The sequence below is a fragment of the Alterotamlana spongicola genome, assembly GCF_035818475.1.
GTDB lineage: Bacteria > Bacteroidota > Bacteroidia > Flavobacteriales > Flavobacteriaceae > Cognatitamlana.
In genome coordinates, this window is sequence record NZ_JAYMGV010000001.1 from 249,168 (window position 1) to 306,838 (window position 57,671).

A 57,671-nucleotide genomic window follows, 5' to 3' on the forward strand; every position below is an offset into this window, starting at 1 on the left:
TTTTGCATTGTAAAACACTAAATAAGCATAGATAACTTAAATTAAGGAATAAGCTATCTTTGCATACAATAAAAATTAAACATGAGTAAAGGAATTTATGTTGCTACAATTGAGCCTAACAGTGGTAAATCTGTTGTTGTTCTTGGCTTAATGCGTATGCTCTTAGGGAAAACAGCCAAAGTAGGCTATTTTAGACCTATTATTGAAGATACTGAAGCTGGTGAGATGGACAATCACATCAATACAGTAATATCACATTTTGAAATTGATATCAATTACAAAAAAACTTTTGCTTATACCCGAAGTGAAGTATTAGACCTATATAATAAAGGAAAGTCCGGTGATGCTATTGATTACATCATCAAAAAATACAAATATTTAGAAGAGCGCTTTGATTTTGTTTTAGTTGAAGGCACTGATTTTTCACACGAAGCTTCCAGTTTAGAGTTGGACATTAACATCTTAATTTCTAAAAATTTAGGCTTACCTGTTATTATTGTTTCTCAAGGTGATGGAAAATCCATATCAGAAATTGTTGAAAATGTTCAACTGGCACATGATACTTTTAAAGAAGAAGTTGATGTACTTTCCATTATGATCAATAAAATTGCATCTGAAGATATCCCCACCCTTAAACCTCTGTTACAATCCCGTATCAATGACGGAACCGATATTTCTGTTATCCCAAAAATTAAAAGTTTAGCTAGCCCAGCGATTAAAGAAATTGTTAAAAAATTAAAAGGGAATGTCCTTTTTGGTGAAGACATGATTAACAATCAATCGGAGAATTTTAGTGTTGGAGCTATGCAATTACGCAATTACCTTAACCATATTAAAGAAAACGCTCTGGTAATAACTCCCGGTGACAGAGCTGATATTATTTTAGGTGCCTTACAGGCAAATGCCTCAAAAAATTACCCAAAGATTTCCGGAATAATATTAACAGGAGGACTCATTCCTGAAGATCCTATTCTAAAATTAATTGAAGGGCTCACAACTGTTGTACCAATTATAAGTGTTAAAGGCGGCACCTTTTCAGTAACCAACAGTATTGGAAAGATAAAATCCAGGATTTATGCTGAAAACACCGAGAAAATTGAAACCTCTATATCTACCTTTGAAAAATATGTAGATACCGATAAACTTTCTAACGATCTAATTACGTTCCAGTCAGGTATTTTTACGCCAAGGATGTTCCAATACAATTTACTCCAACGTGCCTTAAAAGACAAAAAACATATTGTATTACCTGAGGGTTATGACGAACGCGTTTTACGCGCTGCGGCCAGATTGATTGATGCACATGTTGTTGAATTGACTTTAATTGGTGAAAAAGAAAAAGTTCAGGAACGCATTGAACGTTATGATATTTCATTGAATATTGATGATATTAACATTGTATCGCCACATAATTCTCCTCATTTTGAGGATTATGCCAATACCTTTTATGAATTAAGAAAACATAAAGGTGTTAATCTGGCCATGGCAAAAGATGCTATGTCTGATGTCTCCTATTTTGCTACCATGATGATTTATAAAGGACATGCAGATGGTATGGTTTCCGGTGCTGTACATACCACACAACACACACTACGTCCTGCTTTACAATTTATAAAAACCAAACCAGGGGTAAATATTGTTTCATCTGTGTTCTTTATGTGTTTGGAAGACCGTGTTTCCATATTTGGAGATTGTGCTATCAACCCCAATCCTAATGCAGAGCAATTAGCAGAAATAGCTATTTCATCAGCAGAAACGGCTAAAAATTTTGGTGTTACACCTAAAATAGCCATGCTGTCCTATTCGTCAGGTGCATCTGGCAAAGGGGAGGAAGTTGATAAAGTTAGGAAAGCTACCGAAATTGCTAAATCTAACGCTCCTAACCTCAAAATAGAAGGCCCGATTCAATATGATGCTGCGGTAGATATGCGTATTGGTAAAAGTAAATTACCAGACTCTGAGGTTGCCGGTCAGGCAAGTGTTTTGATTTTCCCTGACCTAAATACCGGAAACAATACTTATAAAGCGGTACAAAGGGAGACTGGGGCGTTGGCCATAGGACCAATGTTACAAGGTCTTAATAAACCGGTTAATGATTTAAGTAGGGGCTGTACTGCCGATGATATTTACAGTACAGTAATAATAACCGCTATCCAAGCTCAAGAATTTTAAGCATGCAGGTATTAGTTTTAAATTCAGGAAGTTCTTCATTAAAGTTTCAATTATTTTCAATGCCGGAAGAAAACATTCTTTGTTCCGGATTAATTGAACGCATTGGCCTGGAAGATGGAAAGTTCAAATTTAACACCGCTCAGGATTCTATTGAAGTAATTACTTCAATACCAAATCATAAAGTTGGGCTAGAATTATTAGCAGAACAGTTATTAAATTCAAAAACCGGTATAATTAAATCTGCCGATGATATTGATATTGTAGGGCACCGGGTAGTTCATGGTGGTAAACATTTTAGCGACACTACTGAAATTACTAACGAAGTTAAAACAAAAATTAAAGCCCTTTCATCTTTGGCTCCCTTACACAATCCGCCAAACCTGGAAGGTATTGAAGTTGCTGAAACCATATTCCCAAACGCCAAACAGGTAGCTGTTTTTGATACGGCCTTTCATCAATCTATTCCTGAAAAGGCGTATAGATATGCTATTCCTCAAGAATTTTCAGAAAAACACAATATACGTTTGTATGGATTTCATGGCACCAGTCATAAGTACGTTTCAGAAAAAGCGATTGAGTTTTTAGGAAAAGAACAGTCTAAAATTGTAACGATTCATTTAGGTAATGGTTGTAGTATGACTGCGGTTAAGGATGGAAAAAGTATTGATCATTCTCTGGGATTTTCTCCGGTTAGCGGTTTAATTATGGGAACACGCTCTGGAGATATTGACCCAGCCATTATATTTTATCTGGCTGACAAATTCAACTATAGCTTATCTGAAATAAACACACTTTTACAAAAGAAAAGTGGCATGCTGGGACTTACTGGGCATAGTGACTTAAGAGACATTCAGGATGAAGCAGAAAAAGGCAACAAAGCTTGTCAATTGGCATTACAAATGAACACCTACCGTATTAAAAAATATCTTGGAAGTTATGCAGCTGTCTTAAATGGATTAGATGCTATAGTTTTTACAGCTGGTATTGGAGAAAACTCTGATTTAATACGTAAAATGGTTTGCGAAGATTTAGATTTTTTAGGCATTCAATTAGACTTGGAGAAAAACAAAAAACGTTCAAAGGAGATAAGAACCATAAGTTCTAAGACATCAAAAGTTAAGGTTTTGGTGGTTCCTACTAATGAAGAATTGGAAATAGCAAAGCAATCAGTACATTTATTCAAAAAATAACTGTCCTTTATACTGCTCCTCCACTTCAACAATTGGTGGCTTATTAACAGCAATAACATCTCCTGTTCCTGATATCCTACCGCTCAATTTCTGTTGAGGGTTTACTATCATATCATTGGAGCTTCTGTTCCAAAAGTTAACGGTTTCTGCCTCAAGATTTCTACCTTCAAAACGCGAGGTTCCCGCTGCAAAAGTAAGGTTTAAATTGGTGGTTCTTCCGGAAATAAAGGCATTAGATAGGTTGTTAAAAACCACTCTTAAATTATCATTATCTATGTCTAAATAAAAATTCGCACTTGTAAATGTATTTGGCACTCCATAGTCTTCTGATAGAATTGTTAAATTCGGATAAGTTAATACACCTTCTGATTTTATATCCTGCTGTGTAGAGCTTCGTATCTCTACAATATTGGGAGACGTTACAAATACCCTTGTAATGCCATAATCACGCACATAATTACATATGTTATTATCCGTTAAAATAAGTTTTCCTTCTAAAACTTTAGCCTCTACATCTGGCATCAAATTTTTTCCCGTTTCAATAATAACTTGCTGTTCAGCTCCTTCTTTTAAAATCAATTCAACATTTCTGTTTACCAAAATCTTATCAAAATTTGCTACAACGGCTTCTTGCTGAATAATACCCCCCGCTGTTTTAAAACAGCTATTTGCTTGTTCACTATCACAAGCAAAAGCTATTATTAGAATAATAATATAGAATAGTCTTTTCATAATCGTAAACCAACTCCAAATTCAACAGCTTCCGCTTTAAAACCGTGTGATTTTAATGTTAATGCTCCAAACCATTTTTTTCCAAAATAGCGTTTCAAACCTACTCTGATGTATGAACGTCCTTCAAAATCAAAAGGATAATATATATAATATCCTAACTGTGTAATTAAAGACATCCTGTTAACAAATAGTTCATGTCCAACAAACACACCAACACGTTTATAATCTTCATTGCCGGACACATTTTCTCCAAGCCCAGCCACACTTTGATAGTAAATTAACTCCTTTAAAAATCTGGAAAAGAACACATCAGTACCAAATTGCAATGCACTTTTTATATTGATTCGTTTATCAGCATAGGCAGATACAATATAAAAAGGAAACTGACCACTTCCAACAACGTCACTTTCGTTAATACCAGTTCTAAAGACAAGGTTATATTTAATAGGTTCGGTAAATTTTTCTTTTTCACCATCAATTATAGTTGTAATAAATTCCGGTTCAGTCTCATCCAAGCTATAAGTAACTCCTAAATTAAGAGTAATGGAATTAACACTGGTATTGGGTGCTTTTACATTGGCATTTGAATAATGGATCAATGAAAGTCCTCCCTGTAGACCAAACCGATCAAGAACACGCTCCTTTTTATAATTCAACATGAAGTAGGTACTACTTAAAAACCTCGATCCAAAAGCATTATTCCTATAGTTTTTAAGTTTATCATAAGGGTTTGTTGTCAAAGCAACCCCCTGTCCCACACGAAACATTAAATGCCGTTTTAAAAAATAAAAATTATAGTGTGCATAAAGTGAGTAATTATTTCCTAAAACATCATTTTTTAAATTCTGATAGGCAAAAGACACACCGTAATCCGGATAATTATAACGCTGTTCCCAATCCTTAAACCCATACGTCTTTTTATTCCAGCTTAAAATCACTCCTTCCGGGTGCCCCTTTATTAAGTGCAATATATCACTATTATGTTCAGCTATATTTCCTCTAAAATAATTAACATCAACAAAAGAGGTATACTGCTTTTCCTGCGAAAACCCAATAGCAAAAATTAAACAGAAAAAACAGGTATATAAAGACTTCATTAATTAGGTTTCTAAACCAACAAATTAAAATAATGCTGAGGCTATAGCATGTATATTATCGCTTTTCCCCATAGAATAATAATGTAGTACAGGAACACCAGCTGCTCTTAATTCTTTTGATTGTTGAATTGCAAATTCTATTCCTACCTGTCTTACTGCTTTATTATCTTTACAATTCTCAACAGCCTCAATAAGATCCTGAGGCAAATCAATTTTAAACACCTGCGGCAATAATTGCAAATGACGTTTTACGGCAATAGGTTTAATCCCCGGAATAATAGGAACAGTAATCCCCATTTCTCTGGCTTTATCAACAAATTCAAAATATTTACTGTTTTCAAAAAACATTTGGGTCACCACATAATCCGCACCCGCATCCACTTTTTCTTTTAAACGCTTCAGGTCCGTCATCAATGATGGCGCTTCCATATGTTTTTCAGGATAACCGGCAACACCTATACAAAAATCAGAATTATGCTCAACTTCTACGTCGTCATGCAAATATTTACCTTTATTTAAGTTTGCAATTTGCGCAACTAAATCACTGGCAAAAGCATTACCTCCTTTTATCGGTTTAAAATAAGGCTCATCCTTCATAGAATCTCCACGTAAAGCCATCACATTATCAAGCCCCAAATAATGACAGTCAACCAAAACATATTCAGTCTCCTCTTTGGTAAACCCACCGCACAATAAATGTGGGATAGCATCCACTTTATACTTATGCATAATAGAAGCGCAAATACCAACAGTACCAGGTCTCATACGGGTAATTCGTTTATCTAAAAGCCCATTACCTTTATCAATATACACATACTCTTCACGTGATGTGGTCACATCAATAAACGGTGGTTTAAACTCCATTAACGGATCTATATTATTGTATAAGTCCTGTATTTTCTTTCCTTTCTTCGGTGGAATGACCTCAAATGAAAATAATGTTTTGCCGTTGGCCTTTTTAATGTGATCTGTTACTTTCATATTCATGTTCTGCAAAAGCAGATTTTTTAGTATTAATCTTTATTTTTTGGGCGTTTCCCCTTCGCCTATACTATCAATATCCATAAAAACCTTTTCAGGAAAGCTCGTGGTCGGGCTATTCGTTACAAGTCCTCGCCATCGCTGTGGGCTTTTCACTACTATCCCTAACGCATTCTCCTCTAAATCCAGACCTGTCAGGTTTTAAAAACCTGACAGGTCTAACTACTTAGCCTGCTAAATTAGCATGCAACCACTTTCTGGCTTTATCTTTTGTTATGTCTTTTCTTTCAGCGTAATCCATGACTTGATCATCCGTTATTTTCCCTAAACCAAAGTACTTAGCTTCCGGATTTGCAAAATAATATCCTGAAACTGCGGCGGCCGGCCACATGGCTAAACTTTCTGTAAGTTTAACCCCAATTATTTTTTCAACCTCCAACAATTCCCAAATGGTTTCCTTTTCTAAATGATCAGGGCAAGCCGGATATCCCGGTGCCGGACGAATACCTTTATAACTCTCTTTAATTAAATCGTTATTACTTAAATCTTCATCTGCTGCATAGCCCCAATGTTTGGTTCTTATTTGTTTATGCAAATATTCAGCAAAAGCTTCAGCAAACCTATCGGCAATAGCTTGTGCCATAATAGCATTATAGTCATCGTGTTTTTCTTTATAACTATCAGCTAATTCTTGAGTCCCAAAAATCCCTACACAAAACGCGCCTATATAATCTGTTTTACCGGAATCTTTTGGAGCAATAAAATCTGCCAAAGCATGGTTAGGAATACCTTCGCGCTTTTTTAATTGCTGACGCAATGTTCTGAAAACAGCTATTTGTTCTCCCTTTTTCTGAACAGAAATATCATCATCGCCTATTGAATTTGCTTCAAATAACCCAAAAACGGCTTTAGGCCTTAACTGCTGTTTAGCCACAATTTGCTTGATCATATCCTGAGCATCTTCGTATAACTGGGTGGCCTGTTCTCCTACGACCTCATCTTTTAAAATATCCGGGTATTTACCGTGTAAATCCCAGCTTCTAAAAAACGGGCTCCAGTCAATAAAGGGCAATAATTCTTTTAAGCTCAGTTGCTTCAACATCTGAACTCCCATCTCTTTAGGTTTTACAATATTAGTAGCCTCCCAATCAATTTTAAACTTTCTCTTACGTGCCTCTTCTATTGATATATAAGATTTCTCCTTACCTCGTTTTAAAAACTTGGTACGGAACTCATCATAATCCTGCTTTAATTTAGCAACATATTCATTTGATGTTTTCTTATTTAATAAGTCTCCAACAACAGTTACAGCTCTGGATGCATCATTCACATGAACCACCGCTTTTTCATACTGCGTATCAATCTTAACTGCCGTATGTGCTTTTGAGGTAGTTGCACCTCCAATCAACAATGGCAATTCAAAATTTTGACGCTGCATTTCCTTAGCCAAATACACCATTTCATCCAATGAAGGCGTTATTAAACCGGATAGCCCAATAGCATCTACACGTTCACTAATAGCGGTTTCTATGATTTTTTCGGGTGGTACCATAACCCCTAAATCAACTATTTCATAGTTATTACAGGCCAATACCACGCTTACTATATTTTTTCCAATATCATGTACATCTCCTTTTACAGTAGCCATTAGAATTTTACCAACAGGCTCTGAAGCGTCTGCCTTATCAGCTTCAATAAACGGATTCAAATAAGCCACAGCTTTTTTCATCACACGTGCTGATTTTACCACTTGGGGCAAGAACATTTTACCCGCTCCAAACAAGTCACCAACTACGTTCATACCTATCATCAAATGCCCTTCAATAACCTCAATAGGCTTTTCTGCTTCTTGCCTGGCTTGTTCAATATCTTCAACTATAAAAGCATCAATTCCTTTTACTAAAGCATGTGTAATTCTATCTTGTAATGGGTTTTCTCGCCAGGATAGATCAACGGTTTTTGCAACCTTTGTTCCCTTTACGGTTTCTGCAAATTCCAATAAACGTTCTGTGGCATCATCACGCCTATCAAGAATAACATCCTCAATATGCTTTAATAAGTCTTTTGGAATATCATCATAAACCTCCAACATGGCTGGGTTTACTATCCCCATATTCATTCCTGCCTGAATAGCATAGTATAAAAACACAGAGTGCATAGCTTCTCTAACTGTGTTATTTCCTCTGAATGAAAAGGACACATTACTCACTCCTCCACTAACACTCACATTCTCTAAATTTTCTCTCACCCAACGTGTGGCTTCTATAAAGTCTATGGCATTTCTGCGGTGTTCTTCCATTCCTGTAGCAACAGGAAATACATTTAAATCAAAAATGATATCTTCAGACGGGAAACCAACCTTATTCACTAAAACATCATAAGAGCGCTTAGCAATTTCTATTCGCCTTTCATAATTATCGGCTTGCCCTACCTCATCAAATGCCATAACAATAACAGCGGCTCCATAACGCTTTATTTGTTTGGCTTCCCAAATAAACTTGTCTTCACCTTCCTTAAGTGAAATAGAATTCACTACACATTTACCCTGTACTACCTGAAGTCCGGCTTCTATAATATCCCACTTAGAGCTATCAATCATAATAGGTACACGACAAATATCTGGCTCAGCTGCAATCAGATTCAGAAAACGTACCATGGCTTCTTTTCCGTCAATAAGCCCGTCGTCCATATTGATGTCAATAATCTGAGCACCACCATCTACTTGATGTCGTGCTATATCTAAAGCTTCATCAAATTGCTCTTCCTTTATTAAACGTAAAAACTTTCTGGACCCTGCAACATTAGTCCGTTCACCAATATTAATAAAGTTGCTGTTTTCATTCAGGATTAGAGGTTCTAATCCTGATAAACGCATATATTTTGTTTGTTTTATCTTCATCTTTGATCGTCCTATTAAGACCTATCAGGTTTTAAAAACCTAACAAGACTTATAATGTTCTACTGTTGGAAACGGTTCATAAAAATGGTGTAATAATGCTTTCCATTCTTGATATTTTTCTGATTTCCTGAAGCCAACTTCATGGGCTTCAATAGTTTCCCAGTTTGCCAATAATATATATTTATCTTCCTCTTCTATACACTTCTTTAACTCGTGTGATACATAACCTTCTATGGATTTAATAATCTTTTCTGCTTTTTTGAAATTGATTTCAAACTCAGCTGACAATCCTTGTTTTATATTTAATATGGCTACTTCTAAAATCATAACTAATAACTAAAGCGTCCCTTCAACTGTACTTGGGGTAACAGTTTGCCTGGGTTTATACTTAGCTGCAATAGTTGCAATTACTCTAATGTGATCTGGTGATGTTCCGCAGCAACCGCCTATAATATTAATCAGGTTCTTTTTCAAATATTCTTCAATTTGAGCACCCATCTCTTCCGGAGTTTCATCATACTCTCCAAAAGCATTTGGCAAACCTGCATTGGGATGTGCCGAAACCGCAAAATCTGTTTTATGGGCTATAGCCTCCAAATGTGGTTGTAGTAAATTAGCTCCTAATGCACAATTAAAACCAATAGATAATAACGGAATATGTGATACTGAAATTAAAAATGCTTCTGCTGTTTGCCCTGACAATGTTCTACCTGAAGCATCGGTAATTGTTCCACTTAGCATAACTGGCATATCTATATTACGTTCTTCTTTAACTTGCTCTATGGCAAACAACGCTGCTTTGGCATTCAAGGTATCAAATACAGTTTCAACCAATAGCAAATCTACACCACCATCAACCAAAGCCTCGGCTTGTTCTTTATAAGCTACTCGTAATTCATCAAAAGTGACAGCTCTATATCCCGGATCGTTTACATCTGGCGACATACTTGCCGTACGGTTTGTAGGCCCCATTGACCCAGCCACAAAACGTGGTTTATGTGGTTCTTTTGCTGTAAATTCATCTGCAGCTTCTTTTGCTATTTTAGCCGATTCATAATTAAGCTCATATACCAAATCTTCCATTTGGTAATCTGCCATAGCAATTGTAGTTCCGGAAAATGTATTGGTCTCAACAATATCTGCACCGGCTTCAAAATATTTTCCATGAATAGTCTTGATAGCTTCCGGTTGTGTTATAGACAACAAATCATTATTGCCCTGTAATGGTGTTGGGTAATCCTTAAAACGCTCGCCTCTAAAATCTTCTTCTGTGAATTTATAGGCTTGTAACATGGTACCCATAGCACCATCTAAAACCAAAATCCGCTCCTTTAAAGCTTCATGTATGTTTGACATTTTGATATTATTTTAAGTATAATATCATCAAGAAAAGTAAAAATACTATTCGTTATCTGTCTGACGAGTTCCTAAAATAAATTCAGAACAAGCAGTAGAACGTAGCACCTTCTTTACAAGTTAAAGGGTTGCCAAGGTTTCATTGGGTCTAATCCCTCTACCTTTCTTGATAACACTAACACATTAATGAACTGGTTGACAAAAATAACAACTATATTTTTGTTATCCTATTTAATTTATACTTTGACAGATCTTCTAAGTTAAGGGAACCTTACAGTCCTTAGGTCATTTACTCAAATAAAACAGATGACAAATACCTATCGCCTCTATCACAAATAACAGCAACTACAACGCCTTTTTCTAATGATTCGGCTATTTGTAATGCACAAAATACAGCACCACCACTACTCATGCCTGCAAAAACACCTTCTTCTTTTGCTAAACGTTGTGTTGTAGCTTTAGCGTTTTCTTCGCTTACATCTACCACAACATCTACTTTAGAACGGTCAAAAAACTTGGGCACATAATCTGGTGACCATTTTCTAATTCCTGGGATTCTGGCTCCATCTGCCGGTTGTGCACCTACTATGACTATTTCTTTATTTTTTTCTTTCAGGAATGTTGAAGTACCCATAATAGTTCCCGTAGTGCCCATGGCAGATACAAAATGCGTCACCTCGCCTTCTGTATCTCTCCAAATTTCCGGCCCCGTAGTTTTATAATGAGCTTTCCAGTTATCATCATTTTCAAACTGATTTAAAAGTATATACCCTTTTTCATCTCTTAGCTTAAAGGCTAAATCGCGGGAGCCTTCAATACCAATATCAGCAGGTGTTAAAATGACTTCTGCCCCATAAGCACGCATGGTTTTCACTCGTTCTACAGTTGAATTCTCGGGCATTATCAGTATCATATTCAATCCTAATAATTGTGCTATAAAAGCTAATGCGATACCTGTATTCCCACTGGTAGCCTCCACCAAAGTACCTCCCTTTTGAATATCACCCCGTTTTAAAGCTTCATTAATCATATTAAATGCCGCACGGTCTTTTACACTTCCTCCGGGGTTATTGCCTTCAAGCTTCAAGAATAATCTAACGTTATCCTTTTTAAGAATATGGGTTGCCTCAACCATTGGCGTATTTCCAATTTCTTCTAATATAGTTTTACCGTATGCCATTTTTCTTTGGTCTGATCTTTATTTCAGTTTGATAAGTAACTAATGAATTTTCCGGAACAGATTGCGTAATCCAAACATTAGCTCCAATAATACTGTTTGCTCCAATTACAATATCGCCTCCTAAAATTGTGGCATTAGCATATATACAAACATTATCTTCAATAGTAGGGTGGCGCTTTGTAGATGCTAAACTTTTAGCTATCGAAATACCTCCTAATGTAACGCCTTGGTATATTTTGACATGTTCTCCGATAATTGATGTTTCTCCAATGACAATACCCGTTCCATGGTCAATATAAAATGATTTACCTATAGTTGCCCCAGGATGGATATCTATACCGGTAATACCATGAATATATTCACTCATCATTCTTGGTAAAATATAAACACCTAGCTTATAAAGTGCATGACTTAACCTATAAATAGAGATAGCATGAAATCCCGGATAAGCCATATAAATTTCTTCTAAACTATGGGATGCCGGATCGTTATTTTCAAATGCAATGGCATCTAAATCTAAAGCTTGTCTTATTTCAGGAAGTTTCTGTTTAAATTCTGTCCATATAGTTTCACCATTTCCTATCTCTAATTTAGATAAAATTCTAAGAAATGTTTTCTCTAAATAGTCACTATGAACTTCTTCCTGTTCACAATCAAATAATGAATAAAATAATCGTTTTGTAAACGTTTTAACGGTATCTTTTAAGCAAACATTATAACTTTTCATTTGTAATTTAGCTTTTTATGTACTTAACCTTTAGAGTTTATAAATGTATAATCTTATTCTGTAATTCTTTCTTAATTAAATTATTAAATCCTACAAAGCTTCATGCGCTGAACTTATTTCAGTATAAAGCCTTGCAGGATTAAAAAAGACCTGTCAGGTATTAAAACCCTATCTGGTCTGACACATCATCTTCTTAAATCAATTAATTAATAGCCTGTACTACAGCTTTAGGAGCTTCTTTACGGCTTCCGTCAAAACCATCAATACCACTTACTGTTGTATATTTCAACACATATCTTTTACCTGGGTTGATAATCCTATAAGCGGCCTGACACATTAAAGTAGCTTCATGGAACCCACAAAGTATCAACTTCAATTTCTCAGGGTATGTATTTACATCACCAATGGCAAAAATCCCTGGAATATTTGTCTGATAGTTCAATGAATTATCAACTTTAATAGCATTCTTTTCTATCTCTAATCCCCAATTTCCTATAGGTCCTAATTTAGGTGATAATCCAAATAAAGGAATAAAATGATCTGTTTCAACTGTAGTTGACTCACCATCTCTTACATAAGTAACAGCTTCAATTTTATCATCTCCATGCAATTCTTTGACTTCTGCTGGGGTTACTAAATTAATCTTCCCTTCTTGAGTTAACTCTCTTACTTTTTCAACAGAATCTAAAGCGCCTCTAAATTCATTTCTTCTATGAATTAAAGTCACTTCTGAAGCTACATCAGTTAAGAAGATACTCCAGTCTAATGCCGAGTCCCCTCCACCGGAAATCACCACCTTTTTATTTCTATAAAATTCAGGGTCTTTAATAATATACTCTACACCTTTATCCTCATAATCCGCTATGCCCTCAATAGCTGGTTTTCTAGGCTCAAAAGACCCCAAACCACCTGCAATTGCAATCACTGGCGCATGATGTTGCGTCCCTTTATTTGTTGTTACAATAAACGAACCATCTTCCTGTTTTTCAATAGTTTCTGCGCGTTCACCTAAAGTAAACCCTGGTTCAAACTGCTTACCTTGTTCCAGCAGGTTTTTTGTTAGGTCTCCTGCTAAAATTTCTGGAAAACCCGGAATATCATAAATTGGTTTCTTTGGATAAATCTCAGAGCATTGCCCCCCCGGTTGTGGTAATGCGTCAATTAAATGGCATTTTAGCTTTAATAATCCTGCTTCAAATACAGTAAATAATCCTGTTGGTCCTGCTCCGATAATAAGTATATCAGTCTTAATCATTTTTATGATTTTTTTTCAATTAATCCTTTTGTGAATTCGTTTAATGTTTCCACTTTTTGTTCGAAATCACCTTTTATTGTTTTTCTATATTCGTTTAAATTCTTTACTAAGTCGTCTATGTTCTCGGGGATTACTTCCTCAAAAAACTGTCGTAAACGCTTAGCTGTTGTTGGCGATTTTCCATTTGTTGAAATCGCTACCTTTACATTGCCTTTTGTTACAATACCACCCATGTAAAAATCACAAAAAGGCGGATTATCTGCAACATTAACCAAAATACTTTTCTTTCTACAGTGCTTATGAACCTTTATATTTACTTTAGGAATATCTGTCGTTGCTACAACAATATGCTTTCCCTTTAAGTGTTCTTTTTTATACTTTTCTTTAATTAAAGTAACCTCCGCTTTTTTAGCTAATTCCAGAGTACCTTTTCTAAACATAGGTGACACCATGGTTACATGGGCATCAGGACTTGATTTTAAAAGAAAGCTTAATTTTTCTTCTGCCACAAAGCCGCCACCAATAATAAGCACATTTAAACTTTTTGCTTTTAAAAAAATAGGATATAAATTATTTCTTTCCTTTTCTTTCTTTTCCAAATCGTTTATATCCCCTTGTTCCTTCATAAGTTCGCTTTTACTTCTTCATAAATAGAACCTAAAACCGCCCTTTCTTTTACAACATCACCTATAACTATAATAGCCGGGTTAGCTAATTGCTTGTTTTCAACTATTGATTCAATCGTCTCAATAGTTCCTATACCTACATTTTCATTAGCTCTGGTTCCATTTTGAATAACAGCTACCGCTACATCTTGTTTATTTTCATTTGAAAAAATCTTAACGATTTCTCCCAGTTTACTCATACCCATTAAAATAACTACTGTCGCTGATGATTTGGCTGCCAAAGCTACATCACCAGATAACTGATGCTTTTTAGTAGTTCCGGTTATTACCCAAAAACTTTCTGAAGCCCCTCGTTTTGTAAGTGGAATTCCCTGATATGCCGGTACTGCTATTGATGATGAAATACCAGGCACCACATAAGTTTCTATTCCATGCAACCTAACATAGTCAATCTCTTCTGCTCCTCTTCCAAAAATAAACGGATCACCACCTTTTAAGCGAACAACATGGCCTTTCGTTTTGGCTTTGGCAACAATAAGCTCATTAATCTGTTCTTGTTGAAACGCATAACATCCCTTACGTTTGCCTACAAAAATAAGCTCCGCTTCCTCTGAAGCATATTTAAGTAAAGCCTCGTTAATAAGCGCATCATAAAGAATGACATTTGCAGATTCAATAGCCTTAATAGCTTTAAGAGTTATTAAATCTTCATCACCTGGACCTGCACCAACTACCGTTAATTTTGGGGTTTTAACATTCATATTCTTTATTAAACTGCCTTCTTTTCTAGTTCAGTTTGCGTTTCTCTGTAAGCTCTAACTTTTTGTAAAAACGCATTGGCATTTTCAATATACTTAGACGCAAAATCAGCAGTAGGTGCAAATTTATTGATTTGATATATTAATTCAGAAAAAGAAACACCTAAATCTATTTGTTTACTCGCAATAAATAATTCATCAAACTGACTGATAATGCCAGCATGTGTATTTGTTTTTTTGTTTTCAGCCAGTAATAACGCTTTAGCGGAATTTACCAAAGAACTATATGCATGGTAAATAGCACTTGAATATACCTTATTATTAAGGGCTTCTTTAGCATTTTCAATTTTCTCTTCACTTTCCAAGAATAAGGTCGCAATTAAATCTATAACTACACCTGCACATTCTCCAATACCAATTTCTTTGACATACTTCTCTTCTTCTCCCCAATCAATAAAATCAGATTGTGTTAAGTTAGTAACATCTTGTAGGTCATTTAAGAAATCATAAAAATACTTTTCTCCTTTTTCTTTATAATAATCTACAAACAGCTTTCCGTTTGCATTGGCTTCAAAATCGTCTAAAATACGTCTTAAGGCTTCAGGGCCTCTTTTACTTGGTACTTTAACCACTTTATCTGCAAACACACCGTTTCCATCTCCTAAATTCCCTCCTCCTAATAACACTTGTAATGCCGGAGCAACTAATTTATCCGGTGTACGAACCGACATCCCCTGGAAACCAATATTTGCCATATTATGTTGTCCACAGGCATTCATACATCCGCTAATCTTAATCACCAAGTCTTTGTTCTTTAGATATTGCGGATATTCTGCCTTAATTACACGTTCTAATTCATCTGCAATTCCCGTGCTACTTGCAATACCTAAATTACAGGTATCTGTTCCTGGGCAAGCCGTAATATCAACCGCCTTATTATAACCCGCTTCAACAAACCCTAGTTTTTCTAGTTCTGTATAAAAGAACGGCACCAGTTCTTTTTTCACAAACGGAATAACAATATTTTGGCGTAGTGATAAACGGATCTCTCCTGCTGCATAGTTATCTACTAAATCGGCCAATAATCTTGCTTTATCTGTATAAAAATCTCCTAACAACACCTTAATTCCTATGGCCACATACCCCTCCTGCTTTTGGGCAATTAAATTTGTAGATTTCCAGGTTTCAAATGCTTGTTGGTCTTTAATATCAACACTTGGTACTTCAGTAAGTTCAACCGGTACAGAAGCTTCATATGCATTAGCATCAATGGCAACCGATTTAAACTCAATAGCATTTTGTTCTGCTTCAACCAAAGTTTTAAAGGCATCAAGACCAATATCCTTGATTAAAAATTTCATACGTGCTTTGGCTCTACTTTTACGCTCACCATGACGATCAAAAATTCTTAAAACACCTTCCATTACTGGAATTATTTTATCTGTTGGTAAGAAATCATACAACACATCGGCATGACGTGGTTGTGATCCTAAACCACCACCAAGCATCACTTTAAATCCGCGTTCTCCATTTTCAACCTTCGCTATAAAACCTAAATCGTGTAAGTATGACAGCCCGGTATCTTCATCTGATGATGAAAAAGATACTTTAAACTTACGTCCCATTTCCTGACAAATTGGGTTTCTTAAGAAAAACTTGTACAACGCATCTGCATATGGTGACACATCAAATGGTTCGTTTACGTCAATTCCTGCTGTTTCGCTGGCTGTAACGTTTCTTACCGTATTACCACAAGCTTCACGTAACGTAACATCATCACGCTCCAATTCAGCCCAAAGTTCCGGAGTTCTGTTCAAATCTACATAGTGAATTTGAATATCCTGACGTGTTGTTATGTGTAAACGTCCACGAGAATATTCATCTGAAACATCAGAAATTCTATGTAATTGATTACTCTTTACTTTTCCGTAAGGTAATTTAATACGAATCATTTGTACACCTTCTTGACGTTGGCCATAAACACCTCTTGCCAAACGTAGGCTTCTAAATTTTTCTTCGTCTATTTTTCCGTTGTTGAAAAGCTCAATTTTATTAGCTAATTCAATAATATCTTTTTCTACAACTGGGTTTTCTATTTCTGTTCTAAAACTTTGCATGATATACCTGACCTACCTTCTTTTATTTGAAAGTGTTTTTAATTGTTTTTATTGAATAAAGCCTGCTCCGACTGTATTATTTGATTGTGGATCAATTAAAATAAAAGATCCGTTAGTTCTGTGGTTTTTAAATTGATCATAGAAAATTGGTCTGTTTAACTTGAACGATACCGAAGCGATATCATTAACTTCTAAACCTTTAACATCTTTTTCTATTCCGGAATAGTCCGGATTGATCTTATGATTAATTCTATCAACTTTTGCTAACACCTTATTTATACCGTGCTGCACAATATATTTCCCTCCTGGGGTTAACTGATCTGAATCCATCCAACATACATTAGCAGTAAATTGTTTCTCTATAGTTGGAATATCACCTTCTTTAACAATCATATCACCGCGACTTACATTGATATCATTTTCTAACGTAATAGTCACAGATGAACGCCTTGAAGCTGTTTCGTATTTCTCATCATAGAAATAGATATCTTTAATTTTAGAACGGGTTTTAGATGGCAACACAATAATATCATCACCAACACTTAAATTACCACCGTATACTTTACCTGCATATCCTCTAAAATCATGAAACTCTTCTGTTTTTGGACGAATCACATATTGTACAGGGAAACGTGGTGTACCAACATTAAAAATATCTGCCTTATCTAATTGCTCTAAATGCTCTAACAATGCTTCACCCTCATACCAAGGCATCTTGTCTGTTTTATTCACAACATTATCACCTTTTAAAGCACTAACTGGAATAAATGTGATTTTTTGATCCTGGTAATCTCTTTTACTCATCAATTCTTCAAAATCAGTTTTAATTTTATTATAAACTTCTTCTGAATAATCAACCAAATCCATTTTATTAATCGCAACAACAACATCTTTAATTCTCAATAAATTATTAATGAAGAAATGACGATTTGTTTGCTCAATAACGCCCTTTCTAGCATCAATCAAAATAATAGATGCCTGAGAAGTGGAAGCTCCTGTTACCATGTTACGCGTATATTCTACGTGACCTGGAGTATCTGCAATAATGTAACTCTTCTTTGCTGTAGAAAAATAAATATGTGCTACGTCAATTGTGATACCTTGTTCTCTTTCAGCAACCAAACCATCTGTGGCTAACGAAAAATCTAAATAATCATAACCACGTTGTTTACTTGTTTTTTCAATAGCTTCTAACTTATCTGTAGTTAATGATTTTGTATCGTAAAGTATACGTCCTATTAACGTACTTTTTCCATCATCTACACTTCCTGCTGTTGCAATTTTTAATACTTCCATCTGTATTGTTATTTATTGTTGATTAATGATTATTTGTTTTCTTAATACACATTAAAATTCAACAACTTATATTTTATTATTATTTTAAAAATCTTATTTACTGCCAGTAGCCAATAACTAACACTTATTAACTAGGTATTAGAAATATCCTTGTTGTTTACGTTTTTCCATGGCGGCTTCTGAACGTTTATCATCTATACGTGCCCCACGTTCTGAAATAGTAGATTCTCTAATTTCTTCTACCACTTTAGAAATAGATACAGCATCTGATAATACTGCTGCTGTACAACTCATATCTCCTACGGTTCTAAAACGCACCATTTCCTCAATAACCTCCTCATTATCATCTCTATATACTACTCCATCTTCAGCAGACCAAATCATACCATCTCTTAAAAAGACTTTACGTTTATGTGCAAAATAAATAGATGGAATCTCAATGTTTTCTTTTTCTATATAAGACCAAACATCTAATTCTGTCCAATTTGAGATAGGGAATACTCTCACATTTTGACCATGATCAATATCACCATTCAACATATCAAATAATTCCGGACGTTGGTTTTTTTCATCCCACTGTCCAAAATCATCACGTACCGAAAATATACGCTCTTTAGCTCTGGCCTTTTCTTCATCACGTCTTGCTCCACCAATAGCTGCATCAAACTTAAACTCTTCCAATGCATCTAAAAGCGTTGTGGTTTGCAACATATTTCTACTTGCATAACGCCCAGACTCTTCTTTAACTTTCCCCTGGTCAATAGAATCCTGCACGTTTCTAACAATCAATTCCAAGCCTAACTCTTCAACCAGTCGATCTCTAAACTCAATGGTTTCAGGAAAATTATGCCCTGTATCAATGTGCATTAATGGAAACGGAATTTTTGCCGGATAAAAAGCTTTAACAGCTAACCTTACCAAAGTAATAGAATCTTTCCCTCCTGAAAATAACAACACCGGTTTTTCAAATTGTGCTGCTACTTCTCTCATGATGTATATCGCTTCGTTTTCCAGCGAGTTGATATGTGATGTGTCTTTATTCATTTTTATAATTTTTCCATTTGTTATCAATTCACAAATGTTTTTCTTAATCTTTTTAACTATTTACTATGATTACCTGCTGCAAACTTTTACGCGTGTAAGCCACACTCTCTATTTGCTAATGCTTTTGTTGGATCAAAATATTTAAACTCATTTGGTAAATTATACTCTTCTAAATAGGCGTCTAACTTTTCGTCAGTCCAATAATAAAAAGGACTTACTTTTAAAACCCCATCTTTACTTAAGCTAAAAATCCCGATACTATTTCTAAACGCCGTTTGCCCTTGGCGTAAATTGGTAAACCAAACTTTTGGCTTGTGTTCGTCCATGGCTCTTCTGAACGGTTCTAATTTTACCTGTTCAGTAAAAAGTGCATGCTCAGGAGCATCAACACCCGGAATTCCCATAACTACATCTCTATGCGCCGATGTTTGTTTAGGCACATATAAAAACACATTCAGGTCTAAATCCTTAATAACCTGCTCGGCGTGTTTATAGGTTTGTGGTGTATTATAACCCGTATCACACCAAACAACAGGTATTTTTGTTTTTACCAAGTTAACAGCATTTAAAATTGCTGCTTCATAAGGCCTGAAATTTGTTGTCACCACAACTTTATTACTAAGCTCTAAAGCTTTCTTAATAATTTCAGCAGGCGTTGCCTTTTCTAAACTTTTATTTAATTCTTCTATTTGAGTTTCTGTAAACATCATTCTATCGATTTATTTTCCCCACTTAATTGAATTCCAGATACGTTCGTGAAAAAAGTATAATATCATTTTTGTTAAAAAATCTACAGACGCTATTGAAGCTGCTACTGATATTCTTCCTGTTAGAATATAAGAAACAACTAAAGTATCTAAAGTTCCAATTACTCTCCAGCTTAATGCTTTAGCAACACTACGTATTGGTTTTTCTCCAACACTATCTTCTTTATAAGTGGACTTTTCTTTACTCTTTAATAACATTTGCGCAATCATTTGTCGTTATTTTATATTAATCCTATCAATTTAGTAGGGTTTACAAAAGTAATACTTTTTTTTACACTACAAACTTCTATTGCAATTTTTTAGAATAATGGATTATTTTGACGATAAAATGAAGAAACCTAACAGAAAAAGACAAAAAATATGCGTTTTTTTTAATTGATTAGGTACCAGACAAATCTTGTAAAGTTGTATTTCTGAACACTTTAAGCGTGCTATCCCTAACCTCGATCATAAGCTTATGCACACTACACTTAAGCTCATCTGGACAATCGTCACACTTTTCATAATAATTTAAACTTACACAGGGCACCATAGCTATAGGCCCTTCAAGAACACGCATAACATCTGTCATTTTTATTTCAGAAGGGGCGTTTCTAAGATAATACCCCCCGTGTTTTCCTTTTTTTGAGCCTAAAACCCCAGCTTTTCTAAGAGTAAGTAAGATACTTTCTAAAAATTTCTGAGGAATGCTTTCATTTTTAGCAATTTCACTAACCTGAATAGGTGAATCACCTTCGCTCCTGGCAATATAAGTCAGTGCTTTTAGTCCGTATTTTGTTTTTTTGGATAGCATGATGCTAATATAAATAAATTAAGCAAGATTCATAAGAGTGTAAATTGGTCGAAAACACAATTGTTTATAAAACTTCATTGTGAATTAATATTTCCATTACCACTCAAGAAGCAGTTCGCTCATTATAACACAATCACCACGTAGCAAAACTCGATTGTTTTCAACCACCTCACATTCAACTAATCCACCGCGTTTAGACGCCTGATAACCAATTACTATTTTTTTTGAAAACTTTGTACTCCAATAATTTGCCAAATAACAGTGCGCAGAACCAGTTACCGGGTCTTCATTGATTCCTGCTGCAGGTGCAAAAAACCTAGAAATAAAATCGTAGGATTCATTTTGGGATTTAGCCGTAACTATAAACTTTGTTTTATGGTGCTGACTCAAACTATTAAAATTAGGAGTCAGTTTTTTTATCTGTTCTACATTGTCAAATTCAATCAAATACCAATTATTACTCTCTAAAATTGACATAGGAGTAGCTCCTAACACCTTCTCTAACAATGTGTCTTTTTCCTTAACTTCCGATAATCTTCCAATAGGAAAGTTCATTTCCAAAAGCTCTCCAACTTGTCTTACAGTTAGAATACCGCTTTTGGTATTGAACTCTAAAACCTCTTTCTCAACCTTATATTTATCAAACAAGATTTTAGCGGTTGCCAAAGTAGCATGTCCGCAAAGGTCAATTTCTACCTCAGGAGTAAACCAACGTAATTGATATACTTCGTTCTCTAAATACACAAACGCGGTTTCAGATAGATTCATCTCTTGGGCAATATCAACGTATTGCGCTTCTGTAAGTGGCTTTTCCAGCACACAAACTGCTGCCGGATTACCCTTAAAAGGTTTGCTTGTAAACGAATCTACTGTAAATAACCTCATACTAAACTAGCTTAAAGCTTGCTCCAAATCAGCTATTATATCATCTATATGTTCTAATCCTAAAGAGCAACGTACCATACCATCCGTAATGCCTACTGCGGCTTTGACTTCGGGCTCAACCTTGGCGTGTGTAGTACTAGCAGGATGTGTTACAATAGTTCTTGTATCTCCTAAATTAGCCGATAGTGAACACATTTTAATAGCATCAAAAAAAGCCCGGCCGCCTTCTAGGCCACCTTCTACTTCAAAAGCTACAATGTTTCCTCCCAATTTCATTTGCTTCTTTGCAACATCATATTTAGGATGTGATTTTAAAAATGGATATTTCACCCACTTTACTTTGGGGTGTGCTTCCAAATATGTGGCCAATTTTAAAGCATTTTCGCAATGCTTTTCAACTCGGACAGCTAATGTCTCCAAAGATTTGGATAATACCCAGGCATTAAATGAACTCATTGCCGGTCCGGTAAGCCTTGAAAACAAATAAATTTCACGAATGAGTTCCTTTTTCCCAACCGTAATCCCCCCAAGTACTCGCCCTTGTCCATCCATTAATTTTGTAGCAGAATGAATCACTAAATCTGCACCATGCTTTATAGGGTTTTGCAAATATGGCGTGGCAAAGCAATTATCAATCACCAGTAATAAATTGTGCTTTTTACAGATGGCACTCAGGTAATCTAAATCTAACACATCAACACCCGGGTTTGTAGGTGTTTCTGCATAAATAAACTTAGTATTTGGTTGTATTAAATCTTCTATTACCTCAACTTCATTTATATTAAAATAAGAACACTCAATATTCCATTTTGGAAAATACTTGGTAAATAAACCATGAGTAGCTCCAAAAACCGAACTGCATGATACTACATGGTCTCCCGCATCCAATAATGTTGCAAAAGTTGAAAACACTGCTGCCATTCCGCTTGCAAATGCAAAACCGGATTCTGCCCCCTCCATTAAACACACTTTATCTACAAATTCGTTTACATTGGGGTTACTATATCTGCTATATAAATCACGTTGCTTCTCTTCAGCAAAGGAAGCTCGCATTTCTTCTGCATCTTCAAACACAAATCCAGATGTTAAATACAAGGGCACTGAATGTTCTGAAAACTGTGTGGTTTCAGATTGCGTGCGTATAGCTTCTGTTTCAAATTGTTTTTTACTCACTTTATCTCTCTTTTTTTTAACCTGTCAGGTTTTAAAAACCTGACAGGTCTAAGTCTGACTTAATTAATATGCTTGGATAACCTTAATATGTCTCCAAATACACCTCTTGCGGTTACCTCTGCTCCCGCTCCTGCTCCTTGAATAACAATAGGCTGTTCTCCATATGATTCTGTAAATATTTCAAAAATAGCATCAGATCCTTTTACATGCCCTAAAGTACTGTCTTCTGGAACTGATACTAATTTCACTTCTAAGTTTCCTTTATCCTGCGATAAATCACCTGATAAATCACCTACGTATCTTAAAACGTGACCTTCTTTCTGATTCTCTTTTATTTTTTGATATTGTTCATCTAAGACCTCTAATTGCGATAAAAATTCTTCAACCGAAATATCTCTATAGGCTTCTGGTATTAAATTTAATACCGAAACATCTTCAAATTCATTTTGCAAATCTAACTCTCTAGCTAAGATCAACAATTTTCTGGCCACATCGTTTCCGGAAAAATCTTCACGAGGATCAGGTTCTGTAAAGCCTTTATCAATAGTTTCCTGAATTATAGCACTGAATGGTTTATCCTGAACTGAAAAATTATTGAATAAATAACTTAAGGTTCCTGAAAAGACACCTCTGATACGTGTGATATTTTCACCAGATTCATGCAATAACTTAATAGTATCTATTAATGGTAATCCTGCTCCAACAGTAGTTTCGTATAAATATTGCTTATTATTTTCTTTTAATTGAATACGTAAATCTTTATAAAAACTATGAGAAATAGTATTGGCTATTTTGTTTGACGACACTAAATCAAAACCAGCTTCAACCAAAGGAATGTAATTTTTGTAAAAAACTGAACTAGCTGTGTTATCTACAGCAATTAAATTCTCTAAATGATTTGTTTCTGCAAAATCTATAATATCCTGAATAGCACTTTCTTTTGAAGACTCAACAATATTCTGCTCCCAATTTACATCTACTCCATTTTTATTGAGAAGTAATTTTTTACTATTAGCAATTGCAAAAACATTCAGGTTAATACCTTTTCGCTTTTCAATATCATCTTTAGATTTCAAGATTTGATTTATTAAAGCGCCTCCTACGCCACCATGACCAAAAATAGCTATATTTATCTTTTTTGAAATCCCAAAAACTTCACCATGAATCACATTAACAGCTTTGTGCAATTGGTTCTTTTTAACCACTAAACTCACATTTTTACCAGTTACCGTATTATTAAAAAGTAACGGTGTGATCTGGTTTTTTATTAAAGCATTAAAAGGCTTATGGAATGAACTCAATTCAATACCTACAATAGAAATCACAGCAACATCATCTACCACATCAATTTTATTCACATCCTGCGAATAAAAATCACTTTCAAACTCACGCTCCAAAGCTATAACGGCTTGTGTTGCTTGATCTGCATCAATAATAAGACCTATACCTCGTTCAGAAGAACCTTGAGATACAATACTTACGCTAATCCCATAATTACTTAATGCTTTAAAAATTCTGGCATCTACACCAATCTTGCCTAATAATCCACGGCCTTCTAAATTTAAAAGCGCCACATTGTCTAGAATTGATAAAGAGGTAACCTCTTTGGTGCTTGGTCTTGCTGTTATTAAAGTCCCCTCATCATCAGGGTTAAAGGTATTTAAAATGCGAAGGCTTATATTTTTTTCAACTAACGGTATAATAGTTTTAGCGTGTAAAACAGAAGTCCCAAAATTTGCCAGCTCATTAGCTTCACTAAACGATAATTCTCTAATCTGTTTTGCATCAGAAACTAAGTTTGGGTCTGCTGTATAAATACCATTAACATGGGTGTAATTTTGCAGCTCTTCTGCATCTAAAAAATTAGCTATCAATGCCGCTGTGTAATTGCTTCCGTTCCTACCTAAAGTAGTGGTTTCATTTTTTAGGTTAGAAGCAATGAAACCTGTAATAATGCTTACCGAGTCCTTATGCCTTTTAAAATAAGCTTGCGTGTTTTCTTTAGATAGTTTTGATAAGGGCTGTGCATTACCAAACGCTTCATCGGTTTTTATTAAATCACGAGTATCAGTGGCATTAGCTTTTATCCCTCGTTTATTTAATATACTGGTTATAAGTTTAACAGATAATAATTCACCTTGTGCTAAAATATTATCTTTTGTCTTTTTACTATAATCTCCTAATAAACTTACACCTTCAAAAAGCTTATCTAGCACAGAAAACTCTTCTGAAAAATCTACTGAGTTTAGAGGTTCTACTTGGTATGCTTTAAATGCTTCTAAATCTTCTTGATAAGATTCTCCTTTAAGCGCTTTATTTAAAATAAGCTCCAAATCATCAGTAGCAGTCCCTCTTGCAGATACTACTACACTAATGCGCTCGCCTAAATTAACTTTATTCTCTATGATTGAAAGTACTGTTTCCAAACCTTTTCCATTGGCTAAAGATTTACCTCCAAATTTTAAAATTTTCATTCTTTTTCTTTTAGAATCTGGCACAAAAATGCCCTCTATTATGTTTTCAAGTTGTTCGTATTCCATTAAAAACGCATCATGTCCGTGAACTGAATTGATTTCATTATAAGTTACATTAGGATGCGTTAATGCTAATTGTTTATGGGTTTCTCTATTTTCCTCGGCTGTGAAGAACAAATCTGAGTCTACACCAATAATATGAATGTTAGCTTTTATATTATCTAAAACATTAAAATCATCTTTTCTACCCTTAGTAACGTCAATGGTTTTTAATAACTGGTTCATTAATTTATAAGCCGATAATTGAAACCGTTCCTGTAATTTTTTACCATGATGCAGTAGCCAACTTTCAACATTAAAAATCTCTAAATCGTCATTTTTAGAGCGATGGAATCGTTCCTTGAATGACTCCGGCGTTCTATAGCACAACATAGCGTGCATTCTGGCATCATGTACAGGGTTCTTTGAATTTAACAAAAATTGCTCCTGAATCTGGCAATTAGCAATCAACCAATCTGTAGATTTCCAGTCTGTAGCCACTGTAACTAAATGTTCTGTGAAATTCGGTTTGTTAACAGCCATTTCCCAGGCAATACCTCCACCTAAAGAGCCTCCAATAGTAGCAAATACCTTGTTGACCTTCAACTGCTCTAAACCTATTAAAAAAATATTAGCGACATCTCTGGCAACAAAATCCTTATAATTATCTATAACAAATCCATCAAACCCATTTCCCGGAATATTGAACGCTAAAACCGTATACAGCTTAGTATCAATAACCTTATCATCACCAATCAAATCCTTCCACCATCCTTCTTTCCCAGCAACTTCACTATTGCCTGTAAGCGCATGATTAACTAAAACTATAGGAGATGTTCCCAAATCTTTTCCAAAAACCTGATAACTTAGCTTTATTTCAGCATTAAGTATACCGTTTTCAGTAGTGTATTCATGAATGGTAATATACTGTAATGAATGTTTCAATATGATTCTCTTTTTTGTTTTTGATTAGAAATCCTGAAGTTAAACACTTTAGAATTCTTTTCCAATTAATTCAAAAAGTCAAAATGCACTATAAAAAGTGTACTTATTTAGAAACATGTTATGAAGAAAAATTAAAATTACAGGCAGTAATTTTATTAGGTTATCTATCCAAATACCGATAAATGAATCAGTAATTTAAGTAGAATTTAGCACCTTCTTTAATAAATTTAAAGGGTTGCTAAGGTTTCACAGGGTCTAATCCCTCCACCTTTCTTGATAACATTTTCAGTAAGTCTTTGAACTTTGTGAATGCAAATATTCGTTCAGAAAAAGTTAATATCCAAATTTTTTTATAGAAATTTTATTTTTGTCAACTTATTTAAGAGCTCTGCTTCATGTCATTGAACTTATTTTTTATCACTAACCCAATAGGTTTGTTTTGAATTTTGGATTCTAACCACGAAATAATATCCAAATATAAAAAGGCTCTACTTTGATAAGGATCGTTTTCAAACTCTTTTAGTTTTTTATGTAGTTTCTTAAATTCATTCTTTACCTCATGTGGATAAATATCACCTAGGCCTCTTAAAAATTTAATGAACTCTTTTTGTACTTCATACAAGTCTTCCATTTTTATTAAAAACTTATACGTACTTCTTATTAAAACGTCAAGATTATAATCTAATCCGGCTTCATAATGAGCTACAAGATTTAAAATTCTTGAAAAACACAATAAGTCTTCTCGCATTTGAAGCGATTTATTACTTATTATTTTATCCAGGTAATAAATACATTTTTTATTTTCTCCTGCACCAAAATACATACTGGCTATCTTGTAATAAAACACCATGATATGATGCTCATCTATACGATTATTATAATTCTTTAATCGCTCTAAAACCTCATCAACTAGAGGAAGCCCCTCTTCAAAACGCCCTTCAATAAAATGTAAATTGAATTTATTATTATAAATATATAAAAAGGCCAAACCATCTATGTTATCATCAACCGGGAACCATTTTTCTTTAGTTATTGCCTCAAGTCTATACAGTGATTCCTTAAACTTTTCGTGCTGCCTTAAATAAAACAAAGCTTCCAATAGATAATGATTTCCTCTTAAAAAAAAGACAGGATTTAAAACAATCATATCCTTATTTCCATAAAACAAATCCACCCATTTTGTGGCATACTTATAACACGCTAAAAAATCTACAGTTAAAAAGCTATACCATAATCTGGCTTTGTAAAGCCATAACCTCTCCCTAAAACTGAGTTTATTAATATCATATTTAGGAAGTCTGTCATTAAAGTATTTGGTTATAATCTGGTGTTCTTCATCATTTTTAACATAGCCCGTCTTTAAAAACAAGCCGTATAACTGTAAGGACAAATTAGACAACTTACTTGCCAGTACATTTTGTAAGCTCAGGTCTTTAGCCTGAACAGTTAATTCATCAGCTCTGTTATTTAAACTCCTGGTTATATACTGAGATTCAATGACTTTCTCAAGCTCAACAATTTCATAAGCCACATTTTTTTCCTCATTAGAAATTGCCAAGTTTTTTGCCTTGTCCAGAATTTTTAAACTTTGTTTATATAGGCCTTTGTGATATAAAATAGTAGCAAAATCTAATTGTTCACGTATTTGAATCCTAATATCCTGATGTGACGGGTTTAAACGTAAACTAATTAATATCTGCTTATACAAATGTGCTTTTAAATTGGACAACTGCTGCTTTTTAACAATGCCTTTTTTAAGAATTGCAGCCTCATCATAAACTGATAGTTTATCTAAAATATTGAAAAGCATCAAGAATTTTGAATCCTCATTCACACCTAATCGTCCAACATAAAGCTTAAACTGTCTTTTCTCAGATTTTGAAAGTGATTTTATTAAAACAAATAAATTATCTTTTTGCTCTCTTGTCATAGTTTTAAAAACAAACACAAACGCCTGTTTTTCAGTTTTTTAACTAGATTACTAATGTGTTTAACATCGTAAAAAACAAATGTAGAATTCAATTTTTACAAAACCAAAATATACATTCGTAAAACAATACGAAAATATATTTTAATAAATGTCTGATAATAGAGTCCAAATATTTGATACAACCTTGAGAGATGGTGAGCAAGTCCCCGGTTGTAAATTGAACACTGAGCAGAAACTAATTATTGCTAAACAGCTTGATGACTTAGGTGTTGACATTATTGAAGCCGGTTTTCCTGTGTCAAGCCCTGGGGATTTCAAATCAGTTGAAGAAATTTCTAAAATAGTAAAGAATGCAACAGTTTGTGGCTTAACACGTTCTGTTGAAAATGATATAAAAGTTGCTGCTGAAGCATTAAAATATGCTAAAACAGCCAGAATCCATACCGGAATTGGAACGTCTGAATCTCATATTAAATTTAAATTCAAATCTACCCAAGAAGATATCATAGAACGTGCAGTCAAAGCCGTTAGTTATGCTAAATCTTTTGTAGAAGATGTTGAATTTTATGCTGAAGATGCGGGTAGAACTGATAATGAATATTTAGCCAGAGTTTGTGAAGCTGTAATTAAAGCAGGGGCTACAGTTTTAAATATTCCAGATACTACAGGATATTGTTTACCTAGTGAATATGGCGCGAAGATTAAATATCTTAAGGAAAATGTAACAGGTATAGACAAGGCCATTTTATCATGTCACTGTCATAATGATTTAGGTTTAGCTACTGCAAATTCTATTGAAGGTGTAATTAATGGAGCTAGACAAATTGAATGTACTATTAATGGTATTGGTGAGCGCGCAGGTAACACAGCATTAGAAGAAGTGGTTATGATTCTTAAACAGCACCCTTATTTGAATCTGGACACGCGAATTCAAACAGAGATGCTTTACGGTATCAGTCAATTGGTTTCTGACAGTATGGGTATTTACACCCAACCTAATAAGGCTATTGTTGGAGCAAATGCATTTGCTCATAGCTCAGGAATTCACCAGGATGGTGTAATTAAAAACCGTGAAACTTATGAAATTATAGACCCTAAAGATGTTGGTGTTACTGAATCTGCCATTGTGCTAACAGCAAGAAGTGGTAGAGCCGCATTAGCCTATAGAGCAAAAAATATTGGATATGAATTAACAAAACTTCAATTGGATGAAATCTATACAAATTTCTTAGATTTTGCTGATAAGAAAAAAGAAGTTGACGATAATGATATCCATCAAATTATAGAAGGCAGCAAGGTTTATAAAGAAATTGTTTCCTCTTAATCGAATAAATTTTATTACAGAAACCAAAATCGTTTATTTTATAGTAGCCTTCTTTTTTGAAGATATTTAAATTAGTATAAATGAAATTAAATATAGCCGTTTTACCTGGTGATGGTATAGGACCGGAAGTTACAGCTCAAGCCGTTAAGGTTTTGAAGGCTATAGCTATGGAATTTAACCATGTATTTACTTTCAAAAAAGCCTTAGTTGGCTCAGCTGCTATTGATAAAACAGGAAATCCGCTGCCAGAAGAAACCATTGACATCTGCAAAGAAGCTGACGCTGTTTTATTTGGAGCCATTGGCAATCCTAAATATGATAATGACCCAGATGCAAAAATTCGTCCGGAACAAGGTCTTTTGGGGATTCGCAAGGCATTAGGATTGTACACTAACATAAGACCTATAATTGCTTACGAAGACTTACTTAATAAATCGTCATTAAAAGTAAAACAGATAAAAGATACTAACATCCTCATTTACAGAGAGCTTACGGGTGGTATTTATTTTGGAAAAAGGTATTTAAGTGATGATGGTAATACTGCTTCAGATATTTGTGAATATAGCCGTTTTGAAATAGAACGCATAACTCATTTAGCTTTTAAAGCTGCCCAATCAAGAAAGCGAAATTTAACTTTGGTTGATAAGGCAAATGTTTTGGAAAGCTCAAGATTATGGAGACGCATAGTTCAGGAAATAGCGCCCCAATATTCAAACGTAAGTGTAGATTACATGTATATAGATAACGCAGCGATGGAGCTTATTATTAACCCCAGGCAGTTTGACGTTATATTAACTGAAAACATGTTTGGAGATATTCTTTCAGAAGAGGCCAGCGTTATTGTAGGTTCAATTGGTTTGTTAGCTTCTGCTTCAACTGGTGATAAGCACGCTATGTTTGAACCTATTCATGGCGCGTACACTAAAGCCGCAAATAAAGGAATAGCAAACCCTATAGCTTCCATTTTATCGGCTGCCATGTTATTAGACCATTTTGGTTTGGATGAAGAAGCAGCATTAGTAAGAGAAGGGGTAGACAAATCATTAAAACTTCATATTACCACACCAGATTTAAATACTAAATATGATAATATTAGCACTACTAAAGTAGGTGATTTTATTGAAGATTTTATAAATAATCCAGATGAAACAAATTTAAACTTTACCAATATACATTTAGGGCAATCCACTATTATTTAATTATTTGAGTTAGTCAACAAACTATTAAACTAAACTTTTGGACGTCCATAAAAAAAAGCGCATTTAAATGCGCTTTTTTATTTCAAATTTAAATACAAATTAATCTTCACCAGACCGGTATTCATACATTTTATAAGTAGTTTCTCTTATTTTATCAACCAATTCTTAGGGGTTATCACAAACATCAATTACCCCTACATTATAGTTCTCTCCATCAAAACGCCCTGCAAAAGGTTCATCTAAATATTGAAACCAATGTGCTCCAACAATCAACGGGTTTCTTAAAGCCCCTTGAATATACTCCTTATAAAATGCTCCGCGACGCGTCTGACTTTCTGCCTTTTTCACACCTACATGACTGCTCCCTCTATCTAAAGAGCCAAAATGAAATTCACCTATCATAATGGGCTTATCAAAGTTTGGATACTCACTAAAAGGTCAGTTGCCTTTACAATCTTTTATACTCTAATTTTCACAGTAAGAAAGGGTACTAAAATTGAGTATCGTGTTTTACAGCAAATTGTTTAGGTATTTCATCTTGGGACTCTCCTAAATTTTGTCTTAAATCAATTTCAATACCTCTGGAAATTGTGGAAATAGGCACATCATTTGCTGTTCCTTCAAAAGGATTCTCTCCTGTTCTGCCTATACGTTCCATGGTATGAAAAACCCATGCAACAATAACATAGAACGGAATAGAAAGCCATATAAATAATTCTCCTACAATTGGGTTTATGTTAGCAACCTCATTTCCAATAGATGCAAATTGTGGAACCAACGCCATTGGAAGCAAAAGCACAAAAATCCACATGAAAAAATGGTTTAAGGTTGCAAAATGCCTGGGATATGGAAAATTCTTTATCCGTTCACTTTTACCTTGCAATGTAAATAGCTCTTGTATTACTCCTTCTAATTCTAAAAATGAAAACTCCCAAATAAGCCCCTTTTCTTTAAGCTCTTGAAGGTGATGGGATTGCAGGTACAACATAGCGGTTTGCTTATTATTCTTGCTCATAACATAATTATAATCACTTTCAGATATATAGGGTTTTAAATCATTTTCTAAACTGGAGTCCTGCTCCGGGGGTCTCATATCCCACTCTTGATTTGTCTTGTGATTTACTGTGGTTTCCCAGGGTTTAGGCATACGCATAGCATGGCGCAACGCATTCATCCACGCAATATGCCTATAGGTTAACACTTTTATTTCTTGTTGTAACTCAGCATCACCAACAGTATCTTTAGCATAGTTATTATTAACCATATCCTGGACAAAAGCCCCAAAAGTTCTTGATGTGTTTACAATGCCTCCCCAAATTTTTCGGGCTTCCCAAATTCTTCCATAAGCGGCGTTATTTTGAAACCCAATTACAAAAGCAACAGCGGTACCTATTAAAGCTAAAGGTGTCCATGGGATTTTCAGCCAGCTAAGCTCAAAAAAATAATACACAGCAACCCAAACTGCGATAATCAAAAAGAAAAGCATAGTTTCAAATCTTGTCCACCAAGCCATTTCTTTTGTTGTATATGTTTTCTTTATATGCATAATCCAAATATTAAATTAAGCGTTCTAACTCAGAGTTAACTCTTACAAGGCCTTTAACCAATCATATAATCTATCTGTCCAGGTTTGTAGATATCCTTTACCAATGGCTAATCCATAACCATGTCCTCCATAAGGATAAATATGTATTTCAGATTTCACTCCTTTATCTTTAAGTGCTTTATACAACTGCAAACTATTTTCAACGGGAACTGCTTTATCATCACCGGAATGCACCATAAAAGTTGGTGGTGTATTGGCTGTGACATGCAACTCATTAGAATATTTGATTTTTAATGAGTCGCTGGCTTCTTTTCCCAACAAATTATTTTGAGATCCCTTATGAGTAAAGTCATCTTTCATAGTGACTACCGGGTATACCAAAACTGTAAAATCCGGGCGAGCAGAAATAGTATCTAAAGGATGTTCTTTAAAATTATTGGGGGTATCAAACTGAACACCTAAAGTGGACGCTAAATGCCCTCCGGCCGAAAAGCCCATAACCCCAACTTGATTTGGATCTATATTATACTTTTGCGCATGATGCCTTACCCATCTTATGGCACGTTGAGCATCCTGCAACGGAGCTTCATTTGACACAATAACCGACTTAGAAAGTGGTAACCTGCTTTTTAGAACAAAAGCTGCAATACCTTTACTGTTAAACCATTTAGCAACATCTGTCCCTTCCCAATCATAAGACAAAATACGATAACCACCCCCAGGGCAAATAATTACAGCCTTACCTGTAGCACTTTGCTTAGCCGGAATAAATATTTCTAACGTTGGGGTTTTAACCAAAGATATTCTGGTAATATTGGTTTTTTCTACAACTTCATTCTCTGTTGTTTCCTGACTATTAGGCACATTGCCACCCCATAATTCTATAATCTTATTTTGTGCTGAACCACTGGATACAACTATAAATAAGCAAAAAAGGAATGCATAGTTTTTCATGCGTTTAATAATTTAAATGCTAATCTTACCTATAAGATTATGATCAATATTGATGAAATCCGTCAGACACAAATTTTAAAACGTCTGGCAAAGCTTCCCTCCAATAGGTCCAGGTATGCCCACCATCTCTAATTCTAAATTCATGTTTTACTTCTTTTTTCCGTAAAGCTATATGTATTAAACTATTACCCTCATAAAGAAAATCATCATCACCACAATCAATATACCATCGTACAGATTGAATATCTTTTTTAGTCATACTATTAATAAGAAACAAGGCATTGTGATTTTGAATATACTTTTCGGCATCAGCATCAGATAATTCTATACTACTATTATTTCTTGTTTCAAACCTTTTTATGCCCTGAACTGTTTTAGGCCCAATGTATGCACTTAAAGGGCAGGCCGCTGAAAACAATTCGGGGTGATGCAACGCATACATAAATGAGCCCCCTCCACCCATAGACAATCCTGCTATTGCCCGATACCTTTTTTGTTTTTTTACACGGTAAGTACGCTCCACATAAGGCATTAATTCTTCAAAAAAATAATCTTCATAATTCCATGCCCCATCAGGGTGATTAAAATAACCTAACCTATTAGTATAGGCATCAGGCATTACAATAATCATGGGGGTGGCCTTGCCTTCCTTTATCGCCTTATCTGTAATCTGCAGTACCTCTCCAAACTGAACCCAACCCGTCTGATCATCTCCTGCACCATGAAGCAAATACAAAATGGGGTAACTACGCTGTGAAGTTTCATAATCCGGAGGTAAATAAACAGCAAAATGGCGTTCGGTTTTCAGGATTTTACTCGTATGCGATAATTGGTCAAATACCTTTCCTGCCTGGGAAAAACCAAAATTTGAGATTAAAACACATAAAATTAATAGTTGGGTAACTTTCAGCATAATGGTTGTATAATTTTAATTAATGCATCAAGTTAAATCTTATAATATTTAAAATCAATTATTCGGGAAACTTTTCTCGAATCTTATCTAAACATAAGTTGTGGATACTCCCAACGTGTGTGTGTTTTTTTGAAGTATCAGGTGTATAGGTCCCATCCTGCACTTGACCTCCAATCTTTTGATAAGCCTCTCTAAAACTCTGCCCCTCTACTACCAGTGTATTAATATTATCTACTGTAAACAGGTATTTATACAGGTTACTATTTACATCAACATCTTTAACTATGATTTGCTGAATAGAATAATTAAAGATGTCCAAAATATCTTTAAGTTCTTCAAAAGCTGCAATCATATTTTCCTTTAGCAATTGAAAATCTCTATGGTAACCACTTGGTAAATTATTAGTAATTAAAATCATTTCTCCCTGTAAGGCTTGTATTTTATTGCATTTACCACGTATGAGTTCAAAGACGTCCGGGTTCTTTTTATGAGGCATGATACTACTACCTGTGGTTAACTCATCCGGGAAAGAAATAAAACCAAAATTCTGACTCATGTACAAACACACATCCATAGCAAAACGTGCTAGCGTATTGCTTAAACTTCCTAATGCAGCTGCAATAGTACGCTCATTTTTACCGCGCCCCATTTGGGCAGCAACTACGTTATATTTTAAGGTAGCAAAGCCCATCTCTTGGGTAGTCAATTCTCTATCAATAGGAAATGAACTTCCATAACCGGCAGCAGAGCCCAAAGGGTTTTGATCAACAGTTTTTATAGCTGCGTTTAACAAATAAACATCATCAATCATCAATTCGGCATAAGCTGAAAACCATAAACCAAATGATGATGGCATGGCTACCTGTAAATGTGTGTAACCGGGTAAAACGTTATCTTTATATTTATCGGAAAGCTCTAGCAAAGTATTAAAAAGCACTCTAGTTTTGTCTTTTACCAGCTTCAGGTTTTCTTTATAATATAGATGACAAGCCACCAAAACCTGGTCGTTTCTTGAACGTGCGGTATGGATTTTCTTTCCAACCTCTCCTAAGCTTTTAGTCAGTTCAAATTCAATTTTGGAATGTACATCTTCAAATTGTTGGTCGATAACAAAAGTACCTTCGTCTATCTGAGATTCTAAAACCTTTAATCCGCTTAAAAGTTCAACCAGTTCTTCAACAGAAATAATTCCAATTTTCTGTAGCATTTTAGCATGTGCCTTGGACGCTATAACATCATATTTAGCTATATGAATATCTATTTCCCTATCGTTTCCAACAGTAAACTGTTCTATCTTTTTATCTATTGATATGCCTTTATCCCAGAGTTTCATATTCTGATTGTTTATTTGTTTATAGAGACCTATCCAGGTTTAATAAACCTGACCGGTCTAGTTAATTCATCGATTTGTTAAACGATCACACGATTTAACAATTCAACATATATTTTAATACCCTCTTCAATTTCTTTAACAAAGATAAACTCATCTGCCGAATGAGAACGGGTACTATCTCCTGGTCCTAATTTTAAACTGGGACACGATAACACCGCTTGATCTGATAATGTTGGTGAACCATAGGTTGTTCTTCCCATAGCAATACCTGCTTTTACTAGATCATGTTCCATTGGAATTGATGACGAATTTAACCTTAAACTACGTGGTGTAATACTTGTTACTGGTGCTTTTTCTTTCAAAATTTCAGCAATTTCAGCATTACTGTAAGCATCATTTACACGAACATCAATCACCATATCCACATGCCCCGGAACCACATTATGCTGTGATCCTGCATTGATTTGTGTTACCGTTAATTTAACATCGCCTAACGCTTCCGACCCTTTTTCAAATCTTAAATCCTTAAACCATTGTAATGCTTCAATACTGTTATAAATAGCATTATTATCATTGGGATGTGCTGCATGACTGGGTGTGCCTTCAATGATCGCATCAAAAACTACTAAACCTTTTTCTGCAACGGCCAGATTCATTAAAGTAGGCTCTCCAACTATAGCAACATCAACTTTCGGAATTATTGAAAGCATACTATTTAATCCATCAGGCCCACTACTTTCTTCTTCTGCAGAAGCGACAATAACTAAATTATATTTTAAATTGTCATGATTATAGTAATACGTGAACGTAGCTATTAAAGCCACCAAACACCCTCCGGCATCATTACTACCTAAGCCGTATAATTTCCCATCTTCTACTAGAGCCTTAAAAGGATCTTTAGTATAAGCCGAATTTGGTTTTACCGTATCATGATGTGAATTTAGTAACAGTGTTGGCTTAGCTTCGTCAAAATGTTTACTGACCGCCCATACATTATTTTTTGTACGCTTATAATCTATATCATAACGCCTAAACCAATCTTCTATATGTAATGCCGTATTAGTTTCTTCAGAAGAAAAAGACTGTGTTTCTATCATCTTTTTTAAAAGCGATATGGCATCATTTGTTAAATCTTGTATAGCCATGTTATAGGGTTATAGTTGTATAATTATCATTCTCCTGGGTCAACATAGAGGTATTACCCATATTAATGGTATGTACACCATTACGCAACGCATCAAAACAATTTTCTAATTTAGGAAGCATCCCATCTGCAATAATGCCCTGCTCTAATAATTCCTGATACTGTTTAGAATCTATGTGTTTAATCACTGAATTTTTATCGTTAATATCACGTAAAACTCCATTCAGCTCAAAACAATAATAAATGGATGTATCATACAAACGGCTCATTCCCACAGCTACCTGAGAGGTAATGGTATCTGCATTGGTATTTAACAATTGCCCATTACCATCATGGGTTATTGCACAAAAAACAGGTGTGAAATTAGCCTGAATTAGTTTATCAATTGCATTATGAGCTACTTGTTTAACATCTCCAACAAACCCAAAATCAATATCTTTCACCGGTCTCTTATCAGAAGTTATACTATTTATATCTGCACCCGTTAGTCCAATGGCATTGGTATTTAAAGCCTGTAATTTTGCCACTACATTTTTATTTACCAACCCTCCATAAACCATAGTAATAACTTCCAGAGTATCGGCATCAGTAATACGACGGCCATTTATCATTTTAGACTCAACCCCCAATTTGGATGCCATAAGAGTAGCTCGTTTACCGCCTCCATGTACTAAGATCTTCTTTCCTTTTAAATTGGAAAACAACTTCAAAAACGCACGTAATGACGCTTCATCTTCAATAATATTACCTCCTATCTTTACTATGGATAGTTTTTCCATTTTTTAGCTTTTGTATCTTCTCTAGCACGGTCGAGAAGTTTTAAAATCAGGTCTTGACTGTACTCAACCTGACAAAAAATTATAAATCCTTTAAAATCTTTTTAAGCACCAGCTGTGCTGCGTATGTTCTGTTATTTGCCTGTTCGATAACTAATGAGCTCTTACTATCTAAAACCGCATCTTCAACAACTACATTTCTTCTAACCGGTAAGCAATGCATAAATTTTGCATGACCCAATTTTTCTTTTGTGATCATCCAATCAGAGTCAGTACTTAATATTTTCCCATAATCATCGTAAGAACTCCAATTTTTAGTGTAAACAAAATCGGCATCTTTAAATGCATCTTCTTGGTTATGATATACCGGCGTATCTTTTGTTATTTCAGGATTAAGGTCATAACCTTCCGGATTTGCAATTACAAGCTCCACATCCATTTTCTGCATAGCCTGAACAAAACTGTTTCCTACAGCATGAGGAAGCGCTTTAGTATGTGGTGCCCAGCTTAAAACCACTTTGGGTTTTGCTTTATCAGCATGCTCTGAAATGGTAAGTGCATCTGTAAAACCTTGCAAAGGATGGCCCGTAGCGCTTTCCATATTTACAATAGGTACGGATGCAAACTTTACAAAGGATTTTAAGACCTGCTCACTTTCATCCTTTTCCTTATCATTTAACGTAGGAAACGCTCTTACTGCAATAATATCACAATATTGTGAAACCACTGCTGCTGCCTCTTTAATATGCTCTGCAGTATTTCCATCCATTCTGGTTCCGTCACCAAACTCAATACCCCAGGCATCACCAGACACATTCATAACTATAGGGTTCATTCCCAAATTTAGGGCCGCCTTTTGTGTACTTAAGCGGGTACGTAAACTGGAATTAAAAAACAACAACCCAAGGGTCTTATTCTTACCTAGTTCAATATCTTTTAACGGATTTGCTTTTAGTGCTTTGGCTTCAGTAATCCATGAATCCATATTGTCTATATCGTGTATGGATGTGTAATGTTTCATACGCTTTCTTTTTTTATACATAAACCTGAGGTTTTAAAATATGACAGGCTTGATCCTCTTATTTTATTTTGGTAAACGGCACTTTATTTTCCATAGCATTGACTATAAAGTTATCCTCTAGCCCGTTTACAATCCATGTTTCTATATTTGCATTTTTAGTTACCGATATGGCCTCAATTTTTGATGCCATACCTCCACTACCGTGTGAAGACTTAGAATTCACAACCTGAGTTTTTAATTCATCAAAGTTTAATACCTTCTTTATAGTTTCAGGCTTATTGTCTTCAATTGATGCTTTGGTATAAATACCGTTGGTATTAGTCGCTATAATAAACAAATCGGCTCCCAAAAGAGATGCTGTCAAAGCACCTAATTTATCATTATCTCCAAACTTAATTTCATCTGTGGCTACAGTATCATTTTCGTTAATTATTGGAATATAGCTATTATTTACCAAAACATTAATGGTGTTTGTGATATTAGTCTTGCTTTCCTCTTTCTCAAAATCAGAATACGACAAGAGGCATTGCGAACTCAATAAACCATACTCCCTGAATATCTCCTGGTAAATACGAATAAGATGGGGTTGCCCAATAGATGCCAATGCTTGTTTTACAAATAGCTCTTTCCGCTTACTTTCTAATTTCACAAATTGTTTTGCTACTGCAATAGCTCCGGAACTTACAATAATAAACTCACAGGTCTCTTTTAATTGTGCTATCTGATTGGCAATATCCTCTATCTTACCTCTTGAAATATTATTGGTTTCTTTGGTAAGCGTATTAGAACCTACTTTTAATAATATGCGTTTCTTTTTTTGCATGCTTATCTTATTTGTCCATTCCCATGAACATACCATTTATTGGTTACCAAATGCTGCAAACCAATCGGTCCGCGCTGATGTAATTTATCTGTGCTAATAGCCAATTCTCCTCCCAGCCCTAATTGACCACCGTCTGTAAAACGTGTTGAGGCATTATGATAAACTGCTGCGGTATCAACATTTTCCATAAATAGTTTAGCTTCATTACTATTAACCGTAATAATAGAAGAAGAATGCCCCCCGGAATACATATTGATTTTGGCAATAGCTTCTTTATTTGATTCCACCTCGCCAATAACAATTTTATAATCTAAAAATTCCTCATACCAAACATCATCAGATTCATAAGCACTAATATTTTCAAACCTTGAAGTTACTTCATCTCCCAAAATCTCAACATTAAACGCTTTCAGCTTTGTTATCAGATTTATAAGAAAGGCCTCTTTATCAGGATGGCTTTCATCAATTAAAACTTTATCAACAGCATTACAAGCCGATATTTTTGCTGTTTTACCATTAATAATTACATCCATGGCAATATCTAAATCTGCCTCTTCATGGACATAAACAAAGTTGTTTCCTCTACCACTTATTATAACCGGGCATGTAGCATGTTCTTTCACAAAAGCAATTAAACGTTCTCCTCCCCTTGGTACTATTAAGTCCACTTTTTGGGTTGGTTTTTCCAGAAAAGCTTGTGTTTCAACCCTGTTAAATTGTAAATATTCAACCCAATCAGTTGATGCTCCATAAGCTTCTAAGGCTTCATGCCATAGCGTTACAATCTTCAAATTAGATTTTAAAGATTCTTTTCCGCCTTTTAGTAAAATTTTATTCCCTGACTTAAACGCTATTCCAGTAGCTTCAACAGTGACATCAGGTCTGGATTCATAAATAATAAGAACGGTTCCAAAAGAAGCCGTTTTATTATAAACCTGCATACCATTGTCATGCTTAAAACTAAAACGTTCAACCCCCACAGGGTCTTCCTGAGACGCTAGATGTGTCACAGAAGCAATCATTTCATCCACTTTTGAATGGTCAACTTTTAAACGGTCATACATGGATATATCATCACCATTATAGGCTTCTAGATCCGTTTTATTAATGCTTATTATAGCTTCTCTTTCGCGCTCTAAAAGCTCTGCCATTTTCAACAGTACAGCATTTCTTGTTTCAATAGATAATAAGGTATTCATCTTGTAATTCACTTTATATTTTAGCTGCCGTATTTTCCACTTCACCCAATACACTAATTAACCCTTCAAAAAACACATTAATATGCTCTTTCTTAACGGTTAATGGTGGTAAAATTCTCAGCAGTTTTTTATTTGATGCCCCTCCAGTAAAAATATGATAATCATAAATCAATTTCTTTCTTAAATCGCCTACTTCAAAATCAAATTCTAAACCAAGCATTAAACCTTTTCCTTTAATATGTTTAATCTGTGGAATAGTTTTAGCTAACTTGATAAAATATGCAGACATGGTGTTTGCATTCTCAATCAAATGTTCTTCTTCAATTACATTTAAAACGGATAAACCTGCTGCACAGGCTAAATGGTTTCCTCCAAATGTAGTGCCTAACATACCAAATTTAGCCTCTATACCTGGATGAATTAAAATACCTCCTATCGGGAATCCATTACCCATACCTTTAGCCAGGGAAATAATATCCGGTGTAACATTATAATGTTGAAAAGCAAAGAATTTACCTGAACGCCCATAACCGCATTGTATTTCATCAGCAATAAACATGGTATTATTAGCTTTACAAAGCTTGTCAACTTCTTCAAAAAACGCTGCAGTTCCCTGATCTAAACCTCCAATACCTTGAATAAATTCAACAATAACAGCACAGACATCCCCTTTTTCCAATTCTGCCTTAACCCCTGAAACATCATTTAAATCAAGAATAGTCACTTTTTGCTGAGCGTTTATGGGTGCAATAATGTTTGGATTATCGGTAGCTGCCACTGCTGCCGATGTACGTCCGTGAAATCCATTTTTAAATGCTACAACTCTTGATTTTCCTGTTTTGAACGATGCCAACTTTAAAGCATTTTCATTGGCCTCAGCTCCAGAATTACATAAAAACAACTCATAATCTTTACAATCTGACACCTCTTCAATTTTGCTGGCCAATTCTTTTTGTAGAGGATTCTGAATAGCATTAGAATAAAATCCAAGCTTAGAAACCTGATTGGAAACAGCTTCAACGTACTTAGGATGGGCGTGACCAATTGAAATTACGGCATGACCACCATACAGGTCTAAATATTCTGTTCCGGCGTCATCATAAACATAAACACCTTTTCCTGAAACCGGTGTGACATTATAAAGCGGATATACATTAAATAGTGGCATTTTAATTCTTTTTTAAATGATTAATTTTTTCAAAAGAGGCGTTAATCCCCTTAATCAGAGATGAACTTAATCCCTGGTGTTCCATTTCGTTAAGCCCTTCTATAGTGCATCCACTTGGTGTGGTAACACGATCTATTTCTTCTTCCGGGTGTCTACCGGATTCTATAAGTAAACTTGCTGCTCCAAAACAGGTTTGTAATGCTAACTGATGAGCCTCATGCGCTTCAAAACCTAATTGAATAGCGCCTTGAGTAGTTGCTCTTACCAAACGCATCCAAAACGCTATACCACTTGCACAAATCACTGTAGCTGCCTGTACTTGCTCTTCAGGAATAACCAAAGTAGTTCCCAGTTGATTAAATATTTCCTGAGCCAAAGCTACGCGTTCTTGTGCTTTTTCATTAGCCGCAATACAGGTCATAGATTTACCAATAGAAATAGCTGTATTGGGCATCACCCGAATAATATTCTTATCAGCACCAATAATACCTTCTATTCTTGAAATTGCAACACCAGCTGCAACCGAAATAATCGTATGCTTTTCGGTTATTAACGATTTTACACTTTCTAATACCTTATTTATGTGTTTAGGCTGAAGTGCAAAAATAACCATCTCAGACTGTGCTACTGCCAAAAGATTATCGTTAGTTACTACTACATTTTCAACAGTACTAAAGGCATTAACATTTGAAGTATTCTTATCACTTAAATACAATGATGTAAACGACTGATTCCCTATAAGCCCTTTTGCTATAGAGCTTCCTAAATTTCCTGTTCCAATAATGGCTATTTTCATATTTTTTATTTTTTTGCGCCTGATTGTCGGCAGGCAGATTACCTCAAGGGTTGCGCTTTTCTCTATATCTTTTACGTCATTCCATGGACAATCTTAAATTATTCAGAGCCTCTTTATTTATGATAAAAAGGATGCTGCTACAATCGCTAACGCAAACAGTTACATCTTATTCAACTTCATTAATTTTTATTTAAAAGTACGTTGCCTTTAACTGCAATCCTGTTGTTTCTTCTAAACCAAACATCAAATTCATATTTTGAATGGCTTGTCCGGAAGCGCCTTTTAAAAGATTATCTATAATACTAGTGATCAACAATTTACCATTATACTTATGCAAATGAATTAAACACTTGCTAGTATTCACCACTTGTTTTAAATGCAAGGCGTCATCAGAAACAAACGTAAATTTTGCATCCTTGTAATAATTCTTGTATATATCTTTTGCCTCCTCAACCGTTCCTTCAAAATCTGTATAGGCCGTTGCAAAAATACCTCTTGAAAAGTTTCCTCTATTAGGCATGAACAGGATATCTGAAGAAAAATCATGTTGTAACTGCTTTACTGATTGATTAATCTCTCCTAGATGTTGATGTGTAAAAGGTTTATAGTATGAAAAATTATTGTCTCTCCATGTATAATGCGTAGTGGCGGACAATGATGTTCCTGCTCCCGTGGCTCCGGTTACTGCATTAATATGAATATCATCACCAAGTAAATTTTTATTTGCCAACGGTAAAAGTGCTAGCTGAATAGCTGTTGCAAAACATCCCGGATTTGCCAAATAATTTGCTTGTTTAACCGCTTCTTTTTGTAATTCAGGCAAACCATACACAAAGGTTTTTCCGTTAAAAACCTTATCTTTCTCTAATCTAAAATCATTTCCCAAATCAATAATCTTAGTCTTATCAGAAAACGTGTTAGCTTCTAAAAATTTCACTGAATTCCCATGACCTAAACATAAAAACAAGACATCTATATTAGGATTTACCTTATCTGTAAATTTCAAATTTAAAGATCCCGTCAAATCCTGATGTACCTTGCTAATTTGATTTCCTGCATTACTTGTACTATACACAAAATTAATTTCGGCTTTGGGGTGGTTAATCAATAACCTGATTAATTCTCCTGCAGTATAACCTGCCCCTCCTATTATTCCAACTTGTATCATTACTTTGAGTTTACTTGTTGATATATTTTATTTTGATTCCCCAGAATTTTAATAAACCCCTTGGCGTCATCAGAGGTCCATGCTTTATTTTCTTCTCCATAACTTCCAAACTTAGCACTCATTAAATCATGCTTAGAGCTTATGCCATCTAATGAAAAATGATATGGTCTTAGGGTAACAAACACATCTCCGGTTACCTTATTCTGGCTATTCTGTAAAAAGGCTTCAATATCTCGCATTACAGGATCTAAGTACTGTCCTTCATGTAAGTGCATCCCATAAAAACTTGATAAATATTCCTTATGTTGCAATTGCCATTTGGTCAGTGTATGCTTCTCTAATAAATGATGAGCCTTAATTGTTATTAATGCCGCTGAGGCTTCAAAGCCTACACGCCCCTTTATACCTACTATAGTATCACCAACATGAATATCTCTTCCTATGGCATAAACAGATGCTAAATTATTTAATACTTCAATATTTATTTCCGGATCATTTTCTATACCATTAACAGCAACTAACTCACCCTTATTGAAAGTTAATTTCACTTTTTCATCTTCGGCGTGTTTTAACTGAGAAGGGTAGGCTTCATCCGGCAATGGTTTTTCAGAAGTTAAGGTTTCTGCACCTCCAACACTTGTTCCCCAAAGCCCTTTATTGATAGAGTACTTAGCTTTTTCCCAAGACATATCAATACCATTTGCCTTCAAATAATCTATTTCTTCCTGTCTTGTTAATTTTTCATCTCTAATTGGTGTGATGATTTTAATCTCCGGAGCCAATGTTTGAAAAATCATATCGAAACGCACCTGATCGTTTCCTGCTCCTGTGCTTCCGTGAGCAATATATTCTGCTCCTATGCTTTTAGCATATTCCACAATTTCAATAGCTTGAATAATTCGTTCGGCACTAACAGATAGCGGGTAACTATTATTTTTCAATACGTTCCCAAAGATTAAATATTTAACCACTTTTTGATAAAACGTGGCTACGGCATCAATATTTTTGTACGTTGTAACGCCCATTTTATAGGCATTGTTTTCTATATGTCCTATTTCATCTTTGGTAAATCCTCCAGTATTTACACTTACTGCATGAACTTCATATGTTTTCGATAAACTTACAGCGCAATAAGATGTATCCAATCCGCCGCTATATGCTATTACTAATTTTTTCATTGTAATTTTATTTATGGGTTTCGACCATGCGAAATTTTTGTTATTCTTTTTTTTCTTTTTTCAAATACAAGGCTTGCTTGATTCGTTTTAATCTCATAAACACCTTTTCCTTTATTGGCTTTACCTCTTCACTTTTGGCCTTAGGATCAAACAACATACCTGTACAAAGGCACATTTTTCTATTTGTACGTGTTAAGACATCATAGTTTTTACAGGTTTGACAACCATCCCAAAACGTTTGATCATCAGTAAGCTCTGAAAACGGCACCGGTTTATAACCTAAATCACTATTCATTTTCATAACAGCAGGCCCTGTAGTTATACTAAAAACCTTAGCATCCGGAAATTTACTTCTGGAATGTGCAAAAACTTTATGCTTAATTTTCTTAGCAAGGCCTCTGCCTCTAAAATCAGGATGAACTATTAAACCGGAGTTAGCAACAAACTTACCATGTCCCCATCTTTCAATATAGCAAAAACCGGCAAACTTTCCCTCTTCAATAGCAATAACAGCATTGCCATTTTCCATTTTTGATGCAATATATTCCGGGGTACGTTTAGCAATACCTGTCCCTCTAACCTGTGCAGATTCTGCAATGGTTTCGCAAATGGCTTCAGCGTACTTTATATGTGATTTATCGGCTATTACAACCTTCATTTCCTTGTTTGTATTGAATGTCAATTATTTTATTTTCTTAAAAGCTGAACTGGACTCACCTAGCTCAAAAAAACTAAACATACCCTTACGGGCGACGAGGAAAATTACGGCGCATATAATAATTGTTAATTATTGAATTAACTTGATTTTGAAATGCTATGGAAAAAAATTTGGACAACTTGAAAAAATTAAAATTACGTTAAGGTTATTCTACTAATATTTAGAGCATTAGAAGCGGCGGCGACAGCGCACGGGTAAACCGGGTGTAGTACAACGTATTTTATTTTTTAGATTTTTCATGATGTAAAACTATAATTTTATTTCATAAACGCCTAATAATGATTTAGTTTTTAACAAAAATTACAGATATCTCTCTTTTTCTAGCTTTTTATTTCAAAAAAATCAGTTTTACTTATATTTTATTGAAAGTTAAAAATCGGAGCCATTAAGCATTATACCCTACCGGCTTCTAATGACTATTCATTAGATTTAATAAAAATAAGATTGTCTCTTAAATTCTCAACCAAACTCAGTCTGGTTGTTATACAGAAAGTTTCTTGCAGATACTTTTAACAGGCGAAGGAAAGCTATTAGGAATACGGCGACCTATTCTACACCTCGCCTCAATAATGTTATAATGCCAACACATTCAAATGACTTTATATCACAACCCAGCCTATCAATCCAATTCTCTAACCCAAATATTCCTGTAACTTACAGCATCACCGTGATCTTGTAGTTTTATTGGGGCTTTTCCATGGGGTGGGTTTTTGGGCCAACCAATATACGCTGTGGTTCCCTTTATCTCATAATGATCCTGAACCAACACACCATTATGAAGTACTGTAATTGTGGCCGACTTTGTTTTTTCTCCTTTATCATTAAACTGGGGTGCATGATAAATAATATCATACGTATTCCATTCTCCGGTTGGAACCGATGCCATTGCCAATGGAATAGATTGCTTATAAATAGAAGCCACTTGCCCATTTACATAAGTTTCATTGTTATTGTTATCTAATACCTGAACCTCGTACCGTCCTTGAAGAAAAACACCACTATTACCTCTTTGCTGTCCCTTACCTTTTATTTTTTCAGGAGACTTCCATTCAATATGCAATTGTACACTACCAAACACCCTTTTGGTTTGAATAGTAGCATTTATTTTACTTCCTCCTTTACTAACAGTCATACTTTCATCCTTAGCATTTAGACCCCATAGAACATCTCCAGAATCTTCAGCTCTTTCCCACTCCTTAAAACCTGTCCCATCAAATAAAATTACAGCGTCACTAGGAACTCCTTTTTGCCCGGTTGGATTTACAATGGGAGGTACCGGTCCATAAAATTCTGTTTCCTCCGGTTTTACAGGTTCTTCCAAACCTTCAAAAATATTATTTTCAATTGCTTTTTGAACACTACTTTCTTGTGCTTTACACATAAAAGATAACAATCCAAACCAAACAATTCCAACAACTCTAATAGTCTTCAAATTCTATAACTTTTTAATTTTAATATTTCTATACCACACTTTGTCACTATGATCCTGAAGACCAATATGCCCGGTCTTATATTTTCCAAACCCTTTCCAGTTTTTAAATTTAGACTGAGCTACCAAAGCGTCCCATTCTTCTCCATGAACCGGAAACTCTGTTATTAAAACTCCGTTTAATGTAACACTACCGGAATTTGATTTATGATCCACCTTAATTATATATTCGTTCCATTCTCCTGCCGGTTTACAGGCATCTTGTGTAGGCTGCACCAAATCATATAATGCTCCTGCCTGATGGTATCTAGGATTTACTTTTGCATCTGGATGCCTCTCATTGTCCAGAACTTGAATTTCAGGGCCTGTCTCATATGGTTTCGGAAAGGCTTCATCTTCAAAAATTCCCCAAAAAACACCGCTATTACCTCCTTCAGAAATCTTCCATTCCAACGATAAAATAAAACTGCTGAATTTTTCTTTTGTTATAATATTCTTTTCCCCTTCTTTTCCTGGCGTGAAAGCCATAGCCCCTTCTTCAATTGTCCATTCAGGATACACTCTATCTGACAAATATCCACGCCAGTTATTAAAAGATGATCCATCAAAAAGAGTAATCCATTCTTCTTCTGAGTGTTTTGTATGAGTTTCAACTTCTCCTTTTTCAATGAGTGTGTTTTTATTTTTATGTGCTTTACAAGAAACTACTATAAGCAATGCCAGCAATACATAAACTAATGATCTTGTATATGGTATTTTTAAATCTTTCATAAACCTTATTATTAATATCTTATATTAACTAATTAAATTTCCTTTATCATCCCATTTAGCTACATCTCCTCTATTAGAATTATTAATACACTTAGCTAACCATTCTTCTTCGTATTTAAACCCATGTTTACTAAGAATATGCTCGGGCACACCGTCCCATACATTTGGCGTATTACCTTTATACCCCAATTCTTCAATGCCTTTTTTTGATGTATAATACCCTGTAAGTGTTAAATTACGCATTCTGGTAAAAAATGCTTCTCCCTGGATCAATTCCGGTTTAGTTTCCTCCGGATATGCTATTTGATCACAGATATGAAGCTGTTCCTCTTCGGTACAGACAACAAATTCTTTATTATATATTTTATTGCTAAAACCATCTAACCACATAATACCACCTCTAAGTGGTATTTGGTGCGCTTCCATATCTCTAACTATAAAATCTATAAACTCTTTTACATCAGTATCAGAAGCTGAATTGTACTGGTTACTTTTTGGAAGTATAATATCACATAGAACAGCTATAGTTAAGAGTTCATGTTCATTAAAAAAACTTGTCTCAAATAATTTCTGATCTCTTAACTTCTCCTTGTCAGTTCGTCCATATTGAGGTAAATCCGGAGTTTGAGGCAAGCTAGCTGTTGGTTCTGAAGGGTTACAGCCATGAAAAGTAATGCCTGTAGCTACAGAGCCTAACAATATCGATTTAATACTATCACGCCTATTCATCTCTTTAATTACTAAATATTTTGTTTCTTTAATTCACTTACAATATAATCGCATGTACGCCATGACAGCGCTAATATAGTCCATGTTGGATTTTTATCTGCTTGCGACACAAAAGGACCTGCATCTACAATAAACACATTTTCAACATCATGTAATTGTTGATACTTATTTGTGACCGATTTTTTAGGATCATCCCCCATTCGGGTTGTCCCTACTTCATGTATAATCCTACCCGGAGTTAACAATCCATAGTCTTCATCTTCAGTAGGTTTATTTCCTATAGCATGACCACCCATGCCATCAATAATATCTTCAAATGTATCGTGCATATGTTTAGCTTGCAGCTTTTCATACTTACTCCATTTATATTGAAATCTCAAAACAGGAATACCCCATTCATCTACAGCATCCGGATCAATCTCACAATAATTACTTTCTGAAGCAATACTTTCTCCTCTTCCGCTAAAACCTAGAATTGAACCATAAAACTTCTTAACATCATTCCTTAATGCATCTCCATAACCCCCTACTTTTTCTCCTATGAATTTATTTAATTTATCAATTCCAAATCCAAACCCATATGAAGGCATACTTAAACCTCCCCATACTTCAATATGGTACCCCCTGGGGAAATCCAATTTCTTATTATTACCCCACCAGGGCGAATAGACATGCATGCCTCCCACACCATCTTCGTTATATAGTTCCCTATCCATTAAAGCCGGAACAAATGCTGCGCGGTCTGAACCTGTAGAATCATGAAGATACCTACCAACCAGTCCACTACTATTTCCTAAGCCATCCTTGTGTACTTTACTTTTAGAATTTAATAATATTCGTGCTGTACTACATGCCGAAGCAGCCAAAACAATAACTTTAGCATTTAGTTTATATTCTTTTCTATCTTTCTTATTAATAAAAATAACCCCTGTTGCCTTTCCGGATTCATCTGTAACAACTTCTCTAACCATAGAATCTGTATACAACTTAATCTGACCACCAGATTTTTGAGCTGGAAAAATTAAACATGACCCCGAAGAAAAGTCAGCATAAGCACTACATGACCTGCTACACTGTCCACAATAAAAACATACCCCTCTATTCTCATTAATAGGTTTTGTTAGTATTGATAGTCGTGAAGGGTATACCGGAACATTTGCTTTTCGGGCTCCTTTTATATAATACATCTCATGCAACCTTGGTTTTGGTGCCGGCAAAAAGAAACCATCAGGATCATTAGGGAGGTTTTCATTACTTCCAAAAACTCCAATAAGTTTATCTACCTTATCATAATAAGGTTTAACATCTTCATATGTTATAGGCCAATCATCACCTAAGCCATCAATGCTTTTTCTTTTAAAATCCAGTGGACCAAACCTAAGCGATATACGCCCCCAATGATTTGTTCTTCCCCCTAACATTCTGGAGCGAAACCAATCAAATTTAGTTCCGTTCTTTTTTGTATAGGGTTCCCCTTCAATTTCCCAACCGCCATAAGCAGCATCAAAATCTCCAAAGGGCCTGGTAGAACTAGCTCCTCTTCTTGGGGACTCATAAGGCCAACGCAACTGTGTTCTGGTTTCCGGATCTGCCGGATCAAAAAAAGGACCCGCCTCAATAACTGCAATATTTAAGCCTGCTTCAGAAAGGATTTTAGTGGCCATACCTCCACCTGCACCAGAGCCAACAATAATGGCATCAAAAGTTTCGGGAGATTCTTTGATTTGCATGATTAATATTATTTATGTTAATCCTAATATAGCATTTAATTGAGCTTTATCTGTTTCCCCTCCTGCAAAATCATCAAAACTTCGTTCAGCAGCTTCAATAATATGTTTTTGAATAAATGGAGCTCCTTCTCTAGCCCCTTGTTCTGAAGATTTTATACAACACTCCCATTCCATAACAGCCCAAACATCAAGTCCATACTTGGTCAGTTTTGAAAATATTCCATTAAAATCCACCTGCCCATCTCCCAACGACCTGAATCTACCGGCTCGATCTGCCCAATTTGAATACCCTCCGTAAACGCCTTGCTTACCTGTTGCATTAAACTCTGCATCTTTGACATGAAACGACTTAATACGTTCATGGTAATAATCAATAAAGGTTAAATAGTCCAATTGTTGTAGAACAAAATGACTAGGATCATATAGTATATTAGCACGTTTATGATTACCTGTAGCTTCTAAAAATCGTTCAAAGGAAACACCATCATGCAAATCTTCTCCCGGGTGAAGCTCATAACACACATCAACACCATGTTCATCAAAATGGTTCAAAATTGGCATCCATCTTTTTGCTAATTCTTCAAAACCCAATTCCACAAGTCCGTTTGGGCGTTGAGGCCATGGGTAGATTGTATGCCACAGTAATGCTCCTGAAAAAGAGGCATGTGATTTTAGCCCTAATTTCCCACTGGCCGTTCCTGACTTTTTAACAAAATCTACAGCCCATTCTGTTCTTGCCTTTGGATTATTTCTAACATGTTCCGGAGCAAAACTATCAAACATAGCATCATATGCCGGGTGCACAGCTACAAGCTGCCCCTGTAAATGTGTAGATAGTTCTGTAATTTCCAAACCATACGAATTAACTTTACCTTTTAACTCATCACAATAGGTTTGGCTTTCGGCTGCTTTTTCCACATCTATTAAGCGCGGCTCCCAGGTGGGAATCTGAATACCTTTATACCCTAAGTCCGATGCCCATTTACACATTCCATCTAAACTATTGAACGGTGCTTCATTACCTACAAATTGTGCTAAAAAAACGGCAGGGCCTTTTATTGTTTTCATCTGTTGATCTTGATATTTATTTTATTATTTTGTTAATGGCTATACTATTGTCCAGGCAGAATTGTTTTTATCACTTTCTACAGCTGCATAAATAAACTGCATTCCTCTCAAGCCATCTTCTATAGTTGGATAATCTGGCTCTTCTAAAGTTTTCCCATTATTTACAGCAGTAACATGCGTTGCAAAATTTTTGTAAATTGTAGCAAACGCTTCTAGGTATCCCTCCGGATGTCCTGCCGGAATCCTTGAAACTTTAAGCGCCTCTTCATGCAATCCAATACCATTTGGAGTATATATTTTTTTTGGCTCATCTAACCAGCGTGTTATTAATTCATTGGGGTTTTCCTGATACCACTCCAAACTACCTTTTTCTCCATAGACTTTAATACCTAAATTATTTTCTTCTCCTAAAGCAATTTGTGAAATTGAAATACTTCCTTTAGCACCATTTTCCATTCTAATTAACATATTTCCATCATCATCTAAAATGCGCCCTTCTCCAAAAACACCCAAGTCTGCAGCAATTTCACTGATCTTTAAGCCTGTGATATATTCAATTAAGTTCTCAGCATGAGTACCAATATCCCCCAAGGCTCCTCCGATCCCTGAACGTTTTGGATCTATTCTCCAGGCCGCTTGTTTTTGTCCCGTTTTTTCTAACGATGTAGACAACCAACCTTGAAGATATTGTGCCTGAATTTTTCTGATTTCCCCAAGTTGTCCTTTAGCAATCATAGCCTTAGCCTGTTTTACCATGGAGTTACCCGTGTAATTATGAGTAAGCGCAAATAGCTTCCCACTTTGCTTTATAATAGACTGAAGGGATTCCGCCTCCTCTAATGTTAGGGTTACCGGCTTATCACAAACCACATGAAACCCATGCTCCAAGGCCATTTTTGCCGGCGGAAAGTGCATATGATTTGGTGTTACTATAGCTACAAAATCCATTCTTACATCTTCTGGTAATTCTTTTTCTCTAAGAATCATTTCTTCATACGTACCGTAGCATCTGCTTTCATCTAAATTTAAATCTTTACCTGAGGCTATTGACTTTTCGGCACTACTACTAAATGCACCACAAACCAAATCTATCATCCCATCAATTGATGCTGCCCTTCTATGTACATCTCCAATGAATGACCCGACGCCTCCGCCTACCATTCCCATTCTTAATTTTCTTGACATAGTCTATTTTATATGTTTTGCTTTTAAAAAATATTTAAACTCTTTTAGCCTCTAATTTTTTACGTTGTGTAAACAGAATACCAAACAGCACAATTAAAACAATTGGAAAAATGGCAATGTTACTCAAAGCTTCTTGTCCTGCCATTAATTCCGCCTGTTCAACAGATGCTCCTGCTTCCAGAGCTGTAGCTTTAGCTTTATCTAACCAAGAGCCTATAACCGGTTGCCAAATACTGGTTGCAAACATTCCCGCCCCTCCTATCAAAGACATCCCTAATGCACCCGTTTTTGGGGTGTATTCACTAACAAATCCAATCATAGTAGGCCAGAAATAACAAACACCGATGGCAAATAAAATAGCTGCAACATATACCATTCCACCAGTAGCAGTACTCATTAAATAAATAGCTATAGCAGAAATTATAGCCGATGCAAATAATACTCCCGGAGGATTCAACTTGTGTATAACTGGTCCCGCAAAATAGCGCCCCACAGCCATTAGACCGGTTACCATAGCCAGTATTAACATTGGACTAGCTCCGGAATTTCCAAGAATTTTCTCAACCCATTGCTGAGTACCTAACTCTGTTGTAGCAGTAAGTGTCATACAAACTACCATGAAAATGAATAATGGCGACAATAAACTCTTTAAATTCACTTTAGTATCGGATACAATATTTTCGCTTTTTGGAAATTTCTGACCAAAAAACAAGAACCCATAAATTAAGGTTGGTATTAACATGCTTGCAATTTGTAATTGCCATCCCATTTCCAGATCGGTCATAAATTTAGACACTAAAGCCCCAATCACAATACCTCCGGGAAACCATACATGAAATTTATTCAACATGGTTGTACGGTTATCAGTATACATATCTGCTATCAACGGATTACAAGCTGCTTCAACAGATCCGTTTGCAAAACCAATAAAGAATGTTGAGATTAATAATGTCCAGAAGCCTCCGGCAAAAACAGTTAATAAAATCCCCAATAAATGAGATACAAATGCAATGATCATAAGTTTTCGGGCTCCAAGAGAATTATACAAAAGCCCTCCAAAAATAGTAGCCATTGGAAAACCTAGAAAGGCCATACTGTTTACCCATCCCAACTCCGTATCTGACAATGCAAAATCCGCACCTAATTGCCCCAAAATACCTGCTCTAATAGCAAAGGTCATTGCTGTTACAATCAAAGAGACACACGAAGCCAAAAACAATCTGTTCTTATTAATCTGTTCCATACTATATATTTTAGTTAATTCTTTTATGAAAGTTGCTTACCAACTTTAATTAATAAATCTCTTGTAAGCTCAATACCTTTATCTTCGGAGACTTTACTTCCCTCAAACTCAATACCAACAAAGCCTTTATACCCTACATTCTTTACCATTTTCATAACACGATGATAATCTATCGTTGTCTCATCTCCATTAGTATCAAAATCATATGATTTTGCACTTACAGCTTTAGCAAAAGGCAATAGCTCTTGCATCCCTTTATATTTATCATAAGACTCCAAACATTCTCCTTTACCGCGTTTTATACAAAAATTCCCAAAATCTGGCAATGTACCACAGTTCTCATTTTTAATTTGAGAAAACACCTGAGTCATCCACTCTCCATCAGAAGAAAAACCACCATGGTTTTCAACCAGAACATTAATATTTGAGCCTTTTGCAAAATCTGATAATTTGGTTAATGATTCTACACCAGCTTTAACAGCATCATCTTTATCCACGCCTCCTGCCAAATTAACCCTAATAGCATGACACCCTAAAAAGTGGGCTGCTTCAACCCATTTATAATGATTTTCTACTGCCTTTATTCTTTTACTGTTATCTGCATTTGCCAATCCGCCTTCGCCATCAATCATAATAAGTACATTTTGCTGCCCTTCAGCGTTTGCTCTGGATTTCATTTCTTTTAAATAAGCCATATCCTTTGCCTTATCTTTAAAGAAGCCACTCACATATTCCACCCCTTCACAACCAAAGCCTCTTGATTTTGCTGCAAAATCAAGGTTATCCATTTCCCCGGAACGCAGCGCCCTGTGTAAAGACCATTGCGCTAATGATATTTTAAAAAATAAGGAGTTCAAATCGTCTCCTTTTACATCTTGCATCATTTGATCTGTCTTTTTTGAATTTTTACAAGCATAAACACCTAAAGCTGAAAGCGCTAAACTTGTCTGGGAAGTTTTAATAATAAAATCTCTACGTTTCATCTGTTCAAATTTTTATTGTCTTTATTAGGCCAAACCTGTCTGTTGGCATGTGCAATTCACCAATAATTATTTTGACTGTATCAGCTCAATTATTACGGCTCATTTCACACCAATAAATCATTAGTTAATAATGGCAAACACGTGAAATTATAGAAAAAAAGCTGACTAAATGTTTATTTTTATTCAGTGAAAGAATTTAAACACTTAAAATCACACTTCAGAATACGCACTAATATTTTCTTTTACACAAAAACGCATCCTGTATTCATTAGGCGAACATTTTTCATGCTTCTTAAAAACGGTAGAAAAATATTGACTTGTAGTAAACCCGCACATATACGCTACTTCACTAACCGTAAGATCATGATTATTTTGAAGAATCCTCTTTGACATTTCTAAACGACGCATGGTCAAATAACGCATTGGTGTTAAATTTGTTAACCGTTTACAATGGTGCGTAAAACGTGTCAATCCAACCCCGGCGGATTGCGCCATTAACTCAATAGTCCAGCTCTCAGATAATTTTTTTTCCAGCTCCTTTAAAAAATACTTCACACTTCTTGAGCTATCCGTTAAAGATTCATTCAACACAATATTTTCGGTATTCAACAAATCCAAAATAAGGATCAACAAATAATTAACAAGCAGTCTTATCCTGGAAGCATTACTTCCATTTTCATCAGTATTAACAGCTACATTAATACGCTTAAAACAGTCCCTGACACGTTGATCCGTTTTTAAAATAGATTTTTTATTTTGCCTTAAGATTGTGGTCAATCTCGATAAGTCCTTTTTAGTCAGGGTTATCCAATCTGGCCACACCCATTCCTGATGAGGCCTTCTTACTCCCAAGTCTATGATAACCCAATAAAATTTTCCCATCCCAATATAAGGATTACCAACTTTGTGCGCCTCCCATGGCCTGGTTATAGTTAGATGGTTTGGTGTAAGCAAAACCTCCTTATCTTCTTGAGAATACGGCATAGTACCTGACTCTAAAAAATGAAACTCAATACCTTCATTCCTATGCCAATCCAAACCCCAATCCTGAGGTTCATTAGCATCCCAATATCCAATACTATTCAACCCAAGCGTATCCTCATCCAATCGATCACCCGGATATGTATGACGCGCTAAAGCCTTAAACTTTAATTTTTTCCGCTCTAGAGCATCAATTAAAGGCAGACAGGTGTCTGCATGATAAACCACTCCTTCAGCCTCATAAGGCTCTATTTCCTGTATGTTTATTTTCACTGAAATAATTTAAACACTTATAAGCCGCAAAATAGCTATTTTTCCGATTAATTTAAAAATATTTAGAATTTTATATGTTTTTAACAAATTTAAACCCTAAGTATTATTAAATCCTTGTTTAACTTTTTTATTTATTAAATGAATAACTCTCCTGCAACAGAACACCCCGTTAAATATGATGCTATTGTAATTGGAACAGGCATTAGTGGCGGATGGGCAGCAAAAGAACTATGTGAAAATGGCCTCAAAACCCTGGTCCTTGAACGCGGTAGAATGGTAAAGCATATTGAGGACTACCCAACCATGCATATGGACCCATGGGATTTTGAACATCGTGAGAGACAACATCCTGATCAAGTAAAGAATCAACAAACACAAAGCCGATTATGGGGCGGCGCCTTAACCGGACCGGCTACAAAACACTGGTTTGTAGATGACCTGAAACACCCTTATAATGAAGACAAAGAATATCTTTGGTTACGGGGTTATCATGTTGGAGGAAGGTCTATTATGTGGGGCAAACAGACCTACAGGTTAAGCGACTTGGACTTTGAAGCCAACAAAAAAGATGGTCATGGCGTGGATTGGCCCATTCGTTATAAAGATATTGCTCCATGGTATGATAAGGTTGAAGAATTTATTGGAGTTTCTGGTGAAAACTTAGGACTTCCCCAATTACCTGACGGTAAACTTGAACCACCTATGGAACTTAATTGTGTGGAAGAAGACTTAAAGGGAAGCATACATAACAATTTTGAAGATAGAGTATTAACCATTGGAAGAGTAGCGCATATTACCGGAGACAATCCCCATGAAGGACGAAGTAAATGCCAATATAGAAACCGTTGTATCAGAGGTTGTCCTTTTGGAGGCTATTTTAGCAGTAATTCTTCCACTTTACCGGCAGCTGAAAGAACCGGAAACATGCATTTAAGGCCTAACTCCATTGCTTATGAAATTGTTTATGATGAAAAGACCGGGCTAGCTTCAGGAGTAAAAGTTATAGATTCTGAAACCAAAGAAAAACTCTTCTTTAAAGCTTCTATTATATTTTGTTGTGCTTCAACCATAGGCTCTACATCTATACTAATGCAATCTAAATCCAAGCGCTTCCCAAATGGCTTAGGCAACGACTCGGGAGAATTGGGACATAATTTAATGGACCACCATTACGCTGTGGGAGCTTCGGCGGAAGTCGATGGTTATGAAGAAAAATATTATAAAGGAAGACGTCCAAACGGATTCTATATTCCACGATTTAGAAATCTTGGCGATAAAAAAACCAAACAAAAAGACTTTGTTCGTGGTTACGGATATCAAGGAGGTGCAAGCAGAAAAAACTGGCAACATGCTGTTTCAGAACTAAGCTATGGTAAAGATTTAAAAGAAGATATTTTAAAGCCCGGATCCTGGACTATAGGCATGAGTGGTTTTGGTGAATGTTTACCATATCATGAAAACAAAATGACCTTAAATTATAATAAACTGGACCAATGGGGATTACCCACCATTAATTTTGATGCAGAAATTAAAGAAAATGAACTAAAAATGCGTGAAGACATGAGAGATCAAGCTATTGCCAT

General features: G+C 35.3%; 50 protein-coding genes and 2 riboswitches (1 of these 52 only partly in view). Of the genes, 5 read left to right on the plus strand and 45 right to left on the minus strand.

All coding sequences use genetic code 11. From position 1 onward, the window contains the following. Positions 1 to 81 precede the first annotated feature (81 nt). Positions 82 to 2,172 (plus strand): phosphate acetyltransferase, encoded by a 2,091-nt coding sequence (gene pta, locus VOI54_RS01135; protein ID WP_326280875.1) that lies wholly within the window; start codon positions 82 to 84, stop codon positions 2,170 to 2,172. Between the two features lie 2 nt (positions 2,173 to 2,174). Beyond that, on the plus strand, positions 2,175 to 3,362 hold the full coding sequence (locus tag VOI54_RS01140) for an acetate/propionate family kinase (protein WP_326280876.1): 1,188 nt from the start codon (positions 2,175 to 2,177) through the stop codon (positions 3,360 to 3,362). Here VOI54_RS01140 and VOI54_RS01145 read toward each other — a convergent pair. From VOI54_RS01145 to VOI54_RS01245, 21 genes are all read right to left on the minus strand, one after another. Next, positions 3,348 to 4,094: a head GIN domain-containing protein gene (locus tag VOI54_RS01145; protein WP_326280877.1), complete on the minus strand. Its 747-nt coding sequence runs from the start codon at positions 4,092 to 4,094 to the stop codon at positions 3,348 to 3,350. The genes VOI54_RS01140 and VOI54_RS01145 overlap by 15 nt on opposite strands. Continuing rightward, entirely contained in the window at positions 4,091 to 5,191 is a 1,101-nt protein-coding gene (locus VOI54_RS01150; protein WP_326280878.1) for an acyloxyacyl hydrolase, read from the minus strand. Before VOI54_RS01150 ends, VOI54_RS01145 begins: the two co-directional genes overlap by 4 nt. 24 nt (positions 5,192 to 5,215) lie before the next feature. Beyond that, positions 5,216 to 6,172 carry a methylenetetrahydrofolate reductase [NAD(P)H] gene (gene metF / locus VOI54_RS01155; RefSeq protein WP_326280879.1) on the minus strand — a complete coding sequence of 319 codons (957 nt, stop codon included), beginning with the start codon at positions 6,170 to 6,172 and terminating at the stop codon, positions 5,216 to 5,218. A gap of 226 nt (positions 6,173 to 6,398) precedes the next feature. Beyond that, positions 6,399 to 9,071 (minus strand): methionine synthase, encoded by a 2,673-nt coding sequence (gene metH, locus VOI54_RS01160; protein ID WP_326280880.1) that lies wholly within the window; start codon positions 9,069 to 9,071, stop codon positions 6,399 to 6,401. 39 nt (positions 9,072 to 9,110) lie between these two features. Next, positions 9,111 to 9,398: an antibiotic biosynthesis monooxygenase family protein gene (locus tag VOI54_RS01165; RefSeq protein WP_326280881.1), complete on the minus strand. Its 288-nt coding sequence runs from the start codon at positions 9,396 to 9,398 to the stop codon at positions 9,111 to 9,113. Positions 9,399 to 9,407: 9 nt separating this feature from the next. Further along, entirely contained in the window at positions 9,408 to 10,427 is a 1,020-nt protein-coding gene (locus tag VOI54_RS01170) for a homocysteine S-methyltransferase family protein (protein ID WP_326280883.1), read from the minus strand. Between the two features lie 49 nt (positions 10,428 to 10,476). Then, positions 10,477 to 10,603, minus strand: a riboswitch (SAM riboswitch). Between the two features lie 113 nt (positions 10,604 to 10,716). Then, a complete protein-coding gene (gene cysM / locus VOI54_RS01175; protein WP_326280885.1) occupies positions 10,717 to 11,607 on the minus strand; it encodes a cysteine synthase CysM in 891 nt (296 codons plus the stop codon). Continuing rightward, a complete protein-coding gene (epsC, locus tag VOI54_RS01180; protein WP_326280886.1) occupies positions 11,594 to 12,334 on the minus strand; it encodes a serine O-acetyltransferase EpsC in 741 nt (246 codons plus the stop codon). The genes cysM and epsC overlap by 14 nt, the downstream gene beginning before the upstream one ends. 202 nt (positions 12,335 to 12,536) lie before the next feature. Then, positions 12,537 to 13,589 carry an NAD(P)/FAD-dependent oxidoreductase gene (locus VOI54_RS01185; RefSeq protein WP_326280887.1) on the minus strand — a complete coding sequence of 351 codons (1,053 nt, stop codon included), beginning with the start codon at positions 13,587 to 13,589 and terminating at the stop codon, positions 12,537 to 12,539. 2 nt (positions 13,590 to 13,591) lie between these two features. Further along, on the minus strand, positions 13,592 to 14,215 hold the full coding sequence (locus VOI54_RS01190) for a precorrin-2 dehydrogenase/sirohydrochlorin ferrochelatase family protein (protein ID WP_326280888.1): 624 nt from the start codon (positions 14,213 to 14,215) through the stop codon (positions 13,592 to 13,594). Further along, positions 14,212 to 14,976: a uroporphyrinogen-III C-methyltransferase gene (gene cobA, locus VOI54_RS01195; protein ID WP_326280890.1), complete on the minus strand. Its 765-nt coding sequence runs from the start codon at positions 14,974 to 14,976 to the stop codon at positions 14,212 to 14,214. The genes VOI54_RS01190 and cobA overlap by 4 nt, the downstream gene beginning before the upstream one ends. Before the next feature lie 8 nt (positions 14,977 to 14,984). Then, on the minus strand, positions 14,985 to 17,090 hold the full coding sequence (locus VOI54_RS01200) for a ferredoxin-like domain-containing protein (RefSeq protein WP_326280891.1): 2,106 nt from the start codon (positions 17,088 to 17,090) through the stop codon (positions 14,985 to 14,987). Between the two features lie 48 nt (positions 17,091 to 17,138). Beyond that, positions 17,139 to 18,386, minus strand: a complete 1,248-nt coding sequence (locus VOI54_RS01205; RefSeq protein WP_326280893.1) for a sulfate adenylyltransferase subunit 1 — start codon at positions 18,384 to 18,386, stop codon at positions 17,139 to 17,141. Positions 18,387 to 18,524: 138 nt separating this feature from the next. After that, entirely contained in the window at positions 18,525 to 19,430 is a 906-nt protein-coding gene (cysD, locus tag VOI54_RS01210; protein WP_326280894.1) for a sulfate adenylyltransferase subunit CysD, read from the minus strand. 86 nt (positions 19,431 to 19,516) lie between these two features. Beyond that, positions 19,517 to 20,140 carry a phosphoadenosine phosphosulfate reductase domain-containing protein gene (locus VOI54_RS01215; protein ID WP_326280896.1) on the minus strand — a complete coding sequence of 208 codons (624 nt, stop codon included), beginning with the start codon at positions 20,138 to 20,140 and terminating at the stop codon, positions 19,517 to 19,519. Between the two features lie 9 nt (positions 20,141 to 20,149). Continuing rightward, positions 20,150 to 20,407 carry a DUF2061 domain-containing protein gene (locus tag VOI54_RS01220; protein ID WP_326280897.1) on the minus strand — a complete coding sequence of 86 codons (258 nt, stop codon included), beginning with the start codon at positions 20,405 to 20,407 and terminating at the stop codon, positions 20,150 to 20,152. Positions 20,408 to 20,576: 169 nt separating this feature from the next. Beyond that, positions 20,577 to 20,990: an RrF2 family transcriptional regulator gene (locus VOI54_RS01225; protein WP_326280899.1), complete on the minus strand. Its 414-nt coding sequence runs from the start codon at positions 20,988 to 20,990 to the stop codon at positions 20,577 to 20,579. Positions 20,991 to 21,086: 96 nt separating this feature from the next. Further along, a complete protein-coding gene (locus tag VOI54_RS01230) occupies positions 21,087 to 21,875 on the minus strand; it encodes a PhzF family phenazine biosynthesis protein (protein WP_326280900.1) in 789 nt (262 codons plus the stop codon). Between the two features lie 6 nt (positions 21,876 to 21,881). Next, the gene (locus tag VOI54_RS01235; RefSeq protein WP_326280901.1) at positions 21,882 to 23,048 is read right to left on the minus strand and encodes a trans-sulfuration enzyme family protein; all 1,167 of its coding nucleotides are present in this window, start codon (positions 23,046 to 23,048) and stop codon (positions 21,882 to 21,884) included. Between the two features lie 59 nt (positions 23,049 to 23,107). Then, positions 23,108 to 26,506 (minus strand): bifunctional aspartate kinase/homoserine dehydrogenase I, encoded by a 3,399-nt coding sequence (gene thrA, locus VOI54_RS01240; RefSeq protein WP_326280902.1) that lies wholly within the window; start codon positions 26,504 to 26,506, stop codon positions 23,108 to 23,110. A gap of 157 nt (positions 26,507 to 26,663) precedes the next feature. Beyond that, positions 26,664 to 26,789: riboswitch (SAM riboswitch) on the minus strand. 96 nt (positions 26,790 to 26,885) lie between these two features. Next, positions 26,886 to 28,436 carry a hypothetical protein gene (locus tag VOI54_RS01245; protein ID WP_326280904.1) on the minus strand — a complete coding sequence of 517 codons (1,551 nt, stop codon included), beginning with the start codon at positions 28,434 to 28,436 and terminating at the stop codon, positions 26,886 to 26,888. A 148-nt stretch (positions 28,437 to 28,584) separates the two neighbouring features. On the opposite strand from VOI54_RS01245, the gene VOI54_RS01250 reads away from it, so the two are divergent. Both VOI54_RS01250 and leuB read left to right on the plus strand, forming a co-directional pair. Continuing rightward, positions 28,585 to 29,760, plus strand: coding sequence for a 2-isopropylmalate synthase (locus tag VOI54_RS01250; RefSeq protein ID WP_326280905.1), 1,176 nt, complete (start codon positions 28,585 to 28,587; stop codon positions 29,758 to 29,760). Positions 29,761 to 29,840: 80 nt separating this feature from the next. After that, complete coding sequence (leuB, locus tag VOI54_RS01255) at positions 29,841 to 30,959, plus strand: 3-isopropylmalate dehydrogenase (protein WP_326280906.1); 1,119 nt, start codon at positions 29,841 to 29,843, stop codon at positions 30,957 to 30,959. A 165-nt stretch (positions 30,960 to 31,124) separates the two neighbouring features. Here leuB and VOI54_RS01260 read toward each other — a convergent pair whose 3' ends face one another. From VOI54_RS01260 to VOI54_RS01375, 24 genes are all read right to left on the minus strand, one after another. Further along, positions 31,125 to 31,361, minus strand: a complete 237-nt coding sequence (locus tag VOI54_RS01260) for a hypothetical protein (RefSeq protein WP_326280907.1) — start codon at positions 31,359 to 31,361, stop codon at positions 31,125 to 31,127. An 88-nt stretch (positions 31,362 to 31,449) separates the two neighbouring features. Continuing rightward, complete coding sequence (locus VOI54_RS01265; protein ID WP_326280908.1) at positions 31,450 to 32,505, minus strand: bestrophin family protein; 1,056 nt, start codon at positions 32,503 to 32,505, stop codon at positions 31,450 to 31,452. Positions 32,506 to 32,547: 42 nt separating this feature from the next. Next, positions 32,548 to 33,459, minus strand: coding sequence for an alpha/beta hydrolase (locus tag VOI54_RS01270; RefSeq protein WP_326280910.1), 912 nt, complete (start codon positions 33,457 to 33,459; stop codon positions 32,548 to 32,550). A gap of 43 nt (positions 33,460 to 33,502) precedes the next feature. Next, positions 33,503 to 34,372, minus strand: a complete 870-nt coding sequence (locus tag VOI54_RS01275) for an alpha/beta hydrolase (protein ID WP_326280912.1) — start codon at positions 34,370 to 34,372, stop codon at positions 33,503 to 33,505. 58 nt (positions 34,373 to 34,430) lie between these two features. Beyond that, on the minus strand, positions 34,431 to 35,705 hold the full coding sequence (gene argH, locus VOI54_RS01280) for an argininosuccinate lyase (RefSeq protein WP_326280914.1): 1,275 nt from the start codon (positions 35,703 to 35,705) through the stop codon (positions 34,431 to 34,433). A gap of 77 nt (positions 35,706 to 35,782) precedes the next feature. Further along, positions 35,783 to 36,850: a M20 family metallo-hydrolase gene (locus VOI54_RS01285; protein WP_326280916.1), complete on the minus strand. Its 1,068-nt coding sequence runs from the start codon at positions 36,848 to 36,850 to the stop codon at positions 35,783 to 35,785. Between the two features lies 1 nt (position 36,851). Further along, a complete protein-coding gene (gene argB / locus VOI54_RS01290) occupies positions 36,852 to 37,628 on the minus strand; it encodes an acetylglutamate kinase (protein WP_326280917.1) in 777 nt (258 codons plus the stop codon). 79 nt (positions 37,629 to 37,707) lie between these two features. Then, positions 37,708 to 38,646: an N-acetylornithine carbamoyltransferase gene (locus VOI54_RS01295; RefSeq protein ID WP_326280918.1), complete on the minus strand. Its 939-nt coding sequence runs from the start codon at positions 38,644 to 38,646 to the stop codon at positions 37,708 to 37,710. Positions 38,647 to 38,704: 58 nt separating this feature from the next. After that, entirely contained in the window at positions 38,705 to 39,469 is a 765-nt protein-coding gene (proB, locus tag VOI54_RS01300) for a glutamate 5-kinase (RefSeq protein WP_326280919.1), read from the minus strand. A gap of 2 nt (positions 39,470 to 39,471) precedes the next feature. Next, positions 39,472 to 40,668, minus strand: a complete 1,197-nt coding sequence (locus tag VOI54_RS01305; RefSeq protein ID WP_326280920.1) for a glutamate-5-semialdehyde dehydrogenase — start codon at positions 40,666 to 40,668, stop codon at positions 39,472 to 39,474. 13 nt (positions 40,669 to 40,681) lie between these two features. Next, positions 40,682 to 41,836, minus strand: coding sequence for an aspartate aminotransferase family protein (locus tag VOI54_RS01310; protein WP_326280921.1), 1,155 nt, complete (start codon positions 41,834 to 41,836; stop codon positions 40,682 to 40,684). Between the two features lies 1 nt (position 41,837). After that, positions 41,838 to 42,632: a pyrroline-5-carboxylate reductase gene (gene proC / locus VOI54_RS01315; protein ID WP_326280922.1), complete on the minus strand. Its 795-nt coding sequence runs from the start codon at positions 42,630 to 42,632 to the stop codon at positions 41,838 to 41,840. Positions 42,633 to 42,822: 190 nt separating this feature from the next. Then, positions 42,823 to 43,800, minus strand: coding sequence for an N-acetyl-gamma-glutamyl-phosphate reductase (argC, locus tag VOI54_RS01320; RefSeq protein ID WP_326280923.1), 978 nt, complete (start codon positions 43,798 to 43,800; stop codon positions 42,823 to 42,825). Then, on the minus strand, positions 43,800 to 44,978 hold the full coding sequence (locus VOI54_RS01325) for an argininosuccinate synthase (protein WP_326280924.1): 1,179 nt from the start codon (positions 44,976 to 44,978) through the stop codon (positions 43,800 to 43,802). Before VOI54_RS01325 ends, argC begins: the two co-directional genes overlap by 1 nt. A 40-nt stretch (positions 44,979 to 45,018) precedes the next feature. After that, positions 45,019 to 45,636, minus strand: a complete 618-nt coding sequence (locus tag VOI54_RS01330; protein ID WP_326280925.1) for a GNAT family N-acetyltransferase — start codon at positions 45,634 to 45,636, stop codon at positions 45,019 to 45,021. A 679-nt stretch (positions 45,637 to 46,315) separates the two neighbouring features. Further along, a complete protein-coding gene (locus VOI54_RS01335; protein WP_442809352.1) occupies positions 46,316 to 47,128 on the minus strand; it encodes a 3-keto-disaccharide hydrolase in 813 nt (270 codons plus the stop codon). Between the two features lie 3 nt (positions 47,129 to 47,131). Next, positions 47,132 to 47,896: a 3-keto-disaccharide hydrolase gene (locus VOI54_RS01340; RefSeq protein WP_326280926.1), complete on the minus strand. Its 765-nt coding sequence runs from the start codon at positions 47,894 to 47,896 to the stop codon at positions 47,132 to 47,134. 24 nt (positions 47,897 to 47,920) lie between these two features. Next, positions 47,921 to 48,625, minus strand: coding sequence for a gluconate 2-dehydrogenase subunit 3 family protein (locus VOI54_RS01345; protein WP_326280927.1), 705 nt, complete (start codon positions 48,623 to 48,625; stop codon positions 47,921 to 47,923). Positions 48,626 to 48,636: 11 nt separating this feature from the next. Next, positions 48,637 to 50,355, minus strand: coding sequence for a GMC family oxidoreductase (locus tag VOI54_RS01350; protein ID WP_326280928.1), 1,719 nt, complete (start codon positions 50,353 to 50,355; stop codon positions 48,637 to 48,639). A gap of 12 nt (positions 50,356 to 50,367) precedes the next feature. Further along, entirely contained in the window at positions 50,368 to 51,423 is a 1,056-nt protein-coding gene (locus VOI54_RS01355; protein ID WP_326280929.1) for a sugar phosphate isomerase/epimerase family protein, read from the minus strand. A gap of 39 nt (positions 51,424 to 51,462) precedes the next feature. After that, positions 51,463 to 52,608 carry a Gfo/Idh/MocA family protein gene (locus tag VOI54_RS01360; protein ID WP_326280930.1) on the minus strand — a complete coding sequence of 382 codons (1,146 nt, stop codon included), beginning with the start codon at positions 52,606 to 52,608 and terminating at the stop codon, positions 51,463 to 51,465. 34 nt (positions 52,609 to 52,642) lie between these two features. Further along, a complete protein-coding gene (locus VOI54_RS01365) occupies positions 52,643 to 53,851 on the minus strand; it encodes an MFS transporter (protein ID WP_326280931.1) in 1,209 nt (402 codons plus the stop codon). Positions 53,852 to 53,874: 23 nt separating this feature from the next. Further along, on the minus strand, positions 53,875 to 54,834 hold the full coding sequence (locus tag VOI54_RS01370) for a sugar phosphate isomerase/epimerase family protein (RefSeq protein ID WP_326280932.1): 960 nt from the start codon (positions 54,832 to 54,834) through the stop codon (positions 53,875 to 53,877). A 210-nt stretch (positions 54,835 to 55,044) separates the two neighbouring features. Beyond that, positions 55,045 to 56,088 carry an AraC family transcriptional regulator gene (locus tag VOI54_RS01375; RefSeq protein ID WP_326280933.1) on the minus strand — a complete coding sequence of 348 codons (1,044 nt, stop codon included), beginning with the start codon at positions 56,086 to 56,088 and terminating at the stop codon, positions 55,045 to 55,047. A gap of 138 nt (positions 56,089 to 56,226) precedes the next feature. On the opposite strand from VOI54_RS01375, the gene VOI54_RS01380 reads away from it, so the two are divergent. Next, on the plus strand, positions 56,227 to 57,671 hold the 5' portion of the coding sequence (locus VOI54_RS01380; RefSeq protein WP_326280934.1) for a GMC oxidoreductase. 280 nt of this gene lie beyond the right edge of the window; only the first 1,445 of its 1,725 coding nucleotides appear in the window; its start codon is at positions 56,227 to 56,229; its stop codon lies off the right edge, out of view.

Coding starts and splice junctions, on each gene's coding strand:
- VOI54_RS01360 (WP_326280930.1), bottom strand. CDS start 52,608: ATGTCAAGAAAATTAAGAATGGGAATGGTAGGCGGAGGCGTCGGGTCA.
- VOI54_RS01190 (WP_326280888.1), bottom strand. CDS start 14,215: ATGAAGGAACAAGGGGATATAAACGATTTGGAAAAGAAAGAAAAGGAA.
- VOI54_RS01295 (WP_326280918.1), bottom strand. CDS start 38,646: ATGAAACATTACACATCCATACACGATATAGACAATATGGATTCATGG.
- VOI54_RS01275 (WP_326280912.1), bottom strand. CDS start 34,372: ATGCTGAAAGTTACCCAACTATTAATTTTATGTGTTTTAATCTCAAAT.
- VOI54_RS01285 (WP_326280916.1), bottom strand. CDS start 36,850: ATGGCTATACAAGATTTAACAAATGATGCCATATCGCTTTTAAAAAAG.
- VOI54_RS01260 (WP_326280907.1), bottom strand. CDS start 31,361: ATGATAGGTGAATTTCATTTTGGCTCTTTAGATAGAGGGAGCAGTCAT.
- cobA (WP_326280890.1), bottom strand. CDS start 14,976: ATGAATGTTAAAACCCCAAAATTAACGGTAGTTGGTGCAGGTCCAGGT.
- cysM (WP_326280885.1), bottom strand. CDS start 11,607: ATGGCATACGGTAAAACTATATTAGAAGAAATTGGAAATACGCCAATG.
- leuB (WP_326280906.1), top strand. CDS start 29,841: ATGAAATTAAATATAGCCGTTTTACCTGGTGATGGTATAGGACCGGAA.
- VOI54_RS01265 (WP_326280908.1), bottom strand. CDS start 32,505: ATGCATATAAAGAAAACATATACAACAAAAGAAATGGCTTGGTGGACA.
- VOI54_RS01370 (WP_326280932.1), bottom strand. CDS start 54,834: ATGAAACGTAGAGATTTTATTATTAAAACTTCCCAGACAAGTTTAGCG.
- VOI54_RS01220 (WP_326280897.1), bottom strand. CDS start 20,407: ATGATTGCGCAAATGTTATTAAAGAGTAAAGAAAAGTCCACTTATAAA.
- cysD (WP_326280894.1), bottom strand. CDS start 19,430: ATGAATAAAGACACATCACATATCAACTCGCTGGAAAACGAAGCGATA.
- metH (WP_326280880.1), bottom strand. CDS start 9,071: ATGAAGATAAAACAAACAAAATATATGCGTTTATCAGGATTAGAACCT.
- argH (WP_326280914.1), bottom strand. CDS start 35,705: ATGAAACTCTGGGATAAAGGCATATCAATAGATAAAAAGATAGAACAG.
- VOI54_RS01305 (WP_326280920.1), bottom strand. CDS start 40,668: ATGAATACCTTATTATCTATTGAAACAAGAAATGCTGTACTGTTGAAA.
- VOI54_RS01225 (WP_326280899.1), bottom strand. CDS start 20,990: ATGCTATCCAAAAAAACAAAATACGGACTAAAAGCACTGACTTATATT.
- pta (WP_326280875.1), top strand. CDS start 82: ATGAGTAAAGGAATTTATGTTGCTACAATTGAGCCTAACAGTGGTAAA.
- metF (WP_326280879.1), bottom strand. CDS start 6,172: ATGAAAGTAACAGATCACATTAAAAAGGCCAACGGCAAAACATTATTT.
- VOI54_RS01165 (WP_326280881.1), bottom strand. CDS start 9,398: ATGATTTTAGAAGTAGCCATATTAAATATAAAACAAGGATTGTCAGCT.
- VOI54_RS01200 (WP_326280891.1), bottom strand. CDS start 17,090: ATGCAAAGTTTTAGAACAGAAATAGAAAACCCAGTTGTAGAAAAAGAT.
- VOI54_RS01345 (WP_326280927.1), bottom strand. CDS start 48,625: ATGAATAGGCGTGATAGTATTAAATCGATATTGTTAGGCTCTGTAGCT.
- VOI54_RS01185 (WP_326280887.1), bottom strand. CDS start 13,589: ATGATTAAGACTGATATACTTATTATCGGAGCAGGACCAACAGGATTA.
- VOI54_RS01310 (WP_326280921.1), bottom strand. CDS start 41,836: ATGCCACTATTTAATGTATATCCGCTTTATAATGTCACACCGGTTTCA.
- VOI54_RS01170 (WP_326280883.1), bottom strand. CDS start 10,427: ATGTCAAACATACATGAAGCTTTAAAGGAGCGGATTTTGGTTTTAGAT.
- proB (WP_326280919.1), bottom strand. CDS start 39,469: ATGCAAAAAAAGAAACGCATATTATTAAAAGTAGGTTCTAATACGCTT.
- VOI54_RS01145 (WP_326280877.1), bottom strand. CDS start 4,094: ATGAAAAGACTATTCTATATTATTATTCTAATAATAGCTTTTGCTTGT.
- VOI54_RS01350 (WP_326280928.1), bottom strand. CDS start 50,355: ATGCAAATCAAAGAATCTCCCGAAACTTTTGATGCCATTATTGTTGGC.
- epsC (WP_326280886.1), bottom strand. CDS start 12,334: ATGAAAAGTTATAATGTTTGCTTAAAAGATACCGTTAAAACGTTTACA.
- proC (WP_326280922.1), bottom strand. CDS start 42,632: ATGAAAATAGCCATTATTGGAACAGGAAATTTAGGAAGCTCTATAGCA.
- argB (WP_326280917.1), bottom strand. CDS start 37,628: ATGGAAAAACTATCCATAGTAAAGATAGGAGGTAATATTATTGAAGAT.
- argC (WP_326280923.1), bottom strand. CDS start 43,800: ATGATACAAGTTGGAATAATAGGAGGGGCAGGTTATACTGCAGGAGAA.
- VOI54_RS01270 (WP_326280910.1), bottom strand. CDS start 33,459: ATGAAAAACTATGCATTCCTTTTTTGCTTATTTATAGTTGTATCCAGT.
- VOI54_RS01230 (WP_326280900.1), bottom strand. CDS start 21,875: ATGAGGTTATTTACAGTAGATTCGTTTACAAGCAAACCTTTTAAGGGT.
- VOI54_RS01150 (WP_326280878.1), bottom strand. CDS start 5,191: ATGAAGTCTTTATATACCTGTTTTTTCTGTTTAATTTTTGCTATTGGG.
- VOI54_RS01250 (WP_326280905.1), top strand. CDS start 28,585: ATGTCTGATAATAGAGTCCAAATATTTGATACAACCTTGAGAGATGGT.
- VOI54_RS01140 (WP_326280876.1), top strand. CDS start 2,175: ATGCAGGTATTAGTTTTAAATTCAGGAAGTTCTTCATTAAAGTTTCAA.
- VOI54_RS01330 (WP_326280925.1), bottom strand. CDS start 45,636: ATGAAGGTTGTAATAGCCGATAAATCACATATAAAGTACGCTGAAGCC.
- VOI54_RS01340 (WP_326280926.1), bottom strand. CDS start 47,896: ATGAAAGATTTAAAAATACCATATACAAGATCATTAGTTTATGTATTG.
- VOI54_RS01215 (WP_326280896.1), bottom strand. CDS start 20,140: ATGATGTTTACAGAAACTCAAATAGAAGAATTAAATAAAAGTTTAGAA.
- VOI54_RS01205 (WP_326280893.1), bottom strand. CDS start 18,386: ATGGAAGTATTAAAAATTGCAACAGCAGGAAGTGTAGATGATGGAAAA.
- VOI54_RS01355 (WP_326280929.1), bottom strand. CDS start 51,423: ATGAAAACAATAAAAGGCCCTGCCGTTTTTTTAGCACAATTTGTAGGT.
- VOI54_RS01365 (WP_326280931.1), bottom strand. CDS start 53,851: ATGGAACAGATTAATAAGAACAGATTGTTTTTGGCTTCGTGTGTCTCT.
- VOI54_RS01325 (WP_326280924.1), bottom strand. CDS start 44,978: ATGAAAAAATTAGTAATAGCATATAGCGGCGGATTGGATACATCTTAT.
- VOI54_RS01245 (WP_326280904.1), bottom strand. CDS start 28,436: ATGACAAGAGAGCAAAAAGATAATTTATTTGTTTTAATAAAATCACTT.